This is a genomic window from Paenibacillus luteus, assembly GCF_006542765.1.
GTDB classification, from domain to species: domain Bacteria; phylum Bacillota; class Bacilli; order Paenibacillales; family Paenibacillaceae; genus Pristimantibacillus; species Pristimantibacillus luteus.
This window is the reverse complement of record NZ_SKCD01000031.1, coordinates 1-57,421: the sequence shown is the minus strand read 5'-3', so window position 1 is coordinate 57,421 and position 57,421 is coordinate 1. Positions and strand designations below refer to the sequence as shown.

The following is a 57,421-nucleotide window of genomic DNA, read 5'->3' as shown; positions in this document are numbered from 1 at the left end:
GTGGTAAACTTCACTTTATGGGTGCTCCTCTCTTTGGGTGATGTTGTCTTCGTAAACACCATTCTACCAAAGATTAGGGCACTTTTTTATGTTTTTATGAGGTCGCACTTTCGTAATTCAGGTTTAATTAATTTCATAAGGCTTTAGGAAGATCCATACATTGAATAAGAACGTTTGTTTGTAGTAACGTGATAATTAATAATCACAAGGGAGGTATACATCATAGTGCTAGACGACACAACTCGAAAGTCCTGCGGGTATTGTTTAACAGGCATAGAAATGAGTGGTTTAGCCTAGACGTTTCTGAGGTAGTTAGGTATTCGTAGCTTACTGATGAGCAAATTAAGTTGTCTGTCATTAATTTGGTTAGTCAGTTTTATTTAGAGTGGAACAAAACTGATCGGATACTAAGGGTACTTAAGAGCACGGAGGACGCGCCGCAGCAAGTAAGGCATTTGCATAACACTCAATAAATACATTGTGCTTGTGTAAAATTAGTGGATTATAATTAGGAAGAGCCGCATGGGAAAGCTTCCCTGCGGCTCTTCCTATTGATTAATCTTTTCAGCATTCGTTAGCGTCTATCCTTATTTTTAAAAAAATACATCCCCAAATCAGTGCACTTTAATACATGAGTATGCAACCTCCCTTAAGGAGGGATTTGGATTATCCCTTACTGGCAAGGAACTGGACGATTTGAACAACCTGTTTGCGTAGTTTGGTCGTTACTAGATTTATTTCGACATTCCTTGTAAAATAAGGTTTGATAACCGAAAGGGGCGTAAAATCCATGTTGAAAATAGGTTCCCATGTATCATTTTCGGACAAGGGGCTGCTAACGGCAGCGCAAGAAGCCGTATCGTATGGCTCCAGCTCATTTATGATATACACCGGCGCACCTCAGAACACGAGAAGAAAGCCGATCGATACGTTATATATTGAAGAAGGCAAGGCGTTAATGGAGAAATCGGGCATTAATGAAATTGTAGTGCACGCTCCTTACATTGTAAATCTTGGCTCCTACAAGGAGTCCACGTTTGAGCTTGCCGTTTCTTTCTTGCAGGAAGAAATTCGCCGCACAGACTATATCGGTGTTCGTAATATTGTCTTGCACCCAGGCGCTTATACAGACAAGGACGCGGAATACGGCATAGCCCGTATAGCGGAAGGCTTGAATGAAGTGCTTGCCGGAACGAAGGAAACGAACGTAAACATCGCTCTTGAGACGATGGCGGGCAAAGGAACGGAAATCGGCCGCAGCTTCGAAGAGCTGGCAGCAATTATTGACAAGGTTCAAGACAATCACCGCCTGACGGTTTGTATGGATACTTGCCATATGCACGATGCTGGTTATGATCTGATCAATGATCTGGATGGTGTGCTAGAGCAATTTGATCGTTTGGTCGGACTAAACCGCGTAGCCGTTGTCCATGTGAACGACAGCAAAAATCCGCGTGCCGCAGGCAAGGACCGGCATGCTCCGGTGGGTGCAGGCTGGCTTGGCCATGACGCGATTCAGCGAATCGTTAATCATGAAGGACTTAAAGGTCGTCCATTTATATTGGAGACACCTTGGATCGGCAAGGAAGACAAAACCGAGCGTCCGATGTATGAGGTTGAAATTGCCTTGCTTAGCGGCAATGGCAAGCCTCGTCTGGGAGAACCGTTCTTCGAGGATGTGGAGCGGCTTCATCATTTCTTCTGCAAGCAGGAAATTGATCCAAGGTCTTACGTTCTCCAAACCTGGGAGCTGCTGAAAAATGACGCGAAAGCGAAAAAAGCAGACCCTCGCGAGCCGATGGAACGCTTGTACGATCTTGTTATGGCCGGTGAAGTGCTTTCTCCTGAACTTACAGAAGAACAGGTAAACCAGCGCATCACGGCTTGGTTTGGCGGCAAAGAGCTGCTTGCAAGAATTTAAGCCAGCATGCTAATAAATTGAATAGATCACGTTGTGAAAGGAAGTTTGAAGTCCATGTCATCCCAATCCAACCCGCTAGATCCGTTGAAAGACACTAGTGGAAAAAGCGGCCGTGCCCGCATGCTTATCTCTTGTCCAGACCGTCCGGGCATCGTAGCGGCTGTGTCTCACTTCTTGTACGAGCACGGTGCGAATATCGTGCAATCTGATCAATATACGATGGATCCAGAAGGCGGCATGTTTTTCATCCGCTTCGAGTTTGACCTAAATGATATGGACAAGGAGCTGCCTGTCCTTGTTGAAGATTTTGCCCGAGTAGCTGACCGCTTCGACATGAAGTGGCACACCTTCCGGGCGAGCCGCAAGAAGCGTCTTGCCATATTTGTATCCAAAGAGGATCACTGCTTGCTCGAGTTGCTTTGGCAGTGGAAGGCTGGCGATTTGGATGCCGATATTTCTATGGTGATCAGCAACCATCCGGATATGAGAGAGCTTGTAGAATCCTTCGGCATCGAATACCATCATATCCCGGTTACGGCTGCTTCAAAGGCAGAAGCGGAACGCAAGCAGATGGAGGTTGTCGCGGACAAAGCGGACATCGTTGTACTGGCTCGTTACATGCAGATCATCTCGCCTAAGTTTATTGAGCAGTTCCCGAACCGAATTATCAATATCCACCACTCCTTCCTACCGGCATTCGTAGGAGGCAAGCCCTATGCACAAGCTTACACACGCGGCGTAAAAATTATCGGAGCAACCGCGCATTACGTAACTGAGGAGCTTGACGGTGGTCCTATTATCGAGCAGGACGTTCAGCGCGTCAGCCATCGCGACAATGTTGATGACCTGAAACGAATCGGGCGGACCATTGAGCGCGTCGTGCTTGCCCGTGCAGTGAAATGGCATATTGAAGACCGCGTAATCGTGCATAATAATAAAACGGTTGTATTCAACTAGCTGTATTTTTATGCGGAAATTCTATTATTTATGATGGAAAACAAGCATGCAGAGTGATACAATATTCAGAGTTATTGCGTACTGGTATGACGCTGTATCGTTATTTTTAGAAACCATATAACGAGACGAGAGTAGACAAGATCAGAATATAGGAGGAAATTGGAATGTCTGTAACACAAAAATCAATTGAACAGCTTTCGATCGATACGATTCGTACACTAGCTATTGATGCGATCGAGAAAGCAAAATCGGGTCACCCTGGTATGCCTATGGGTGCGGCTCCAATGGGTTACCAATTGTTTGCGAAAAACATGAAGCACAACCCTTCAAACCCAACTTGGATCAACCGCGACCGTTTTGTTTTGTCTGCGGGCCACGGCTCAATGCTGCTTTACAGCCTCCTTCACCTTTCCGGTTATGATTTGCCGCTTGAAGAGCTGCAAAACTTCCGCCAATGGGGTTCCCTGACACCTGGACATCCGGAATTCGGCCACACGGCTGGCGTTGATGCAACAACGGGTCCGCTTGGTCAAGGGATTGCAATGGCGGTGGGTATGGCGATCGCGGAAGCGCAGCTTGGCGCGACTTACAACAAAGAAGGCCATGATCTGATCAACCACTTCACCTATTCCATTTGCGGCGACGGTGACTTGATGGAGGGCGTTTCTCACGAAGCAGCTTCCTTCGCTGGCCACTTGCAGCTTGGCAAATTGGTTGTACTATATGATTCCAACGATATTTCGCTTGATGGCGAACTGAACCTTTCGTATTCCGAGAGCGTTCAAAAACGTTTTGAAGGTTACGGCTGGCAGGTTCTTCGCGTAGAAGACGGCAATGACCTAGAAGCTCTTTCCAAAGCAGTAGCCGAGGCGCAAGCTGATTTGTCCAAACCGACATTGATTGAAGTCAAAACGGTTATCGGTTACGGCAGCCCGAACAAAGGCGGCAAAGGCGGACATGCTGGTCCTCACGGATCACCGCTTGGCGCTGACGAAACAAAATTGACAAAACAAGCTTACGGCTGGTCGGAAGATCACCAGTTCCACGTTCCAGACGAGGTTCGTGCTCATTTTGCTGATGTAAAAAGTAGCGGCGAGCAAGCGAACGCACAGTGGGATCAAGCTTTTGCAGCATATAAAGCAGCTTTCCCTGAGCTTGCGGCTCAGTTCGAGCTAGCCATTTCCGGAGCATTGCCTGAGGGCTGGGATGCGGATCTTCCTGCTTATAAAGTTGGAGACAGTGCGGTTTCGACTCGCGTGGCTTCCGGTAACGCGCTTAATGGTCTTGCGAAAAACGTTCCGACGATCTTCGGCGGCTCGGCTGACCTTGAGAGCTCCACAATGACACACCTTAAGGGTTTGACACAGTTCAAGCCAGGCAGCTACGATGGCCGCAATCTGTATTACGGCGTTCGTGAATTCGGTATGGCTGCTGCTATGAACGGTATTGCGCTGCACAGCGGCTTGAAAGTATTCGGAGGTACGTTCTTCGTATTTACCGACTACCTACGTCCTGCGGTTCGCCTTGCTGCACTCATGAAGCTGCCTGTTGTTTATGTACTAACGCATGACAGTATCGCTGTCGGTGAAGACGGTCCTACGCATGAGCCGATTGAGCAGCTTGCATCGATCCGTATCATTCCTGATCTGACAGTAATTCGTCCGGCAGATGGTAACGAGACTTCTGCTGCATGGGCATATGCGGTTGAGAACACGGGCAACCCGGTTGCGCTTGTCTTGACTCGTCAAAACCTGCCTATCCTTGAAGGTACGGTTGATGGCATTCATGAAAACCTTCGCCGCGGTGCTTACGTGGTTGCAGATGCAGCTAATGGCAAGCCACAGGCTCAAATCCTTGCAACAGGTTCCGAGGTTCAACTAGCGGTAGCCGCTCAGAAAGCATTGGCAGAAGAGGGCATTCAAGTACGTGTCGTCAGCATGCCGAGCTGGGATCTATTCGAGAAGCAATCGAAAGAATACAAAAATTCCGTCATTCTTCCTGAAGTTAAAGCCCGTCTTGCGATCGAAATGGCTCATCCGTTCGGCTGGGAGCGTTACACAGGCGATCAAGGCGATATCCTAGCGATCGACCGTTTCGGTGCTTCCGCCCCAGGCGACCGTGTAATTAAGGAATACGGCTTTACGGTTGAGAATGTTGTTAGCAAAGTGAAAGCATTGCTGTAATGAACAGCTCCAAGCTTTAGCATCCGATAGATAAGGGAGAATTCACCTACCATGTCTCAATTCGATAATGTATCCATCGTCAAGAAGGCCAACGTCTACTTCGACGGTAAAGTAACAAGCCGCGCTGTATTGTTTGCGGACGGCACCAAAAAAACGCTTGGCATTATGCTGCCTGGCGAGTATGAATTTGGAACAGACTGCGTTGAAATTATGGAAATTTTGGCTGGCGACTTGAAGGTTCTGCTTCCTGGTGAAACCGAGTGGATTCACATTCAAGGCGAAGGTGAATTCCAAGTGCCTGCAAACACGAAGTTCAAGCTTCAGGTTACTGAAGTTTCGGACTACTGCTGCTCGTATATTTACGAATAGGCATTCTTAGTCCATGAACAAAAGGCCTTCCCGCTCTTGACGATTATTCGTCAGCGGGAAGGCCTTTTTTTGCATAGGATCAGGGTCTAAACATAACCTCGGCTTGGATAAGCGTTTTTTCGTATCTTGTGCCCGGATTAAGAATTCGCCAGAGCATTTGGTCAACGGCACGTTTGCCGAGCAGTTCTTTGTCTACATTAACGGTAGCTGCAAAAGGAATTTGTGGATGCGTATGATCAAAGCCAGTAAATACAAGATCGTTCGGAATAGCCATTCCTAATTTTTTTAGCGATTCCAAAGCGAATAAAGCAAATATATCGTTAGCACAAACAAAAACTTCAGGCAGCCCATGCGCGTGAATCGCTTCCTTAAAGGTTTCATGGAAGTTTTCAAGCTCTGGGCCGATCAGCGAAGGGATTTGTTTGAGCTCGATGTTATGATCCTCCAAGGCGGAACGAAAACCGAGAAACCGTTCATAGAAGCTTTGTGCATCGCGGATATTTCCTAAAAACTGATATCGTTTATAGCCTTTTTCGATAACAGCATTCATCATTTCCCTCATGCAGGTAAGGTTGTCGGTAAAGATAGAATCGCAATGAAGCTTAGGATCAACATGGTCGACCATAACGACAGGAATGCTGAGCCGTTTGATATCAAGCAGAACTGACGTCGAGATGGTGCCCACGGTGATAATGCCCATGATTGCCTCCGGATTGAGCAGAGAGAACATGGAATCGTTGGTAGGCTCCGTTAAGGTTAAAATCGTAATGCCCTTCTGGTTCAATCTAGTGGATATGCCGTTAAAGATCGGTCCCCAGTATAGGGAATCCGTATTCTGATAGCGAACATTCGGGAACAGGACCAGGATCGTGCCGGACCAGCTCTTCGTCTCTAAATCCGTTAGTTCGCTTGCTATAGGCGGTGCTTGGGCACCCTTGAAGTAGCCTAGCTGTCCAGCTGCCCGTAAAATTAATTCTCTGGTTTGCGGACTGACCCCTGATTTCCCCGCTAGTCCCCTAGATACCGCGAACTTGGATAAGCCTGTAAAATCAGCAATGGATTGTATCGTTACTTTGCGCTTCATTGGTCATTTTACCTCATTTATATAGATTAATAAGAATTGCACGCAGTTATTTTAGATTTTGTTATTTTGTTATTGCTTATAATATAGCTTTATTTTTTAAGGAATACAAGCGAAAAGGGAGGGGGAAGCCAACTTTCAAATTAAGAAATGTCTAAAAAGAAAATAACAAAACAAAAACATTTGACCTTTTTTGTTATCGATGATACATTTGTTATGCGAAATTATGCTAATGCAATAACAAAATAACAAAACAAAAGCCAGCGAGTTTAGATTCGTTTTTTATGAATAAAAAGGTGAAAACGCTCTTAAACGAGCCAGGTTACTCATATGAAAATAAAAAACTGCGGCCAGGCTCCATAGGAAGGTCTGGCCGGGCCAAGCATATAGGAGGGTTTTACCATGGGAGAAACAAAGCTAGTGCTGCACAATTGGAAATTTAAAGCTTGCGAGGAAAAAGAATGGATGGCTGCTGTCGTACCCGGCTGTGTCCATACAGATTTGCTTCGCAACGGCGTTATTAAAGATCCGTTTTACGCCACGAACGAGCATGATTTGCAGTGGATCGATAAGGTTGATTGGGAGTATGAATCTACCTTCGATGTAGAAGGCGACTTGCTTGGCTCCTCCCGATTAGAGCTGGTATTTGACGGATTGGATACGTACGCTGACGTTTATGTAAACGGAAGCCATGTGTTGTCCGCAGACAATATGTTCCGAACATGGAAAGCCGATGTGCTGCATGTGGTGAAAGCAAAAGATAATACACTATCTGTTCGCTTTCGCTCTCCGGTTCGCGAGGACCTACCTAAGATTGAGCAGCTCGGCTACAATTTGCCGGCCTCTAATGACCAGTCGGAGCTTGGTGGGCTCGGCGAACAGAAGATTAGCATTTTTGCACGCAAAGCGCCTTATCATTATGGCTGGGATTGGGGCCCGCGTTTTGTGACGAGCGGAATATGGCGCGAGGCCAGATTGGAAGGCTGGTCCGTCTCCAGAATAACGGATATCCACATTCAGCAAAATCAGGTAACGGCGTTGGCTGCAAGCTTGACAGCTAACGTTGAAATCGAAGCTGAGCACGCTTGGAGCGGCAAACTGAAGCTGAGCACGGAAGGGCTCACGTGGGAGCAGCAAGTCACGCTAGAACCGGGCAGCAATGTCATCCAGTTGCCTCTTGTCATCACAGATCCAAAGCTATGGTGGAGCCGGGGGCTTGGCGAGGCTCACTTGTATACCTTTAAGGCCGAGCTGCTTCAGGAGGAACGCGAAGTCGCTTCCCGGTCGATTCGTACCGGCTTGCGTTCGATTAGGTTAGTGCGGGACAGGGACGCGAAGGGCGCAACGTTTTATTTTGAACTCAACGGAGTTGCGGTGTTTGCCAAGGGGGCCAACCATATTCCGAATGACAGCTTTATTACGGATGTGACGGACGAGCGCTACCGTCATGAGATTGTTACGGCTGTGGAGTCGAACATGAATATGCTGCGGGTGTGGGGCGGCGGCATTTACGAGCAGTCCGTATTCTATGAGCTTTGCGACGAATATGGCATATTGGTATGGCAGGACTTTATGTTTGCCTGCAGCATGTACCCGGGAGACGAGGCTTTCCTGAATAATGTGCGTTTGGAAGCAGAAGAGAACGTAAAGCGTCTGCGCAATCATCCTTCGATTGCACTTTGGTGCGGGAACAACGAAATCGACTCCGCATGGGCGCAGTATGACGAGGAAGGCGGCTGGGGCTGGAAGAAAAATTATACAGCGGAGCAGCGCGCCGTGATTTGGCAGGATTACGAAAAGGTGTTCCATCAGATCCTGCCGAACGCTGTGGAGGCATTGGCACCAGGAACAGAATATTGGCCTTCCTCGCCGCTTGTTTCTCTAACGGGGGATATTCAGCAGCATGCACATCCATTGTCCACTGAAGGAGACGTACATTATTGGGGCGTATGGCATGCCGTAGAGCCGTTTGAAAATTATAATGTAAAGGTCGGCCGCTTTATGAGTGAGTACGGGTTCCAATCGTTCCCTGAATACGACACCGTGATGACGTTCGCGCAGGAACAGGACTTGGCGCTGGACTCGAAGGTGATGCGGGCGCATCAGAAGAATGGTGACGGCAACCGGCTGATCAAGGAATATATGGATATCTATATGAGCGAGCCGAAGGATTTCCCTTCCTTCCTCTATATGAGCCAAGTGCTTCAGGCTGAAGCGATGAAAATGGCGATCGAAGCTCATCGCCGGAACATGCCGTATTGCATGGGGACGCTCTACTGGCAGATGAATGATTGCTGGCCAGTCGCCTCATGGGCGGGCATGGACTATTACGGCAAGTGGAAAGCTATGCAATTTTACGCGAAAAGGAGTTTTGCAGATACGATGATCTCGTTTGACCGTACCGATGACGGGCAGGTGCAGGTGCATGTTGTCACCGATTTGCTGGCTCCACTCTCCGGTGATTTGCAAGTGACGTTGTATCATTTCTCTGGTGAGAAGCTTAAGCAGGCGGTACTGCCTATTGCAATAGAAGGCAACGGCGCGGCTGTCGTGTTTGCGCTGAATGAGCAGGAATGGCTGGGAGAGCATGAGGCGGGAAGCGTCTTGCTGCATGCGGTACTGGAGCAGGATGGAAAGCTTGTGGACAGCAAGGAGTTCTATTTTGTAAACATGAAGGAACAGAAGCTAGCTAAATCCGCGATTCGGGTTACCGAGCTTGAAGGCAGCGGCGGAACGAGATTTAAGCTGGAGGCAGATGTACTTGCCAAGCAGGTATGGATTACAGCGGAGCATGATGGCATGTTCTCCGATAATTTCTTCGATCTAATTCCGGGCGTTGCCAAGATTGTAGAGTTCCAGTTAAGGGAAACGGGAGAGTCGATGAGCAAGCCAGTCCACGCGGGCAACGTGCAAGCCCGATCCATGATTGATTTTTTAGCGGAGTCTAAAATCGAAATAAGCTAGAGGCTGCGAACCGCGGAAGGTCCTATTGGGGCCTTCCAGCGGTTCTTTTGCTATATATCAATGGAACATTTTCATCTATCGGATATAACATAATTACATATGTTCCTTACATGCTGTCATTCAAAACTTCTTCATTAATCGAATATAATGAATGAACATCAGGATTCGCTCGCAAGCGACAGCAGATTAAGCCGAGCAGCATCGTGCTTCGTATATTGCAAAGAGGGCAGGGGTGCCGTACCCCTGCCCTCTTTACTGGCTACTGCTTGATTTGGGGGAGCATAATACTGATCACGGTCCCCAGCCCTGGCCTGCTCTTTATCGTGATTTGATAGTTCCGCTCATACAGCAACTTAAGCCGTTTATTCGTATTCAACAAACCGATATGCTTCGACTGCTCGTCGGATGCATCCAGCGATTTCCTGATCTCGCTGAGGCGGTCGGATGAAATGCCATTTCCGTTATCTGAGACGACAAGCCGAAGCTGTTCCCCTACACGTAAAATTTTTATTTTGATTAGGCCATTCTGAGCCTTTTCCTTAATGCCATGGTACAAACTGTTCTCGACTAAGGGTTGAAGCAGCAGTTTCATCGTGTGAAGCTTAACGATTTCTTCGTCGTATTCGAATAACACATCGAAGGTATCTTTGTACCGTTTCTTCTGAATATTGATGTAGCTGATGGTATTCGCGATTTCTTCCTCCCAGGTAACCTCATTGGTTGGACGGCTGAAGGAATAGGAGAGCATGTCGGACAAGTCCTCAATCATTTCGCTCGCCTTGTTCGGTTTTCCCGTTAAACCGACCGTTTCCCAATAAATCGAATTCAGCGTATTGTACAAGAAATGAGGATTGATTTGGGATTGAAGCGCCAGCAGCTCCATCACTTGAAGCCGGTATTTTTTCTCGGACAGCTGGGTTTGAATATAGCGATGCTCAATGAAATGGGAGATCATGTTCTGAATAATGTACGAATATTCATCGTTTACCTTGCTTGGCGGCTTTAGCGGCGTGCGATTATTCTCAGCCGATCTCAGCAGCGAGGTAATGGCAAGCAGCTGCCTATAATTTCTTCTCGTCAAATAGAAGGTCAATACAAGCCCCAAAAAGAAGGACAAGCAGGCAAAACCGATCGTATAGTTTAATATGCGCGAGGGTGTCTCGTACAACGAAGCATGTGGAATGACGGATACGTATTTCCAGTTGTATTGCTCCGATTCCACCTTTGTCACGTTGATCTCGCCCAAAGAGGATTCAAGGTCGAAATAGGTGGACGGGTGGTTGGCAATTTGGTCGAGCTCAGCATCCTTTAGAACGTTTTTTTCCTTATTGGAGAAAATCACCTGGTTATTTTCGTTTAACACGAGCAGAATCTGATCCTTATACGTCGTGATATTGGATAAAATATTTTCAATGTATTTTGGGCGGACGTTTAAAATGATGCCGATTTTCCGTGGCGCCAGCACATTATAAATGGAGATTAACTGGGTCGGCTTCGTTTCGAAAGCGAATATTTTAGCTTCCCTCTTGGATGTCCATTCTGTAGCAGGCCCTTCGTATTTCATGAATTCGTCGAACCAGCCCGTATCGTTGAACCGGTTGATCGAAGACAAGCCGTCAAGCGAGGATACGAAGCGGCCGTAAGGATTTTCCGAATAGAAATAGATGGAGTGAATATAAGGCTTTGAGCTGGTAAGCGCATTCAAATAGCTGAAAATAATTTGGTACGAAGTAGAGCTCTCATACGTGTAAATTGGATTTTGCAGGACGTCAGATAGCTCATTGAAAACTTTGGCATTCTGGTATAGAGCGAGCTTCAACGTGTCCAGCTCGTCCAAAATCATCTCGAGCTGGCGCTGAGATTGCAATAACAGGAACTGGCTGTTCTTGTTAATGTCTTCCTTCATATCCCGCTGCGTCGTTATAAAGGATAACGAGCCAAGTATGATTAAAGGCAATATTAATGGAATGAGAAAAGTAGCCAAATGTTTAATAAAATAACGCTCTTTCATCGTTTCGGTCATCCGTTCCTGTATTCGCTGGGTGTCTTGCCATAGAAGCTTTTGAACGTGCGGGTAAAGTTTTTGGCATTGCTGTAGCCGACCAGTTCACTGATTTCGTAGGTTTTAAACTGGTTTTCCGATATAAGCCTCATCGCAACCTTCATTTTTACCTGTATGAGATAATCGGTAAAATTTTGGCCGGTTTTTTGCTTGAACAAATAGCTCAAATAATTGGCATTCAAATAAACCTGCTTGGCCGCATCCTCCAGATTCGCATCTTTATAATGGCTTTGGATATACGATTTAATTTGCGTAATGATGAGCCCTTCATTGCCTGTGCCGGGCGGCGTTTGCTCCAAGGAGTGCTTGGCCGCTTCCAACTCGTCTCTCAGGCTGCCGAATACGTCCAACAAAACCTGATATTTAGCAGGCTTCACGATATAGTTGTTGACGCGGTACCGAAGCGCCTTCTGGGCATATTCGAACTCGCGGTAGCTGCTTAAGAAAATAACATGGATATTATGCTTCTGCTCATGAAGGACCTCGGCAAGCTCAAGGCCGGACATGACGGGCATTTTGATATCGGTTAGAATGACATCGATTTTGTCATGGTTTTGAATGAAATTTAATGCTTCTTTGCCGTTCCCGCATTGGCCGATAATTTGAAATCCGACCTCCTGCCACGGAAAGTAGGAGGATAAAGCTTCTCTTGTATCCGCCTCATCATCGACTAGCAGCAGCTTGTACATCCCATCACCTCTCAACGGTGTATTCTCTCATTGCTGATATTGAAAGTATAGCACAGCGGGATCATGCTTTCGTGATCTGGGAGAGCGGGGGAGGCATCTAAGATAAAAATGATACTTTAACCGATAAAATGATACTTCGGAAAGGGATTGCTCCAATAATGATACTTAAATCTAAGATTGGATGCCTTATGTAAATAATCAATCAATCCTATACTTTAGAAAGCGTTTCCAAGAAAACAAAAGGGAGAGGTTAACATGCAACGATTGAAAGGATTAAACGGTTTCATTGCTTTGATGCTCGTATTTGTAATCATCATTTCGGGTTGTTCATCCGGAAATAAGGACAAGGAAAACCCAGGCAGCAGCCCCGATGAGAAGGTTACCTTGCGCTTTAGCTGGTGGGGAGGCGATGGCCGCCATGAAGCTACGCTTGCTGCTATTGAGGCTTACAAGAAGGTAGCGCCGAACGTGACGATTGAAGCGGAATACCAGGGCTTTGACGGCTACGAGCAAAAGGTCAAAACACAGCTGGCCAGCGCCACGTCAGCCGATATTATCCAGCTTGACGTGCCATGGATGAAGGAATTGACGAAAAATGATTTTTTCCTCGATCTACGTAATCAGGAAGGATTGTCGCTGGAGGGCTTCGATCAAGATTTTCTTAACAATTTTAGCGTTTATAACGACAAAATGGTAGCGCTCCCTTCCGGCGTAAATGCTTATGCGCTCGTCATTAACAAGACAGCAGCCGATAAGCTGGGCGTACCGACCGATATTCAGTGGGATTGGGATACCCTCTATGAGGAAGGCAAGAAGCTTCATGAAAAAGACAACAGCAAATACTTGCTTTTAGCTGATCACGGCATGCTGATGCAGGATTTTACGAATATGTTGAAGCAGCGCACCGGAACGCAGTGGATCAATGAAGATTACACGCGAGGCTTTACGAAAGAGGAAGCTGCTGCAGCCTTGGAATGGATAGACAAGGCAATGAAGGCGGGAGTATACCAGCCGCTCGGAGAATCTGATTTATTTTTTGGCAAGACCGAACAAAATCCCAAATGGATCAATCAGGATATTCCAATCATTTCGGCGATGAGCAGCACGCTCTTGTCGCTTCGCTCGGTGTTGCCTGAGGGCGTGGAGGTCGTAACTGCCTTGCCAGCCATCGATAAAAATGCGAAAAACTCAGCCGTACTGGTAAGGCCATCGCAGCTAATTGCCGTAAGCAGCAAGTCGAAGCATCCGGAAGAGTCCGTGAAATTTCTGAACTGGTTGATGAATGACGCAGAAGCGGCGGTTACCTTAGGCGATGTCCGCTCCATTCCCGCATCTGCCCCTGCGCAAAAAGCTGCGGTAGAGGCAGGCAAAATCGACGAAGCGATTACGAAAGCAGTCGAAATGGGCCTGAAAAACGCAGGCATCGTCGATAATGCTATCGCTACGAACTCGGAGGTATCCGCTCTATTGCAGGATGTCATTGAGAAAGTCGCTTTTGGAAAGTTAATGCCAGATAAGGCAGCGCAAGAGCTCGTGAGCAGCCTGGACAAAAAATTGAAAGAACTGCAAGGAAGATAATCGGACGTAAAGAATGGAATGCACGCCAGAGCTAGATGAATTTATCCTTTGGCGTGCTCACCATTATTTTAGATAAAGAATAGGAGTGTGAGCCAGTGACCAGGAAGAAGCGCAGCTTTCGGTATATCGGACTTATCTATGTTCTTCCATGGATTTTGGGGCTGCTCATTTTTCAGTTGTATCCCTTCATCGCGTCATTTTATTATTCCTTGACGGATTACAACATGGTGAATGCCCCCAAATTCATTGGTTTGGATAATTATAAACAAATTTTCACGAATGATCCCGGCTTTACTCAAGCGTTAAAAGTAACGTCGATTTATGTGGTTCTTGCCGTGCCTGTGAAGCTCGCCTTCGCCTTATTCGTAGCCATCGTGCTTAGCGCCAAGCTGAAAGCTATTAACTTGTTTCGGACCGTCTATTACTTGCCTTCGATTCTTGGTGGAAGCGTGGCGATATCGGTGCTTTGGCGTTTCCTGTTCATGAAGGACGGCGTCGTCAACAGCATGCTAGCAAATGTCGGCATTCCTTCGATCGATTGGCTCGGCAATCCAGATATCGCGCTGTATACGCTCGGTTTATTGTCAGTTTGGCAATTTGGTTCCTCGATGGTTTTGTTCCTAGCAGGCATCCAACAGATTCCTAGCGACTTGTACGAGGCTGGTTCGATCGACGGAGCTTCCAAGACCCGCATGTTCTTTAAAATTACCGTGCCGCTGCTGACGCCGATTGTTCTGTTCAATCTGGTCATGCAGATGGTTAACGCGTTCCAAGAATTCACAGGCGCCTTCGTTATTACGAGCGGCGGCCCAATGAAATCCACTTATCTCTATGCTTTGAAGCTGTATGAGGAAGCCTTCACCTTCTTTAAGATGGGGTACGCATCAGCGCTGTCATGGGTCTTGTTCGCGATTATCATGGTCGTCACGGGCATTATTTTCAAAACCTCTAACCGCTGGGTCTACTATGAAGACGGGGGTAAAACCAAATGACGCACGCTAGCTCGAATAAGTGGTTGTCTTATGTACTGTTGACATTGTTAGGCTTTGTTATGATTTATCCGTTAATCTGGCTATTTGTATCATCGTTTAAGACGAATCAGGATATTTTTGGATCCAGCAAGCTATTTGCGGATACCTACGTTTGGAACTCCTATTCGTTGGGCTGGGCAGGTACTGGCCAATACGGCTTTCAGCAATTTTTTGTAAATACGCTTAAGCTGGTTCTGCCAACGGTCGTTCTGACGATCGTCTCGAGCGTCATCGTTGCTTACGGCTTTTCCCGATTTACGTTTCCGCTTCGGACGCTGCTGTTCTCCCTGATGATGGCGACGTTGATGCTGCCGGATGCTACCGTTATGATCCCGCGTTATATCCTGTTTAATAAGCTTGGCTGGCTGGATACTTATCTGCCGTTTATCGTACCGTCAGCTTTTGCTACATCGGCATTTTTTATTTATATGCTAATTCAGTTTTTTCGGGGATTGCCAAGGGAACTGGATGAATCGGCGACCATCGACGGCTGCAATTCGTTTATGATTCTCATTCGGGTATTGCTGCCCTTGTGCAAGCCTGCTCTGTTCTCCGTGGGTATCTTTCAGTTCATCTGGACCTGGAATGACTTCTTTAATTCGATTATTTATATCAGCAGCGTAAAAAAATTCACGGTCTCGCTTGGCTTGCGCTTGTCGCTGGATGCCTCCTCGGCCGTTTCCTGGAACCAGGTGCTTGCGATGTCGGTTGTGAGCGTCGTTCCGTGCATATTGTTATTCTTTTTGGCACAGAAATATTTTGTTGAAGGCATTTCTACTACAGGATTAAAAGGATAAGGAGAAATGATATGAAACGGGATGGCCAACGCAAAGACAACGTTCAAATCGCTTATATCGGAGGAGGCTCCCGCGGCTGGGCTTGGGGATTGATGAGCGATCTGGCCGCAGAAAAAGAACTTGCCGGAACCGTCAAGCTGTATGATATCCATCATGAAGCGGCCGTGCAAAATGCGGTCATCGGCAATCGGTTATCGCAAGATGCGGATACGAAGGGCAAGTGGAACTATGAGGCGGTGCCTGCGTTAAAGGATGCTTTGCAAGGCGCGGATTTTATTATCATTTCCATATTGCCAGGAACCTTTGCGGAAATGGAATCGGATGTCCACTTGCCGGAAGAATACGGGATTTACCAGTCAGTGGGCGATACGGTTGGGCCAGGCGGACTTGTCCGCGCGCTTCGTACGATCCCGCTCTATGTCGAGATTGCAAATGCGATCAAACAATATGCGCCAGACGCGTGGGTCATTAACTATACCAATCCCATGACTTTATGCACAAGAACGCTTTACGAGGTGTTCCCGGAAGTGAAGGCCATCGGATGCTGCCACGAGGTGTTTGGCACGCAGCATTTGCTTGCTTCCATGGTGGAGCATAAGCTGGGAGTCGCTTCGGTTGATCGCCGCGAGATTAAGGTTAATGTGCTGGGCATCAATCATTTTACGTGGCTGGATCGAGCTTCTTACCAAGGGATCGATTTGTTCCCGCTTTACCGGGAGTTCGTTGAAGAGCATTATGCGGATGGATATGAAGGCAAGAAGAAAGGCCACTGGCTCAATGATCATTTTGCTTCAGCACAGCGGGTCAAATTTGACTTGTTCCGGAAGTACGGAATGATTGCGGCGGCAGGCGACAGGCATTTGGCGGAATTTATGCCGGGCGAGCTTTATTTAAAAGACCCGGAAACGGTGCAAGGCTGGAAATTCAGCCTAACGAAGGTGGATTGGCGAAAGAAAAACCAGGCGGATCTTTATGCCAAAGGCCAGCGGCTGGCGGCCGGCGAGGAAGCTTTTGTGGTCAATCCTACCGGCGAGGAAGGCATCGAGATGATAAAAGCGTTACTCGGAATGGGCGAGTTGATTACGAACGTTAATATGCCAAATCGCGGACAAATCGAAGGTTTCCCGGCGGCAGCCGTCGTGGAGACGAACGCGGTATTCGGCTATAACCACGTCAGCCCGATTCTGGCTGGCAAGCTTACTCCCGAGGTGGAGCAGCTCGTGCTGCCTCATGTAACGAATCAGGAGATGACGCTTCAAGCCGCAATGAACAAAGACAAAGCCTTGGCTCTTCAGGCTTTCATGAACGATCCGCTGGTTAGGCTGACTGAGGAAGCGGGCGCTGAATTATTCGGCAAAATGCTTCAGAACACGAAGGCGCTGCTGCCTGGCTGGGAACTGTAGCAATAACGATAGGTTTAAAGCAACCCTTCAAGCGACGGGGTTGCTTTTTTTTGTTCGAGTAGCCGATTCGCCGTCAGATAATCCCTAATATCGTGCTACCAATCTTAAAACATTGTTATATAAGGAGCAGGCGCAGCAGGACTACAATTAGTTTTGTAATCACCACCACAGACATAAACGAATGGGTCGGAAGGGGAGAACCAATTGAAACAGAGAGTTGCACGGAGGTGGAATTTCAAGCTGACTTGGCCGCTGCACGTGATGCTTGTGCCAGGGATCGTGCTCGTCCTTATTTTTGCCTACTTGCCGATGCTGGGACTCGTTATGGCATTTCAAGATTTCCAGCCGCAGCTAGGTTTCTTCCGGTCAGAATGGATTGGGTTCGAGAACTTTAAGCTGATGTTCGAATATCCGGATGCTAGGCAGGTCATTTGGAATACCTTGCTAATTGCGGTCATCAAGATCGTGGCTCACCTCATCGTGCCATTGATATTTGCGCTGCTGCTTAACGAGGTTCGTAAAATGGTGTTCAAGCGTTTTGTGCAAACACTGGTCTATCTGCCGCATTTCTTGTCATGGGTTATTCTCGGCGGTATACTCCTGGACATGCTATCGACGGATGGAGGGCTTGTTAATCAGGCGCTTGGCTGGTTCGGCATCGATCCAATCTTCTTCCTCGGCAATGGAGACTGGTTCCGGTTTACAGTCATTTTCAGCGATGTTTGGAAGGACTTCGGCTTCTCGACCATTATTTTTCTGGCCGCGCTCTCCGGCATCAATCCCGATTTTTACGAAGCGGCGCTTATCGACGGAGCCAATCGCTGGCAGCAAATGCTTAAAATTACGCTGCCGTCGCTCATCCCGATTACGATCGTGGTGGGGACGCTGTCGCTGGGCAACATTTTGAACGCAGGCTTTGATCAAATCTTTAATCTTTACAATCCGCTCGTTTATGAAAAAGGCGATATTATCGATACTTACGTGTATCGCGTAGGACTTATCGGCGGGGACTTTGGCTTCGGAACCGCGGTAGGCGTATTCAAGTCATTAGTCAGCTTTATTCTGATCGTTATCTCGTACAGGCTTGCCTATAAACTGGCCAATTACCGCATCTTCTAAAGGGGGGAGCTACATGCATCACCGTTCGCTTAGTTACCGTATTTTTTCAGTAGGCAATAATGTATTGCTGGCGCTTTTATCATTCCTTTGCATCGCTCCTCTTCTTCATGTGCTTGCGGTATCGTTCAGCTCATCGGCGGCCGCGGATGCCAACATCGTGAAGCTGTGGCCGATTGGCTTTTCGCTTGAGGCTTATAAGGTAACGTTAGCCAATGAGTATTTCATAGGTTCATTCTTTAACTCGGTTACTCGAACCTTGCTTGGAACGGCCGTTGCAGTGGGGATGTCCATTCTGATCGGCTACTCGTTATCGAAGGAGACAAATGAATTTAAAGGACGCAATGGGTATGCTTGGTTTTTCGTATTCACGATGCTGTTCAGCGGCGGTCTGATTCCGGGCTACATGATCGTTCAAAAGCTTGGTTTGCTTAATTCGATCTGGGCGCTCGTGCTGCCTGGTGCCGTAAGCGTGTATAATACCATTTTGCTGATGAATTTCTTCCGGACCTCGGTACCGAAAGCGTTGGAGGAGGCTGCTTTCATCGACGGGGCAGGCCACTTCCGGGCATTATGGAGCATTTATTTGCCCATCTCGTTGCCTTCGCTGGCGACCATTTCGCTTTTTACAATGGTAGGGCATTGGAACGCATGGTTCGACGGTCTAATTTATATGACGCAATCGGAGAAATATCCTATGTCTACGCTGCTGCAAACGCTGGTCGTCCAGCGCGATCTTAGCAGCATGAATGTAAACGCGGATGAAATGAAAGAGCTGTCGAACCGCACGGTCAAGACGGCGCAAATCTTTATCGCGACGCTGCCGATCATAGCCGTTTATCCGTTTTTGCAAAAGTTTTTTGTCAAGGGAATTGTGCTTGGTTCGGTAAAGGAATAGTTAGAACAATAAGTGAAAGAGGCGAAGGGGGAGCTTATTTTGAAAAGATGGATAAAGCCAGTTGCTCTAATGACTACTTTAGTCATGAGTATGGGATTTCTCGGGGCTTGCGCAAGCTCGAACGGAGAAAATACAGGGAAAAACGAAGTGAGCTCGAACAACCAGGCTGCCGTCAAAAGCGTGCTGGAAGCAGGTAAATTCAGCGAGCCGGTTAAAATGGATATCGTTCGCCAGATGACGAGTGACGTTAAATTCCGGACAGGCGAGGACATTAATAACAATCCGCATGTCACGTGGGCAAAAGAAGCCTTTAACATCGACCTGAATTACGTATGGACAGCGGACAGCAGTGCCATCGATACCAAGATCAGACTGCTATTGTCTGCGAATGAGGACTTGCCGGACATCGTGCAGTATCGCGGCTCTCAGGATGTAATCGATGCGTTAATTGATTCAGGAAAATTCGTCGAGGTGGGCGATTTGTTCGAGCAATATGCAAGCGACGCTTATAAATCAGCGATGGCTGAGGATGCAAGCGTGTGGAATCCATACGTTCGCGACGGCAAAAAATATGCACTGCCTATTCTCGATTATGCCAACAATAACGATACGGTATTGTGGATCCGGGATGACTGGATGAAAAAATTCAACCTGCAGCCACCGGCTACCATCGCAGAGATGGAAACCATGATGGATATGTTCGCGAATCAGGACCCGGACGGCAACGGAAAGAAGGACACGGTTGGGCTTGCGGTAGGCTTGAAGAACGGGATGAACACATGGGGACTGGCGGATGCCGATTTTATTTTCGGCGCTTATGGCGTGATGCCGGGGCAATGGAATGCAGGCAGCGACGGGAAGCTGGCGTATGGATCGGTTCAGCCGGAAGTGAAGACGGCTCTGGGCAAGCTGAAGGAATGGATGGAGAAGGGTTATATTCATAAGGAAGCGGGCCTGCATGACGAAGGCAAGGCTGCCGAGTTGTTCTCTTCAGGCAAAGCAGGCATTGTAGCTGCTCCTTATTGGGCAGGAGGCTGGCCGCTGCCGGCGGTTAAGGAAGTCGATAAGAATGCGGATTACTCGGCATATCCGCTCCCGGCAGGACCTGATGGGAAAATCGGGCGCAGCCAATCGGGTGTGAGCAACGGGGTTGTATTGATTAACAAAAATTATGAGCATCCGGAAGCCTTCTTCCTCTATGCCAACTATCTCTATGAGAACCAAGGCAATCCGGAGGCCGGTAGCCCGCTTGAATACGGCTTTGAAGAGGGTTATGATTACTTGATTAAAGACGGCAATCCAACGTGGGACGGAGCACAGTTCCCGGCTGATCAGCCGATCATGAATCTGGGCAAGTATACGATTCTATTCGATGGCGCCCGCATTCCATCGCTAATGATGAAGACGTTAAGCGAATTGGACGGCGGCAAGGAAGCAACAAGCGCATTTGAGATGAAAGCAGCCATGGACTTGGACAAGAACATTCACGGCGGCGCAGTTAACTTTAGCCAGCTTGAGTTCGCCATGCCAAACCTGTATAACGGCTCTCCTACGAAAACCTACAAGAAGCGCTGGGATTTCCTGAACAAGAGCGAGAAGGAAACCTTCAATAAAATCATTTACGGCGACAGCCCAATTGAGGCATTTGACACGTTCGTGGCACAGTGGAAATCCTCCGGTGGCGACACGATTACAGATGAAGTCAATGAATGGTACGATTCGGTTAAAAGCAATTAAAAAGTGACATCGGGTTCAAGGCAGGCACCCGTTCCCCCGCTTGGGGGAATCGGTGCTTTTCCTTGTCGGGAGAGGGCGGCAAATCCAGTGGAGAAGTCGAATATATTCAAAAAAATATTAGCCATAATGGCTTTGCTGCTCATTCCGTTTGTGGCGCTTTATACGTACTCCAATCAAGTCAGCGTTCGCGTTGTGAAAGAGGAGATTCAGCAAAATAACCGCAACAAGCTCTCGTTTCTCGTCGAGCAAATTAATGCTGAATTTGATAGATTTATGACCTCGGTCAATAATCTGGGTATTGAGCCAAGGGTAAAAGCGTTTAGCGCGATGAATCCGGAGTCCAGCACCTACGAAACCTTTGAGTTAAAGCTGGAGCTGCAGGAGGAGTTGGAGCGGCGCGGCAAAACGGGCGGCTGGTCTCACTCCTACTCGCTTTATGCGCCGCTCTCGGATGAGGTCGTCAGCACGCACGGCTCCATAACGTTCAAGAAGCTGTTTCGGGACGAGATCGTGAATCAGCCCGTTGACCCTTTTTTGTGGATATTCGAACCGATGGACAACAATCGGGTTCCGGATTCGTTTGTATTCCGCACGGTCGAACCTTTGTCTGCTTTTGATCGAACGAAGGAAGCGGTTCTGATCGGGGAGATTCGGGTGGATGCCAAAAATCTCGGCGATATGCTTACAACCTTCAAATCGGACAGCTCGGGCGATCCTTTTCTCTATCATCCGGATTATGTGCCAATCGTGACCCGAACCGCCAATCTGGAGCGAATCGGCAAGCTGATTCCAACTTTTGTAGCGGAAAGCGGAATGACGAAAGAGCAGGGAACCTTTATTGCCTCGATTGAGGACGAGCGCTATATGGTCAACTATATCAAATCAGATACGATTGGCTGGTACTTAGTCGAATATGTTCCGCTCGAGAGCATTTTGTATCCGATAACCTCAAGCCGCAACTGGTTTTGGATCTCGATGATCGTGATCGCGATCATCAGCGTACTGGCTGCTTTCCTGCTGTACAAGCATGTCCAAGTGCCTATACGCAAGCTGTTTCTGGCGGCTAAGCGGCTGCGAATGGGGGATTATACCGTTCGGGTGGACAGCGGGAAGAAGGATGAATTCGGTTATTTGTTCGATCAGTTCAACCTGATGAGCGAACAAATTCAAAATTTGATCGATCGTGTATACGAGGAAAAGCTGCGCTCCAGGGAAGCGACGCTAAAGCAGCTTCAATCACAGATTAATCCTCATTTTCTATATAATTGCCTGTTCTTTATGAAAAATATGACCAGGCTTGGCGAGCATGACGCGGTGATGGCCATGGCGGTCAAGCTTGGTGAATATTTCCGGTATACGACGCATGTGGACCAGCAGGATACCACTCTGCGGGATGAGATTAAGCTGATTAGCAACTACTTATCCATTCAAACTATGCGCATGAGCCGGATTCGCTTTGAAATCGAGATTCCGGAAGCGATGGAGGAGCTATCCTTGCCGCGACTCATCCTCCAGCCTATTGTCGAAAATGCCATCATTCACGGCATCGAGCAGAAAGAGAACGCAGGCGCGATTGCCATTCAAGGATTCGAAGAGAAGGGTCGCTTTGCTGTTGTTATTGACGACGACGGGATTGGCTTAACGGATGAGGAGTTAGCGCGGCTAAGGGAAACCATTAATACTCCCGGTGAAGCGCAGGGCAGCTGTGGCATGCTAAATGTTCATCAACGCCTTATTCACAAGTACGGCAAGCATTCAGGGCTGGAGCTGGGGCATTCCCCAACGGGAGGATTAAGAGTCATTGTACGTTGGAAGGAGGAGGACGAGGATGTACGAGATACTGATAGTGGATGACGAAAGGTCGGTTGTGGAAGGGGTTGCCGCAACGCTGCCTTGCGAGGAGCTTAAGATCGGCACGGTGCATAAGGCCTTTTCGGTCACTGATGCGCTTACCATCATCCGACGGCATTCCGTAGACCTGATCATCACCGATATCCGAATGCCTGGCATTTCCGGTCTGGAGCTAATGGACAAGCTGAGGGAGGTTTCGCCGTCGACGCAATGTATTTTGCTTACGGGCCATGCGGAATTTGAGTATGCCAAACGCGCGATCAGCGGCGGTGCTTCGGACTATCTTCTCAAGCCAGTGAACGACGACGACTTGATTCGCGCTGTCGATAAGGCGCTGGGCACCGTCCAGAAGGAATGGGAAGAGCTTGTCTCGCGGGATAACACGCTGAGGACAATGCGGGACAACTTGCCGCTGCTTCGTAGGGACCTGCTGCTAGAGCTGCTGCAAGGGCATGCCATCGCAGGCGATGCTTTGGACGACAAGCTGGCTTCGCTTATGCTTCCATTCGCTCAGGGAGACCATGCTGCGCTGCTGCTCATCCGGCTGGAGGAACCATTCGTGCATTATGATTATAAGGATCGTACGCTCCTTGAATATGCCGTCAGCAACGTAGCCGAAGAGGTGCTTCGCGAGCACTGCCAGGTATGGTCCTGTAAGGAAGCACATGGTTATTTAGCTTTTGTGGTCAAAATTAACGAGGCCAAGGCGACGCGCGGCGTCCCGAGGCAAACGGCAAAAGAACAGCTAGAGCGGCTTGGCGAGCTCATCCAGCGGCAGGTAGAGACCTACCTTAAAGGCGCCGTATCGGTCGTGATCGGCGAGGAGGGATCTTTTCCAGAGCAGCTCGCGCTGTCGTACAGTAGTGCGCTTGCAGCTTTCCGCAAGCATATCGGAAGAGGCAAAGGCTATTTGCTTCCGCTTGGCGAGCACAGGGAGACATCGGCTATGCAGACGCTTAGGCAGCTATACGAGCCGCCGACGCTGCCGGATTTGCTTGAAGCGGGACGATGGGACGCGTTTGAGAAGAAGCTTGAGCTCATATTCAAGGAGCTCGAACTGGAATTCAGTAGCTCTGCGGAGCATGCCTTTGAGACCTTTTGCGCGGTGACGGGTGCATTAGCGTTTATTGCCCACAAAAGCGGCTTTGGCTTATTTGACTTTTTGCCGCAGAATGAGCGGGCTTCGTTAAGTTTTGAATCGTTCGAAACGTTCAGCCAGCTGCGGGACGGTTTGTTTCGCTTGGCATCGCTCATGCGTTCATCGCTGGAGCGCGAGGCGGCGGACAGCCATTCCAAGCTGATCCACAAGGTTCACCGTTTTATCGAGGATCATTTGGACAAGCCGATTTCGCTGCAGATGATCGGGGAATGCGTGCATCTTCATCCGGTTTACGTCTCGCAAATGTACAAATCGGTGACCGGAGAGAGCCTCACGGATTATATGCTTCGGATTCGGATGGAGAAATCCGCCTATTTGCTCAAAACGACAAATTTGAAAATCTATGAAATCGGCAACAAATTCAGCTATCAGAACGCACCTTATTTTATTAAGCAATTCAAAAAGGTATACGGAATGACGCCTCAGGAATACAAGGATCAGCATTCCGTTTAATCGGGAGAGGATGAATGCAATGGGGAGCACGAAGCCGGTATATAACGGGAGAGCTTGGAAGGATACGGATGGCCAGGGTATAAGGGCGCATGGCGGCTGGATGCTGCAGCAAGACGGATATTATTATTGGTTCGGGGAGGATCGCACGGATGGCAAAAAGGTGTCCTGCTATCGTTCAAGCGATTTAAGGACTTGGGAGAATAGAGGAGCCGTTCTGACGCTGCAATCCAAGGTTCAGCCGACCTACTACCGAACCTCGCTCGATCTGTATCCGCCTGGACAAAGGGACACCGGCTACGAACAAGGAGCCGTCATTGAGCGCCCAAAGGTGCTTCGCAACGAGCTGACTGGCAAGTATGTGATGTGGATGCATTGGGAGAACGGAAAAAATTATCATGATGCCCGCTGCGCGGTAGCTACATGTGATACGGTCGATGGCGAATATGTGTATCACGGCAGCTTCAATCCAATTGGCCATATGTCGCGGGATTGCACCGTGTTTCAGGATGATGACGGTACCGCTTATTTCATGTCAGCGGCCAGAGACAATGCCGATTTGCTGATATACCGACTGTCGGATGACTATTTAAGCATCGATGAGCATGTGAAGACGCTATGGCCCGGCCAGTACCGGGAAGCCCCGGCTATGATTAAGCGCCGCGGCGTATATTTCCTGATTACGTCCGCCTGTACGGGCTGGCTGCCGAATCAGGGAGCGTACGCTTATTCGGACAGCCTAACCGGGAAATGGTCGCAGCTGCTGCCGTTTGGCGATACGACGACGTTTGACTCGCAGCCCGCTTTTATTGTGCCTCTTGAAGTACAAGGCAAGATGGAATATTGGTATGTCGGGGACCGCTGGGACCCTTCCAGCTACCATGACTCCTCGTATGTGTTTTTGCCGCTAAGCTTCCCTTCGGATAAGGAGATGAAGCTGGAATGGACAAACCGGGTTGCTTTGGGCGACTTTGTAGACCTGAACGAACATTCAAAGCCAAGCAGTTTGCACCGAATTAAAAGCAGCGGTACGGAGCGTTATTTGGCTGCAGAAGCGGTAGGGGATGGGGATGCTGACAATGCTGTCAAAGCGAGCCTGGACGATGACGGTGCTACAGTGGATGGGGAAAGTGGCGTTGCCGGCCACATGGCTGACGGAACGATAGGGGATGGGGAGAGCGGCGTTGTTAGTCATATGACAGAAGGAATCATAGGAGATAGGAAGAGCGGTGATTATAGCCTCATGGCTGTAGGGACCACAACAGAAGAGAAGATCGGCGTTGTCGGTCGCGTGTTGTCTTATAAAGCGAATGAACAGAAATGGATGTTGGAAAAATCGGATGATGCCGGCTTTATTCTAATCAGAAGCTCGTCGAACGGACGTTATTTATCGGTGTCTAGTTCTACTGCTGAAATCGCAAGAATGACTAACGTTAACGGTGCTGGTTCTCATGCTGGTGAGGGAACTGGGGACATTCAGGTTCAGTTGCTGCCGCAGTGGATTCTAGGCCGCAGTGAATGGGCGCTGGAGGACGCGGATCATGGAGGCAAGCGTATCATTCGAAATCGTTTAACGGGAAAAGTGCTTACCGCTAAGTCCGTAGCTGACACTCGATCAGGAGACGCGTCCCTATATGTACAGGACGAGGCCGAACATGATTACCGTAACGGAAGGGATCCGCAGCGCTTTGAGATATTGAACGTTTTTTAATCAATCGTCTGTGATACAATTTGCCGCCACGACGCAGCTCTTGCAGAGCTGCGTCGTGGCGGTTTTTTGATTAGGTGAGGACGAGGGGTAAATGCCAAAATTCGATTTTTCGTGACATCTGCCGCTGAAATCAAATTGATTTGGACCACGCAAATCGGATATGGTTAAGTTAGAAGGAAGCGTCCGTGGCTTAAGACCCGGTACGCTTATGGGAGGCTGAGGACTTGAAAGAAAAAAACGTAGGACCCCTTGTTGCGATTTTGTCGTTGGTGCTGGTAGCGATCATTACGGTATTGTTCTTTTTGCCGGCTTATGATGGTGAAATTGGATTTGATGTGAAGCTGCTGCCGCTGCTTAATGCGATTTTCAATTGTTTTACCTTTATAGCGCTGGTCGTTGCGTTAGTTGCGATTTTAAAGAAAAATGTTCGACTTCACCGTGCGTTTATTGGGGCGGCGTTTACTTCTACGACGCTGTTTCTTGTTTCCTACGTCACTTACCATTACTTGACGGAATCAACGAAATACGGCGGAGAAGGCGCATTGCGTTCCATTTACTTTTTTGTACTGCTGACGCATATCTTGCTGGCCATTGTGGTCGTGCCTCTTGCGTTGCTCTCCGCTGTCCGCGGCTTGCAAATGAAAGTGGACAAGCATCGCAAAATTGCGAGATGGACGATGCCGATCTGGCTTTACGTCAGCTTCACAGGCGTTGTCGTGTACCTGATGATTTCACCCTATTATTCATAAAATTGCCGCGCAGCGAGTCCGCTCATTCTTGACACGCTTGCTTGGGCAACAGCATTCGTCGTCGACGCGCGATTTTGTTGCTGTATGCGTCTAACTAGCTACCCTGTTCCATCCTAAATTGGTGATAAACGGGGCACCGGTTGGAGAATGCTCAATTGAGGCGCTTATCTGCTAATTACCAAGTAAGCGCTTAGCTGCGCATTTAGACACAGTGCAAAATAACTAGTTCGGAGCGCATTAGATCTATTCCACTCAAAACAGCTCAAATGGAAGAAATAGATCTAAAAAGTAGATCTATTCCACTCAAAATAGCTCAAATGGAAGAAATAGGTCTAAAAAGTAGATCTAATGCCCCGCTTTTCTGCCAAATTGGCTCTGGAACGCTGGCTGGAAACCAAATAGATCTAAAAAGTAGATCTATTCCACTCAAAATAGCTCAAATGGAAGAAATTGGTCTAAAAAGTAGATCTAAAGCTCTACTTTTCTGCCAAATCGGCTCTGAAACGCTAGCTGGGAGCGGAATAGATCTAAAAAGTAGATCTATTCCACTCAAAATAGCTCAAATGGAAGAAATAGGTCTAAAAAGTAGATCTAATGCCCCGCTTTTCTGCCAAATCGGCTCTGAAACGCTAGCTGGGAGCGGAATAGATCTAAAAAGTAGATCTATTCCACTCAAAATAGCTCAAATGGAAGAAATAGGTCTAAAAAGTAGATCTAATGCCCCGCTTTTCTGCCAAATCGGCTCTGAAACGCTGGCTGGAAACCAAATAGATCTAAAAAGTAGATCTATTCCACTCAAAATAGCTCAAATGGAAGAAATAGGTCTAAAAAGTAGATCTAATGATACGTAATTCCGCTAAAAGAGCGACAGGGGGCTGCGAGGAGTTTGCGAGCAGCTTGATTGAAGAAGCCCCGATGGGGCTTCTTTTTTTGGGATGGATGCTGGATACTGTCTGAAGCTGCGGTAGCGGATAGTGAGTTACGAGATTGGATAGGGGAGTAGATGGCGCTACAGCAGTCATAACTGTCATAAGTAGAAGCAATAACGAAGAGCACCCGAAGTTCGCTGTTCTATGATTATTTTTCTTACAGGGGTGAAAAGTGGTAACTAGCGCTCAGCCACAGGTATCTAAGATAGTTTCCACTTCATTTCAGCCATAGGCTGCTAGAACAGCTCACTCACTCACTCACACCAACCAATAAGGTTAGTTTTCCTTAGGTGTTGGACCGCCGCTGAGCTTGCGGCCAATCCAGTGCTCATAAGCTTGTCCAACGCTGGACATATCCAGTGCGCCGAAGCCCATAGCGTCCCCGACTTGGAATAGGCTTTTGGAAGCTTCGAGAAGCGGAGTAGGCACGTTCAGACTGTCGGATAGGACGGAAGACAGCCTGAGGTCCTTCAGCATCAGCTCAAGCGAGAATTGAACGTCATAGTTGCCCTCGAGCAGCTTAGGACCTTTCATCTCGGCTGCTTTACTCGCTGCGCCGCCGGATTGGACAAGCTCAACAAAGGCGCTGCCGTCGATGCCGCCGCTTGCCGCGATGGCCATACCCTCTGCTAGGGCGACGACGTTGATGCCAACGATGGTGTTGTGCGCGAGCTTGGCGATCGAGCCGCTGCCGTTTGGCCCCATCGGAATGACCTTGCGTCCCATGGCAAGCAGGATATTTTCAACCTCGCTTAGCTTACCGGCGTCGCCGCCGACCATAAAGACGAGCGTGCCGCCCTCGGCTGCCGGTTTGCTGCCCGTCACCGGCGCATCAAGGAACGCCGCACCAATCGCCTCCGCCGCAGCCGCTAGCTCCTTGGCAAGCGTTGGCGAAATCGTGCTGCTGTCAATGAGCGTCGTTCCGCTCCGCGCACCGGCGAAGATGCCATGTTCGCCCCAGTAAACCTCGCGAATCGCCGCGTCGTTGCTGATCATGGTGATGACGACATCCGAAGCGGCTGCTACAGCTGCCGGTGTTTTCAGCGCAGCAGCACCAAGTGTTTGTAGCGTATCCGCTTTGCCAGGCGTACGGTTGTACACAGCTACCTCGAAGCCTTTGCGCAATAAATTGGCTGCCATTTCGATTCCCATCACGCCTAACCCGATAAATCCGATCTTTTTCATATTTATTTCCTCCACTCTATATTGTGTTTTATTTGATTATACAGACTCTTCATCAAGAATTCATGGTTTGTTGCTTGTTTTTATAAGGTAAATCCGATATTGTAGATGCTAAGTTGAAAAGCATTATCAAGCTTTTATTTCAAGTTTGCCCTATAAGAAGCAGCCCGTATCCTCACCCTTTAAGCTATAGGGCCAAGGTACGCCGATTGCTTCACAAAATTTTAGGAGGTTTACATTTACATGAGCAAAACAGTTCAGTTCGACTACAGCAAAGCGCTGACATTCGTCGGCAAGCATGAAATCGATTATTTGACAGAATCCGTTCGCCTCGCGCATGAGCAATTACATAACGGCACGGGTGCCGGTTCAGATTACCTTGGTTGGATCGATCTTCCGACTAACTACGATAAAGAAGAGTTTGCACGCATCCAGAAGGCTGCCGAGAAAATCAAATCCGACTCCGAAGTGCTGATCGTAATCGGCATCGGCGGTTCCTATTTGGGCGCTCGCGCAGCCATTGAAGCGTTGTCGCATTCTTTCTATAATATCCAGACAAAAGAGCAGCGCAAAACGCCGCAAGTGTTGTTCGCAGGAAACAACATCAGCTCCACTTACGTGAATCACCTGCTACAATTGGTGGAAGGCCGCGAGTGGTCGATTAACGTTATTTCTAAATCCGGTACGACGACGGAGCCTGCGATCGCATTCCGCGTATTCCGCGCAGCGCTTGAGAAGCAGTATGGCAAGGAAGAAGCACGCAAACGCATATACGCAACAACGGACAGCGAGAAGGGTGCCCTTAAGAAGCTGTCTTCCGAAGAAGGCTACGAGTCGTTTATTATTCCTGATGATGTAGGCGGCCGTTATTCCGTGCTTACAGCGGTAGGTTTGCTGCCAATCGCAGCTGCTGGAATCGATATCGAGTCCATCATGCAAGGCGCAGCAGAAGCTTCCAAAGAGTACAGCAATCCTAACCTTGCAGAAAATGAAGCCTACCAATACGCGGCAGCACGCAACGCGCTTTACCGCAAAGGCAAAGCGACTGAAATTCTCGTGAACTACGAGCCGTCGCTGCACTTTGTTTCAGAATGGTGGAAACAACTATTTGGCGAAAGCGAAGGCAAGGACTTTAAAGGGATCTTCCCAGCAGCTGTAGATTTCTCGACAGACCTGCACTCGATGGGACAGTTTATCCAAGAAGGTAACCGCAATATTTTTGAGACCGTCATTCAAGTACAAGAAGTGTCTGAACATATCACGATCGAACACGATGCAGCAGATTTGGACGGCTTGAACTTCTTGACTGGCAAAACGATGGACTTCGTTAACAAGAAGGCCTTTGAAGGAACGCTGCTTGCCCATACAGATGGACAAGTTCCGAACTTTATCGTCAACATCAAAGACATGTCGCCATACACGTTTGGATATCTGGTGTATTTCTTCGAGAAAGCATGCGCAATTAGCGGCTACTTGATGGGTGTTAATCCGTTTGACCAACCGGGCGTTGAAGCATACAAAAAGAATATGTTCGCATTGCTTGGCAAACCAGGCTTCGAGAAAGAAAAAGCCGAGCTGGAAGCAAGGCTGTAATAGGCCAGCTTGTTCGGTATACGGGAGTTTTAGCTTATGCTTGATAGGTATAGAACGGTAAGACAGCAGGCGAATGCCGAGATCGTTATCAAGAAATCGCGATTCATCGGCTACGCCAAACCCGTAGAGTCGGAAGAGGAAGCGGTCGCGTTCATCAATGAAATCAAGCAGCTGCATAAGCAGGCAACGCATAATTGCTCCGCTTATATGGTGGGCGAACGCGATCAGTTCCAGAAGGCTTCTGATGACGGCGAGCCAAGCGGAACGGCAGGAAAGCCGATTCTTGAGGTGATCAAGCATAAGGGGCTGAAAAATATCGCTGTCGTTGTGACCCGGTATTTCGGAGGCATTATGCTTGGGGCTGGTGGACTCGTACGTGCCTATACCGATGGCGCAGTGGCGGGCATCGAAGCTGCCGAAGAGATCGTGAATGTACTCCACAAGGAAATATTCGTTGACGTGGACTACACATGGTATGGCAAGCTAGAGAACGTGCTGCACGGGAGAGGTACTCGCGTTGGCGGGACGGATTTTACGGACCGAGTCATCGTGCGCTGCTTGCCGGAAGCACCGGAAGCGGATGCTTTTACCGCATGGATCACCGATTTGACGCAAGGGCAAGCCATCATTACAGAGGGCGAGCTTGTCTATTATATTGAAGGTGAATAGCAGAAGAGGAGGATCGGCCAATGCCGATTCTCCTCTTTTTTTATGTTCTGCGAATGACGTATAAACAAGCTTCATAAGAAAATGCTATGAAAGCGATTAGATTATCTAAATTTAGCATTGACTTAATCCCAGTTTGGATGCTACATTAATAATACCTAGTAAGCTAATGGGAATTATATTTTTGGTTGTTTTGCTACACCTACGGCACGAGCCGATGGTCTGGAGGTTAAGTCACATTGAATGCTTTGTTTCGTGGAAAAGGGTGGAGCTTCGGCTTTCGAAGCGCCATAATGCTTTATTTTGTCATCCTTATCGTCTTACCTATCTTCGGCATTTATACGCAATCCTTCTCGCTTGGATGGACCCCTTTCTGGGAAAGTATTTCCGACCCCCTAGCTTGGAAAGCGGTGCTGCTTACGGTAAAGCTGGCGGTCATCGCCACGGTTCTGAACATGTTTCTTGGAACGATGATTGGCTGGGTGCTTATTCGTTACCGCTTCCCCGGTCGTCGCTTTCTGAACAGTCTAGTTGATTTGCCATTCGCACTGCCGACAGCAGTAGGCGGGCTGATGATTCTGCTGCTGCTTGGACCTAATAGCCTCGTTGGAGGCTTAGCCCAGAAGATCGGCATTGAAATTGTTTTCCATGAACCTGCGATTGTGGTCGCCATGCTGTTCGTTACCTTCCCTTTCGTCATTCGCGCGATTCAGCCGCTGCTTGAGGAAATGGACAAATCGGAGGAAGAAGCAGCTTATACCCTTGGCGCTACTCGCACAAAGACGTTTTTTAGCGTTATTTTTCCAACGATGCTGCCTGGTATTTTAAGCGGGGCAATGCTCGCCTTCTCCCGCGGTATCGCGGAGTTTGGCGCTGTCGTACTCGTTGCGGGCAACATTCCAGGTAAAACCTTGATTGCCTCGGTTTATATTTTCGGAGAAATTGAAAGCAGTAATCCGCAGGGAGCGGCCGCCGTATCGGTGCTGCTGCTGACGCTATCCTTTCTCATTCTTTGGACGGTTAACCTCATTCAAGGCAGGAGGGGCGGCCAATGATGAGAAGGCTGTGGATTACATTAACCTATATTGTGTTTGGACTGCTGCTCATCGCACCGCTCATCAAGATTTTTACAGGCTCGTGGGCGGATGGTTGGGATGGTTTTATCGAAGGCATTACGAGGCCGCAGTCACTGCATGCACTCATGATGACTGGCATTATCGTCGTTGTCGTAACCGCATTAAATACCGTTTTCGGTATCATGCTGGCAATGTATCTAGTCCGTGCAGAATGGATCGGAAAAAAGTTAAAAAGATTGCTTAACAGCCTTGTTGATTTGCCATTCGCCGTATCGCCGGTCATCGGCGGGTTGATGATCGTGCTTATTTTGGGACCTAATACGATTATCGGCACCATGTTTGAGGACGCGGGCTTCAAGATTGTTTATGCACTCCCAGGTATGATTCTAGCAACCTTGTTTGTAACCTTCCCGCTTATGGTACGCGAGGTTATGCCGGTGCTGCAGGAGATTGGTGCGCAGCAGGAGGAAGCGGCGTCTACGCTTGGCGCGTATTCGTGGTATACCTTTTGGAAGGTGACTTGGCCATCAATTCGGTGGGGGGTCATCTATGGTGTTGTATTGACGGTTGCTCGCTCGCTTGGCGAGTTTGGCGCTGTGCTCGTCGTATCGGGAAATATTATGAACAAAACGCAAACTGCGACAACGCTCGTTTATCAGGATGTTGAAAATTTTAACGTTGTTGCTGCTAACGGCGTTGCCCTTGTCCTAGCCGCATTTTCCGTCGGATTGCTGCTGCTCATGGAATGGGCGAAAAAACGAAAGGAAGTGCATTAAGCCATGCATATTGAAGTGCGGAACTTAAACAAAAACTTTGGCGATTTTCATGCAGTGAAGGATGTAAGCTTTGAAATCGAAAAAGGTCATCTGATTGGCTTGCTCGGTCCGAGCGGCGGCGGTAAAACGTCCATACTTCGTATGCTGGCGGGACTGGAGTCTCCTTCCTCCGGCGATATTATCTTCCATGGCAAACGCGTGAATGATCTGCCGCCGCAGGAGCGCGGCATCGGCTTCGTGTTCCAAAACTATGCGTTGTTCAAGCACATGACCGTGTATGACAACATCGCCTTCGGTCTGAAAGTGAAGAAGCAATCGAAGGAGCAAATTCGCGAGCGCGTCATGTATCTGGTTGAACTGACCGGCCTCATGGGCTTCGAGCACCGTTATGCTCATCAGCTCTCCGGCGGACAGCGGCAGCGGGTAGCCTTTGCAAGAGCACTTGCTCCTGAACCGCAGCTGCTGCTGCTTGATGAGCCGTTCGCCGCCATTGACGCGAAGATTCGTACGGAGCTTCGCACCTGGCTGAAGGAAATGATCGAACGTGTCGGTATTACGTCGATCTTCGTTACGCATGACCAGGAGGAAGCGATTGAGGTTGCGGATGAGATTATGATTATCGGCAAGGGTAAGCTGGAGCAGAAGGGCAGCCCATGGGATATTTATAAAAGTCCGGAGACGCCGTTTGTTGCAAGCTTTATCGGGGAATCTACGATCGTGGAAAACATCTCGGAGCTCAAAGGTTTTGATGATGCGGCCAGTCGTCTGGGCACGAAAGCGCTCATTCGTCCGGAATATATCGAGATTGGCAAGCCGGGAGAAATTAAGCTGGCTTCCGCGACGCTGCCAGGTAAAGTGAAGCAGCTGCATTTCCGCGGCAGCGAATGGATGGTCGAGCTGCTGGTCGGCGAGACGAAGCTGATTACGTACCGCTCGCTTGAGAAGGAAGTGCTGCATCCGGGTGACCGAGTAGACGTACTTGTACACCGTGCTTATTTGTTCAATGACAATGAAAGCTGGATTGCGGAGAACACCTTGAAGGTCGATCCGATGCCTATTCATATTTAACCAATAAGCGACGTAGAAAGAGTTGTATGCGAACATGAAAATAAATCGATCAACAAGTCAGCGCATGCTTGTGCTGCTGCTTGCTGCGGTGATGCTGCTGGTTGTGGCAGGCTGCGGCAAGGATGGGCAGACGGGCGAAAATGAGGCTGGGTCTACCGTACAAGACGGCGATGTAACCCTTGTCATCGGTGCATATTCGGTAGTGAAGGATGCTTTTGCAGAGCTGCTTCCCGCATTCCAAGCGTATTGGCTGCAGGAAACCGGGCAGAAGGTCACTTTTCAGGAATCGTATGAGGCTTCCGGCACACAAGCTCGCGCGATTGCTGGAGGCTTTGAAGCGGATGTCGCGATTCTCGCGATGGAGGGTGATTTGGACAAAATCGCCAACGCCGGCTTCATAACGCATGATTGGAAGGCGGCGCAGGGCAGCAGCGGGATGATTACGAACTCCATTGTTGTATTGGGAACCCGTGCTGGCAATCCGCTCGGTATTCAGGATTGGGATGATTTGACGCGGAAGGGCGTTAAGGTGCTGTATCCAAATCCGAAGACATCAGGCGGAGCGCAGTGGGATATCAATGCGATTTATGGCGCCGGACTGAAGCAGTCCGAAGTGAAGAACGGTATCAAAGATCCGGACTATGCCAAAAGCTTTCTGAAATCTGTGCATGCAAACGTGGAATCGCTCGATAAGAGCGGACGCGCATCGATGGCAGCTTTTGAGTACGGCGTTGGCGATGTGATTGTCACGTATGAGAACGAGCTGCTTGCCCGGATCAAGAAGGGCGTAAACTACGACATTGTCGTGCCAAAGAGCACGATCCTAATCGAGAACCCAGCTGCTGTCGTGGACAAAAATGCGGATAAGCATGGCACACGCAAGGTGGCCGAAGCGTTTATATCCTATTTGCATAGCGAGGCAGCACAGCGCCTCTTCGTAGAACATGGCTTCCGGGCCGTAGATGAGAAGGTGGCGGCGGATACGAAGGATCGTTACACGGTTCCGGAGGAACTTTTTGACATTTCGTATTTAGGAGGCTGGCCCGAGGTCAGAAAGAACCTTTATTCGAAAAAAGGCGTCTGGTATCAGGTGCTTGCTGATTTGTAACATGGAAACAACTCATTTCGTTATCAACTTAAGTTCGTTCTATCTAGGTGGAAAATAGAAAAAAAGCTTTTCAGGCCATTGGCTTGAAGGGCTTTTTTTGGATTAAGCATAGGCAAGCTCATTCCATAATGGAACATTGCAAATGAGGCATCTATGGTGATTTAACTGAGGGTCATGCTAAAATATAAAAGCTTCTATTTATTTGAACAAAAGGGGAATGAAGCGAACATGATAAAAATTACCAAGCTTGGGCTGGATGCAGCGTTTCGAGCTTTTATAGCGCAGGAGCTTTATGTGCACAGTGAGGCGACCTCTTACCTTTTTGTCCGTAACTTCAAGGTACAGCTGGAAGAGGCTTTAATTGCTGGAGAGGGCCCGTACCGAATCGCGCTCAAGTTTGACGGGCAAGGCTGGCTTCGCATGGAAGCCCTTACGCATTATGAAGAAACAGCGGAAGGCAGGCTGCTGCTCGCGGGTTTTGATGATCTGGGCAGGATGAATGTCGCTTTGCATTTGGGGAAGGAGCCGTTTCCAGAATGAGAATAAGAGATGACAAACCGAAAAGAAAACTATTGGCCGTATTTGCTCATCCGGACGATGAGTCCTTTATTTGCGGAGGGACGCTCGCCAAATATGCCGCTATGGGGGTAGAGATCACGCTTGTCAGTGCTACCCGGGGCGAAATGGGACGCAGAATGGGCAATCCCCCGTATGTAAACCGGGAAACGATGCCTGCCATTCGGGAGCAAGAGCTGAACAAAGCATGTGAAGCGCTCGGTATCGAGCGGCTGATTTTTTTTGATATACGCGATAAAATGGTTGAATTTTACGATTATGAGCAGTTAGTTGATCGAATTGCGGCGTTAATGGAAGAGATTCGTCCTGATGTTGTTCTCACCTTTCATGAAGTTTTCGGCGGGCATCCCGATCACTGTGCGATCGGTAAAGCGACGACTGATGCTTTCCGGCGCGCAAGCAAGCCGAGCTCGCTTTATTACATTAGCTTCGGCGATGCGATGGAAGCACCTGAGTCGTTTGGTTACGCCAAAAAGGATATTGTCAAAATCGACATCCGACATCATTTGGAAGCCAAGCTTGCCGCTTTCCGGGCACATCGCTGCCAGACGGAAATGGACAAGTGGGTCTGGGAACCAGACCGCAAAGCACTGGCCCGTTTCGGGCAAGCTGAATATTTTATCGCTTCAAACACGCCTGCAGGCGGAACGAAGGATGACTTGTTTTAGCTGCCCGAGAGGGTTAATCGTATCTTACGGTTCATTGTTCCTTTAAAGCTTCCGAGGCGAGTGTCTGCAGCACCATGTTATCCATAGGTGGATTATGCAGGCCGGCACGCACGTCGCGGTAATATCTTTCCAGTGGAAGCTTTCTGGATAAGCTTGCGCCGCCGACGATGCGCATCGCGATGTCAACGACCTTTATCGCATGGTTGGTTGCGACGTATTTGGCTAATCCGAGCTCCGGCCTGAGATTCGGGCGGTTGTCTATTTCCGCATCCCAGCGGTCAGCAGCTTCATATAGGAGGCTGCGGGCTACGCGAAGCTCAGCCTCCATCTGTCCGATGGATTGCTGGATAGCCGGGAGCTCGGCAAGGGGCCCTTGCAAATGATTGGGACGGTAAGTCTTCGCATAATTGATGACAAAGTCCCGTGCAGCTAATGCAATTCCGAGGTAGCAAGCAGGAATATGCAGCAGCCAACCGCCGCCGTCGTCAGTTCCTTTGCCTGTGAGACGATTTTCCTCTGCGGTGAAGACATTGTCCAGTATGACATCATGGCTGCCTGTGCCTCGCATGCCAAGAGTGTCCCAGGTTTCGGCAATGCTTACTTGTTCATTTTTATAAACAAGAAAGTCAGCGACCGTCTCTTCCTCCGGGATATAGGCGGTCACGACAAAGCGGTCAAGGATGGGAGACAGCGTGCTGAAGGTTTTACGACCTGTGATCCGATATCCGCCGTCCTCCCGTATGGCAGTCGTTTCCGGTTTGCCTCCGCGGCTGGGGCTTCCGGATCCGGCTTCGCTGGCTAATGTATTAATCATGGCTCCTTCCTGAACGATGGCCTGGCACAGCTTCTCAAATTGCTGTTCGGGCCATTTCCGTGTGGTGCGCAAATGAAGGACCTGACCGATATGCCAGCCCACGGCCAGCGCTGTCGAGCCGTCCCCGTAGGCTAAGCGCTCTTGCAGGCCAACTAGCTCATGCAGCGAGGCTTCATCGCCACCAAATTCCTTTGGCACCGTCAGCTTTAAATAACCGGCTGCTTGCAGCTCGGCAAAGTTTTCGTGCGGAAAAGAGCCCTGCAGGTCATGCGCAGCCGCCCGCTCGGCAAATCCTGCCGCCAAAGCATCTATTTTATAAGCCCATTCTCTCTCCTCGGCATTACGGATATATTGATCGATTAACCGCCCCATGGCAGAAACCCTCCTTTATCATTTCAGCACTTCTCTATTCGCATTTTACCATACCGCACTGCAAATACGTGTTAACTTCGGGCAGCAATAAACGAAATTGCTTTTACAAAAGGCTGGCATCACGATTATAATGGCTCAAGATATGATAAACAGAAAGCACAATGAATGCTGACACTAAGGAGATCCGGCGTGAGAAGATTAGCAGGTTATTATTTTTTGATGTATTTGGCTATTTCCGTCTATACGCCTTATACGAGTCTCTTTTTTAGCGACAAAGGCTTTAGTAACACCGTTGTCGGCTTAATTCTTTCCTTATGGGCATTCGTCAGTGTCGTTTCCCAGCCTGTGATGGGGATTTTGAACGATCGGATGAGCAATCCCCGGTTAATCTTGCTCGTATCAGCTGTGGTGGCGCCTATGACCGGGATCGGTTTTTATTTCTTTGACGGGTTGCCTGCGATTATTATGCTTTCACTTTTCTTCGCATGGTTTCAATCCTCGATGGCGCCGCTTAGCGACTCCTTTGCCGTTGAGATGGGGAAGCGAGAGGGCTTTTCTTTCGGCAGCATAAGGCTGTGGGGGGCGCTTAGTTATGCCATTGGCGCATTCGCATCGGGTTTTGTCTATGAAAAATACGGCTATGATTCTATCTTCTTTTATTATCTGGCGATCAATCTTTGCTTAACGCTGGTTATCTTCCTGCTGCCAAGCACGAAGCCGGCCTTTCGCAAGACGACGATATTGGAGCAGGTCAGCGAGGTGATTCGGAACCGGCCATTTTTAATTTTTGTAGGCATTAGCATGATGACCTTTATGTCCGTAGCGATTAATTTTTCATTTTTGCCAATCTATTTCAAGGAACTTGGTTTTGACAAAAGCTTGCTAGGCAGCGCGTTTGCGATTGCTGCGATTATCGAAGTTCCGATGTTCTGGATTTCGGCTAAGCTCAGCCGGAAAATCGGCCGTTACCGTGTGCTTAGTGCCGCTGCTGCGATTTATGCGCTCAAATATGTTCTGCTGTTTGTTTTTGCCGACGTCTATTTAACGTTAGGCTTGCAGTTGCTTGACGGAATTGCCTTCGCCTTTGTAGCCGGAACGGCTGTAGAGGTGGTTGAGAGCTATTCCAGCGACCGGACCAAAGCGACCATGCAGACGGTGTTTGCAGCAGTCACGTGGGGGCTAGGCGGTATTGTAGGCAACGCCTTCGGAGGCATTGTCGTCGATCATTTGGGCCCGCAGCTGCTTTATCTCATCTTAGGCATCTTCTGCGCTACCGCTTCGACTCTCTATATGATTACCAGCCGAGGCTCTGCCAGCAGGATGATTAGCGGGTAATCCAGCTTGCACGAAGTGAAATCAGTTAATCCTACTCTTACATAAAAATATATGCACTCTGGCTGTTTACAACTTTTTTTCGTCGCTAGCTTTAACTATCTGTAACAACTTCTCCCGGTCCGCAACATGAGCTGAGGAGTTTTTTTTTATTGTATTTGAGTCGTGTTATTCCGCAGACAGAGAAGAAGTGTAGGAGTATACGGTTAGATTGTTTTGGAAGATATCAGGGGGCGAGTGTAGTATTACCAGGCTTGTGATGAGCTTGAACTTACTGAGAGAAGAGAAGAGAAGAGAAGAGAAGAGAAGAGAAGAGAAGATGGGCAAGAAGCAGCCAACAAGACTTAGAAATATTAGTTCATGTTATTATTTTCACATTTTCGGTTTTACATTATAAGGGAAAGAAAGGGCTACCCCAAACGGTCATCAACCCCGGGGGAATAGCCTTTCTTTCGTGCGATTAGAACATCGGGAATACGTAGCGTGCCAGGAAATACAATGCTCCGAAAAAGATGATAATGTAGGCCGCATATTTGATGAATGTAGAGGCAACCAAGCTTGAATCCGATTTTTTCTCCACATGGCGTTCCTCAATCTCAACGTTATTTTGTCTGGTAACCATTTTAACCACTCCTTTGAATATATTGGTTAGTCTCCATTACCCTGAATAATAAGAGATGAATCAACCAGCTCGAAGATGTTCGAGTTGCTTCAATGGAAAAAGGAGGAGAATGCAAAAAAATAATGATGGTTAAGCTCCGCAGCCGCGGAGTTTTTTATTTCTCATCCAAGCGCATAGTGAAGCAGTGAGGAGCCGAATTACACTTCCGATCGTAGATGTAGGTTTGTAAGAAGCATCTTGAACGGAATTCAGCGTGCCTTTTTTGATGGTGAAGGGTTCTATTTCATTGTCTCCTGAATATCTTAGATAACGAAGCCCTATTGTTGCAGGTACGCCATTTATGCAAAACAATAGAATAGGGCAGCAGGAGGCATACGCATTGAACGAAGCTTGGAAAACAATAAAGAGAAGCGCAGACAAAAACAATGGCAGCAGGGATGTTTTGTATGAAATCAATCAAACGATCGCAGAGCTGGAAATCTATTTGGAGGCTAATCCAGATGATGACATTGCACAGGGGCAATATGAGCAGTTTCTGACCAAACGGGACGATTTCACTTTGCTGCTTACGGAAGCTTTCGATAAGCTTTCACAAACCGAAATGCGAGCTTGACCAAATAGTGTTGGGATACGATTATAATCGGGCAAATGATGTTTGAGGATTATAAAATAGGTCTAAAAAATGCTGGGGAGCAGTAATCTGCTTCTCGGCATTTTTTTTGTGCGTACAGAACGGATGGGCATAGCGTACTGAAAATTGGTTTTAACTGCGAATAGTTTAATGCGAAGGAAACACAGACACGGGGGAACGAACATGAAAAAGCAAGCAAAAAAAAGAAGAATAAAGGGGAAAAGCATTCTGTTGTTGTTAATGTCATTCCTTGCAATCGCACTGCTAGGCGGCTGGATAACGTTTCGTCAGCTCGTGAACGCGCAGGATATCGGCCAATTGGAGGTACCGTTGCCTGCTGCGACTATATTGTATGATCAAAGCGGAACAGAAGCCACGCGCATCTCCTTCAATGATATTGATGAAATGGCATATGAAGATATCCCGCAGTCCATGGTCGATGCAGTTGTAGCCGTGGAGGACAAACGGTATTTTGAGCATAGCGGAATGGATATGCGCGCCATCGGGCGTGCTTTTATGGCGAATTTCACATCAGGCGGCACGGTACAAGGCGGCAGCACGATTACGCAGCAGCTTGCCAAAAATGTATTTCTATCGCAGGAGCGCACCTGGTCTAGGAAGTGGAATGAGGTGCTCTTGGCGAAGAAAATAGAAGAGAACTACGATAAGCAGGAAATCATGGGGATGTACCTCAATCAAATTTATTATGGCGAGGGGGCGTGGGGGATTTCGCGGGCGGCAAGCATTTATTTTGGCAAGGAGGCCAAGCGGTTGACGGTGGCTGAATCGGCCTTGCTGGCTGGTCTTATTAAAGCTCCCTCAGCGCTTTCTCCCTATAAACATATAAAAGAAGCGACTGCGAGGCGGAATGTGGTCCTTCAACTGATGAAGGATCAAGCCATCATTAGCGAGGACAGCTACACTGCTGCGCTTAACGAGCCGGTGCACCTGCTCAGCGCTAAGCCAAACAGAATTGATCATATGAGCTACCCTTACTATGTAGATCAGATTATACGTGAAGCCGTCGGTCAATATGGATTATCGGAAAATGAAGTGCTCCAAGGCGGGCTGCGTATTTATACGGCACTGAATATAAACATGCAGCAAACGGCGGAGCAGGTGTACGCGCAGGAATCGCTTTTCCCGGAAAGTAAGCCGGATCAGCTGATTCAGAGCAGCGCTGTCTTGATTGATCCTCGCGATGGCGGAATTCGGGCGCTCGTTGGCGGCAGGGGGGATCAGCCGTTTCGTGGTTTTAACCGTGCTTCTCAGTTGAAGCGGCAACCGGGGTCAACAATCAAGCCGATCGTCGTTTATACGCCTGCCTTGGAGCAGGGCTACAAGCCAAGCGACGAGTTGGTTGATGAACCGATAAATATTAACGGCTATGAGCCGCAAAACGCGGACGGGTCTTTTCACGGAAAGGTATCGCTTTATGAAGCGCTCATTCATTCGTATAACGTTCCTGCTGTAAAGCTATTGAATGAGATGGGCATTAAACAAGGAACGGATGCTGCAGAGCGCTTCGGCATTCCTCTGACGGAGGGGGACCGCTCGCTGGGGCTTGCGCTTGGCGGTCTTCAGGAAGGGGTATCTCCCCTCCAAATGGCTGAAGCATTTGGCGTATTTGCAAATGATGGCGTCCGTTTGCAAGCACATGCCATTACGCGTATCGAGTCTGCAGATGGAGCTATTCTTGCGGAATTCTCGCTGAATACGGGTAGCACGAAGGTGACAGAGCCTGAGGTGGCGCGTACGATGACGGCCATGCTCGAAGGCGTCATTACGGATGGGACAGGCACTTCAGCAGAACTAAAGGGACGGCCGCTTGCGGGCAAGTCGGGGACGACTCAAATGATCGGAACGACGGGATATGGAGCCAAGGACAACTGGTTCGTCGGTTACACGCCGCAGCTTGTCGGGGCCGTATGGCTTGGCTATGACCAGAGCGATAGCAGCCATTATTTGTCGACGAGCTCCAAAGCAGCAGCAGCCGTATTTCAATCGCTTATGGCGGGCGCTTTAAGAGATGAGCCTGTTCTTGCATTTCCGAAAGCATCCGGAAAGCTTCCGAATTTGAACAGCAAGGATAATAAGGAGCCAAAAGGCGAGGGAGCATCGGATAAGAAAGATAAGCATAAACAGAGCAAGGAAGAGGAGCGAAAGCAAAAAAAGAAGGACAGGGAAGAGCGGAAAAAGGAAAAGGAAAAGGAAAGGGATAAAAAAAAGGACAGAGAAAAGGATAGTGAAAAGGACAAGAAAAAAGAGAGGGATAGAAAAAGGGACAATGATAAGAAAAATGGCGGACAAAACCAGAATGATTGAGCATCGTGCCTTTGAGCTTTGACATATCAATTAAATTAAAAAGTGTATAGTGGAATCAAAGTGAATGAGCTTGCAATGGAAGGACAGCACCCCGGTGCAGCTCTTCCATTGCAAGCTTTATTTGCCTTTGGCGACAAAAAAACCGGTTAGGATGATGGCAAGGCCTGCCCATGTGCGCCAGGTTGGAGCTTCCCTCATAAAGATAAACCCCATCAGCAGGGAAACAAACAGTTCAAGCCCTTTGGAGGCCAGCAGCACGTATCCAAGATTTCCGAGCGCCTTGTAGCCAATCTTGATACCATAACCAATGCACAAATTGGCAATGAGGAACAAAGGCAGTACCACAAGCTGAAATTTGAGCGTAGTCCAAAAATGCGGGTCGACATGCTTGCTTTGATAAGCGTACACCATATTTACGATAAGCAAGCCGGCAAGAAGCAGTGAAGAGCTGTAGAGATAATTCAAAGCAACCTCCCGTTTTTTGTCCTCACCTAATAATGTTTCCATTACCCAACTTTTTTATGAGGAAGGCGTTATGCTGCTGAACGCGGTGGTTTTTTTACGGCAATTCGTATATGCTAGATTCAAAGGAGAGGACTATTCCTATGATTTTGGAAGTAGCGATTTTGCATGTGAAAGAAGGGCTTTCGCTAGAATTTGAGAGTCAGTTCAAAAAAGCTTCTGCGATTATTTCCAGTATGAGGGGCTATATCAACCACGAGCTTCAGCGGTGCCTAGAAACAGAGCGGCAATATATTTTACTGGTTAGATGGGAATCGCTTACCGACCATACGGAGGGCTTTCGCGGCTCGGCAGAGTATTTGGAATGGAAGAGTCTTCTCCATCATTTTTACGACCCATTCCCGGTCGTGGAGCATTATGAGAACGTCGAGCTTGGTTAAGGAACAGGCTGAGCTCCAGCAATGCATTTGAAATTAGGCTAGAGGGTGGATCACATTCAAGATTTTATTCCATTGCATCTCTGCTTCGATGGCGCAGGCCGGGAGGTTGAGGTATTAGACGTCGTTCAACTGGATGAAGACATTTATCGAATTGAGGAAAATCCTGTTTTTACCGAAAATGTGGCTTATGGTGACGTTATAAGGGTGAAAGCAATAAAGGATGCTTCCATGTACATAGAAACGATTGAGAAATCAACGTTCACCAGGCATAATTGGCTTCTAAGCAAAGAGGTTATTTTTTCCTTGGAGCTAAAAATGTTGAAAAACAAAATTAGGGATTGGAAAGGGAAATCCCAGCAAGTATTCGGGGGCATATTTATCGTCAATTTGCCAGCGAATGTAGAGGTCGATATCAACGACGAGGTACAGAGGGTTATCGATATCGTTCAAAAATAAGCATAAAGCAAAGAGGGAGGCGACGCGGGAGATGGAACTTGGGATTCGCGGGAAGGCTGCTATCATTACGGGTGGAAGCAAAGGAATTGGGCTGGCGACGGCATTGCTTCTCGCATCTGAAGGCGCTGAGATTGCGATTGTAGCTAGAGACGCAGAAGCGCTGCAAAGCGCAGTAGAGCAAATCAAAGAGCAGACAGGCAAAGAGGTGCTGGCGATTAGCGCAGACGTGTCCAAGGCTGAAGAGGCGGTTCGGGCCGTTGAAGAGACAGCGGCACATTTTGGCGGCATCCATATCCTGGTCAATAACGCGGGCACGTCAGCAGCCCGTCCATTCCAGCAGGTAGAGACGGATGCTTGGACATCGGATCTGGACTTGAAGCTGTTTGGTGCCGTTCATTTTGCGCGTGCGGCTTTGCCTTATATGCGTGATGTAGGTGGCGGCGCAATCGTTAACGTAACGGCGATCGGCGGAAAAACGCCAGGCGCTTCCTCGCTGCCTACATCGGTTAGCCGTGCGGCAGGCCTCGCGCTCACCAAAGCGATGAGCAAAGACCTCGCTGCAGACCAGATACGGGTAAACGCCGTATGTATCGGGCTCATTCGCAGCGCCCAAATCGAACGGATGTGGCAGGCAAAAGCACCTGAGCTTAGCTGGGAGGAATTTGCTGCCGATCCTCGCCATGGCATTCCGCTCGGACGGATCGGAAACGCGCAGGAAGCAGCTAATGTAATTGGCTTCCTGGTGTCTGAGGCGGCGTCCTTTGTGACGGGAACCTCGGTCAATATCGATGGCGGTATTTCTGCTGTGTTGTAGCTTTGATGAACGAAATAAAGCTCCTTGCAGCTGGCCGTATTGCACGGCTGACTGCCTGGAGCTTCTTTCCTGAATGACGGTTTATTTCTTCTGCTGAATCCGTTGGTTGAAGCGGTCGACACGTCCGCCTTTGTCCGTGTTGCGCTGTTTGCCAGTGTAGAACGGATGCGAAGCCGAGCTTGTATCGACGCGGATAACCGGATAGCTGTTGCCGTCTTCCCATTCCATTTTTTCATTGGACGATTTGGTGGAGCCCGTCAGAAATTTGTAGCCGCTGCTCACATCAAAAAATAAAACCTGATGGTAAACCGGATGTATTCCGTCTTTCATTATATTCACCTGTCCCTTATTAGTAATTTTTACGAAATAAAACTTGTCTTCATCATATCGATAACTGTTATCAATGTCAAGGCGCCGGTCGAGAGCGGTATTAAAATATGGTATTTGCTAAATTTGAAAAAGTATACTACCATTAAATTATAATGATTCTAAAAGTAAGCCTTTTCATAAATGTTTCCTGTTTATGCGCAGGCTTTTCAATACAAGGAGGTATCCTGGATGTTAAATATTACAACAGAAATGGACCGAATCAATCGACATTTGATGGCGAACGGATACAAGCTAACGACCCAACGTGAAATTATATTGCGAGTGCTGCTGGAGAATGAGATGGATCATTTGAGCGCAGAAGGTGTGTTTATGCTCGTCAAGCAGCAATATTCAGAGATCGGGCTGGCGACCGTTTATCGGACGCTGGAGCTGCTCGCAGAACTGCATGTCGTGGAGAAAATGAATTTCGGCGACGGTGTGGCCCGTTACGATCTTCGCGGCGAGGGTCATGAGCACATGCATCATCATCTGATTTGCGAGGATTGCGGTTCGCTGACAGAGATCAAAGAGGATTGGCTGTATGAGATCGAGCAGCGGATCGAGCAGGAATTCGGCTTCAAGGTGACGGATCATCGGCTTGATTTTACGGGTACTTACAAATCATGCAGCAAGGGCGAGTGCAAGCGATCGCGCAAAGCGGTCTCTTGACCTGTATAGATTAAGTCATGATTCTATGGCTTAAATGCTGTTAGTGAGTGAATAGTTGAGGATAAAAAGATACAGGAGCTTTCCCTGAAGCAGTTTCTGCAGCCAAAGGGGAAGGCTCTTGTTTTTTTGCATCAGACAAGTCAAACCATTGCGTAGAGGAGGAGTGAAATACGCACCTTTGAATTTATTTTGCAAATCGTAATGTTTCTGATATACTTAAACGTAATGATTACTATTATAAAAAGATTCAACAAAAGGAGTTTTATCCCCCAAATGAGCAAAAATAATAATCATAACCGTCTTCCGAGAGCCAAGGGCTCAGAGATGGCGACCTTCTATGCGCCAAAGGATTGTGCGCGCAAGGTGAAGCGCATCGTATTTCAGCCGGAAAATCGCAGAATCATTGAGGAATTTCTAACCATTTTGGAGATAAAAGATAAATTCGCTGAACATGACGTTCCGATTCCCAATAAAATCGTCATGTATGGGCCGCCAGGCACGGGCAAGACGCTAACGGGCTTTTTTATGGCGCAGCAGCTTAACATTCCGCTCGTGCTGGTTCGCTTGGATTCCATTATTCACAGCCACCTTGGCGAGACGGCCAGCAATGTGCGCAAAATATTCGAATATGCCAAGGCGTCGCCTTGTGTGCTCTTTCTGGATGAGTTTGATGCGATAGCAAGAACGCGGGAAAACAATGACGAAGTGAAGGAAATGGCGCGGGTCGTGAATACGCTGCTGCAATGCCTGGACGAATTCGAGTGCGACAGCCTGTTTATGGCCGCTACGAATTTGCAGGAGGAGCTGGATCACGCGGTTTGGCGAAGATTCGATACGAAGATGACGTATGGTATGCCCGATGATACAACGAGACACGAGTATATTAGGCTGCTCATCGGTGATTTTGAGCATGAAGAACATACGCTGCTGAATGCTTCCTCCTCGCTCAAGGGATGCAGCTTTGCTGATATGGAACAAATTGTATTAAAGGCAAAGCGAAAAGCAATTATCGAGAGCTCCCGCCTTACGCCTAGGCATATCCAGTTTTCGCTAGAGGAATATAAGCCGCATTTGAATACGTAGCCGATAGAACGATGACCGATCATAATTTTATAAGCTTGGTAACGAAGAAGAGGGAGAAATATGCTCTAGTTTAATCGTAATTATTACGATTTTTCGTCCGAGGTATAACATGAATTAGCTGGATTGCATGTTCCTTATTTTTAATGCACAGCTAAAAAGAGCAAATGCAAACGGAAGGGCAACTCAACTTAAACAAAGAGGTGGATAGGCAAATGACAAAACAAGCAGCAGTTCAAAAAATTCCAGTTACGGTGCTAAGCGGTTATTTGGGAGCCGGCAAAACGACGGTTTTGAACCATGTGCTGAACAATCGGGAAGGATTGAAAGTCGCCGTTATCGTCAATGATTTAGGTGAAGTGAATATTGATGCTGATTTGATACGCGATGGCGGCGGGCTTAGCCGGACGGAGGAATCGCTTGTAGAAATGTCCAATGGCTGCATCTGCTGCACGCTGCGGGATGATTTGCTGAAGGAGGTGGAGCGACTGGCGCTGGAGAAGCGTTTTGACTATATTTTGATCGAATCCACGGGCATTGGCGAGCCAGTCCCGGTAGCACAAACGTTTACATACGTAGATGAGGAGCAAAATATCGATTTATCCCGGCTGACACGGCTGGATACGATGGTTACGGTCGTGGACGCGATCAATTTCTGGAACGATTACAACACGCAGGAATCGCTGCTTGATCGCGCGCAGGAAGCGGGCGAGAGCGACACTAGGGGAGTAGTCCATCTCTTGATTGAGCAGGTTGAATTTTGCGATGTGCTCATTATTAATAAATGCGACATGGTTAGCGAAGACGAGCTGGATCGACTTGAAAGGACGCTAAAAGGGCTGCAGCCGAGGGCGAGGGTGGTAAGAGCGAGCAATGGCGGCGTTAATCCAAAAGATATTTTGAATACAGGCTTGTTCGATTTTGAAGAAGCAAGCCAGTCCGCAGGCTGGATCAAAGAGCTTCAGAAGGAGGAGCACACGCCTGAAACGGAAGAATACGGCATCGCAACGTTCATTTATAAGCGGAAAATTCCGTTTCATCCGGAGCGGCTGCTGAAATGGCTCGCGAAATGGCCGAGGGCGGTTGTGCGCTCCAAAGGTCTGATGTGGATTGCTACGCGCAATAATATGGCGGTTACATTCAGCCAGGCTGGGGTATCACGGCAGCTTTCTCCAGCAGGTCTATGGGTCGCGGCTTTATCGGAGGAAGAGCGCTTTGCCTACTTTGGAGGCGAATACGAGAAAACGGCGGATTGGGACGAGAAATGGGGCGACCGGGTCACGAAGCTTGTATTTATCGGCATAGACATGGACCGTGAGGAGATTGCCAGGTCACTGGATACGGCGCTGCTGACACCGGAAGAATTGGCCGGCAACTGGCGTGACCTGAAGGACCCGATCCCCAATTTCTCTTGATGGTTAATAAGGAGTGGAACGGATGAGCAACAGCATCATGAACGACAAAACGGAGCTTATGATTAGCAAGCATTCAGATGGGATGTGGATGCGGAGGAATCGGGAGCTGGAAGCTTGGGCTGAACGTGTAAAACTGAAAAAAAAGGATAAGCTTACGGTGCTGATGGATTCATTCGCCGTAGACGCAGAGCTTTATCCTGCGCTTTCCCTTCTTCGCTGCATGAATATCCCGACAGAGTTTTCATGCGCTGGCGTTAGTGTGCTGGATGACCCATTCGAGCATTCCTTATATGCGTATATTACATTTCATTCGTGCGGGCAAACCGAGGATTTCGTTCGTTTTGCTATGGGTTTATTAAAGCATCGTTTGCTAGTCACGTATGAACCGGCCCGCAATCGTTATGATGTATCTTCGTTTTTTATCGGGCATAACCGCTCCTTTTGCCTGTTGATGCAGCGCTGCGCGGAAGCCTATGAACAGGCTGCAACTCGGTAGTTGGAATGATTCGGGCATCGGGCAAAAGCCTCATGACCGGATAAGCGACATGGTGCAAAAATAAGGTTTATCGTATTTTCTAACATTGAAATACAGGGGAGTTATCTTAATGAAAAGCAAGAAAATTCAAGTAGTTATTCTTCTGCTTGCTGCAGCCTTATTGGTATCGGCATGTGGAAACCGTGCAAATACGGGGGCTGACCCTGCGGAGGAGAAAGCCGATCTGGCGACGAATGCTGCAATTATGGAGACAACTGCTGGGGGGTTCGAGCCGCAAACGGTCGTTGATGCTACAGGAACCGAGCTTGAATTTCCAGCGCAGGTGGCTAGAGTTGCTTGCGTCGTATCGCTTTGCGTGGATTTATTGGCTGAGCTGGGGCTGGAGCCTGTCGCTATTGCGGAGAGTGGTGTCCGTACTATCGCGATACAGCCGGAGTTCTACGGCGCCAAAGGAGAGTCCTTTGCTTCTATCGGAGGCAGCTTCTTCGAGCCGAACCTCGAGGATATCGTGACGGCTAAGCCGGATCTCGTTATCGGCTTGATGGGGATTCATGATGCGCTACGAGAAGGGCTCGATGGTGTTGCTCCTATTTATTTGGCCAATCCCAAGAGCTATACGGATTCTATTGCCTTGCTGGAAGCTATAGGGAAGCTGACCGGTAAAACGGCTGAGGCTAAGGCGGCGGGAGAAGCGTTCCTCACCAAGCTTGACGATGCCAAGCAGAAATCGCCAAAGGACAAGAAAGCGCTGATTATGTACGGATCGGACGTCAACTTTGCGATCGTTACAGATAGTGGTCTTGGCGGTACGGTATTAAAGGAAGTGACGGCATATCCTTGGCGGGTTAACGATCCGGACGAGGATCCATACGGAGACGGCAGCATTCAGTATTCGTTGGAGAAGCTGCTGGAACAAAATCCGGATGTTATCTTCATCGAAAGCTACTCTTACAGCCCGGGTACCAAGCCATTGTCTGAGCAAATGGCAGAGCTCCCGCTATGGAGCAAACTCAAGGCGGTTCAGGAGGGCAAGGTTATCGAGGTTCGTTCCCCGGTGTGGGGCGATGGCCGAGGCACCCGCTCGCTAGGCATTTTATTGGATGAATCGCTTGACTATATGTATCCTGATTTGTTCTAGGAGGAAGCGACGGCATGCGAGAGCAAATCCCATTGCTAGTTAACGGAAGAAGAAGCATACTTCTTCTTCCATTTTTTTTATTTGTTCTGCTTTTTTTTACGTCTGCTGCGATGCAGTTGAAGTTTGGTTCCCCGGCGATGACCTGGGAAGAGCTGCTGTCTATTATTTTTTCTCATAGAGGAGATGATCTTCGGCGCACGATCGTTTGGGAGATGCGGATTCCGCGGATTTTGCTAGGCTTTATGGTTGGCACCATGCTGGGGGCGGCAGGGACTATCATGCAGGGAGCCATGAACAACAAGCTGGCTGGACCTGAGCTGCTAGGCATATCATCAGGAGCGTCACTTGCAATGGCAGCTATTACAGTACTGCATTTGCCGGTCACTGTGCTGTTTCATCCCGCAATTGCTTTTATTGGAGGTCTGGCAGGCGGCTTAAGCGTGCTGATTGCCTCCAGAGGCAGTCGAGGAACGGTTGCCCTGCTGCTTATCGGAATGTCCGTGTCAGCTATTCTGAACGGTTTGCTCATTATTTTGATCTCTCTTGGAACGAGCAATGATGTAAATCTTCTCTATACGTATTTGCTCGGTTCTTTGGCCAATCGCAATTGGAACTACGTTATACGGATGCTGCCATGGTTTGTGATGGTATTGCCTTTCGCCTTCTTCTTCACCCGTACGCTAAACCTTATGCAGCTTGGAGATGAAGCGGCAGCAGGACTTGGCGTTCAGGTGCATCGCGCAAGGATGTGGATGCTTGCGCTGTGTACGGGTCTGGTCGCTATCACGGTAGCTCAGTGCGGACCTATAGGCTATATAGCCTTAATTGCACCGCATCTGGTTCGCTCATTGCTGAGCTCGCTCGATGCGCGCTTGGTGCTGCCTTTATCAGCTTTATGCGGCGGGGTGCTGCTTACGGCGGCGGATACGATTGCACGGTTGCTTCTCTATCCGATGGAGATTCCGGTTGGTGTGTGGACGACGATATTTGGCGGCGGTTTATTTTTACTCTTTTTTGTCAAACGGCAAGGAGGCGGCACGCGTGCGTAACCACGGGAAGATACAGATAATGCAGGATCGCAAAAGACAGCTTTCCATTCTTTTTCCATTGGTTGGCATCGCCATTTTGTTTGTGCTGCATATCGGACTTGGCAAGACCATGCTGTCACCTGAAGAAGTTATACGTGCGTTGTTTCATGATGATGCCGATGGAGGATTCCGGCATATTGTGTGGAATTTGCGATTCCCACGCGCACTGATTGCGATTGCAGCCGGGATGATGTTGGGAACGGCGGGCGCTATTTTACAAGTCATCATGCGTAATCCATTAGTGGAGCCTGGCCTAATCGGGGCATCCTCAGGAGCAGTACTGATGGCGGTACTATGGATTAGCTATGCGCCGAATGCGTTGACTGAATTCATTCCACCGCCTTTCATCGCTCTTCTTGGCGGTCTAAGCGCGGTTATGCTTGTTTACGCAATGAATGCTCGGCAGCAGGGCAACGGTGCACGGCTGGCTTTGCTAGGCGTCATCTTGACAGCGATATTGCAGTCGGCGACCTCGCTCCTCCTGCTCAAAAACCAGCAGGGGCTGTCCACGATTTTCTTGTGGACCTTCGGCTCTCTTAACGGGCGGGGCTGGAGCAGTTGGTCCATGCTTTGGCCTTGGGCTGCTGCAGGTCTGCTTCTAGCGATGCGCTACGCCAGAGAGGCAGAAGTGCTGCAGCTCGGGGATACGGCAGCTCAGGGACTAGGCCTCTCAGTCAATCGCGATCGTTTTATTCTGCTTCTTATAGCGACCGCATTAACAGCTGCATCCGTTTCTGTAGTTGGCGCCATTGGCTTCATTGGGCTTATCGGCCCTCATATCGCATCACTGCTTGTCGGAAGACGACCGGTCTATCTGTTTCCAGCAAGCGCGCTGCTTGCCGCTCTTCTTCTGCTGGCTTCGGATTGGATCGGGCAAAGCCTGACGCTTCGGCTGCCTTTTCCAGGAATGGAAAACCACGTAACCAGCTTGCCGGTGGGTGGCGTTACTACGCTGCTCGGTGCACCTTTTTTTCTATATCTGCTGCGAAAAGCTTTGGTGAGGAAGTGAATGAGATAAATCGGTAATAATCGATTTGCAGGTATGATAGCAAGGAGCCGCCCAAGGTCATTGACCTTATGGGTGGCTTTTTTTTACTCCTTTGTGATCTCATCTCGCAGGCATTTATGCGTGAATTCATATTATTTATAGAGATATTCTCTATAATTTCAAAAAAATTTTAGATCATTCATGTATAATAAAGTTGTGCTCTGGCAGATAGTCATTTTACATAGAATAGAGGGGATGAAATGGAGCATGTTCACGGTTCTTATGACAGCTTATTAGTTTTTTTCTCATATATCATTGCAGTAATGGCCTCATATACAGCATTGGATTTGGCCGGCAGAGTAAGCAGTTCTAGAGGAAGCACGCGAATCGGCTGGTTACTGTTTGGTGCAGTATCCATGGGAATGGGAATATGGTCGATGCATTTTGTCGGCATGCTAGCTCTTAAGCTTCCAATACCAATTAAATATGATTTAGTCATCGTTTTGTTGTCGGTCTTTGCAGCTATAGGTGCAGCTTACATAGCGCTTTACGTTGTTGGCCGCTACGAATTGACGAAGGCTCAGCTCCTGATTGGCGGCTTGCTGCTTGCGACAGGCATTTCCGTTATGCATTACGTCGGAATGGCCGCGATGCTTATTCATATTACGTACAGTCCATTTGTTTTTGTACTTTCGATTTTAATCGCGGTTATCGCGTCGATTGCGGCTTTGTGGTTATCCTTTTATTTTCGCAAGGGCGACCAGAGCGGAGAGGTATGGAAAAAGATTGGAAGCGGAGTCATTATGGGCGCTGCGATTTCCGGGATGCATTATACGGGCATGACAGCGGCTAATTTCCATAATAGCAGCAAACCTGCTCTGTTTTACGGCGTCATTTTGGATCAGAAATGGCTGGCTTATTTTATTGCCGGCGGCATTTTTTTTACACTAAGCTTGTCCTTGTTCGGCATTTATATATCCAAGCGGCTTGCCCGGAAAGATTCGGAGATTGAGCAAAACGAGAAATGGTACAAATCCTTGTACGAAAATAGCCAAGATGGCATCGTATCCGTAAATTTGCAAAACAGGGTCATCAGCCATAATTCCATTGCTCTGCAAATTACCGGATACAGCAGCAAGGAAGTCATCAATCAACCCGTTTCCACATTGGATGCAATCATTGTCAGCGAAGACCGTGATCGCGTGAAGGAGATGTTTCAGAGGTCGTTTCAAGGAGAAACGATAAATCACGAAACCTCGATTATCCGAAACGACGGCGAGCGCCTTGATTTAAGCGTGGCCAATGTCCCTGTAATCGTCGAGGGGCAAGTGGTTGGAAGCTATATTATTTTCAAAGACATTACGGAAGAAAAACAGGCGAAATTGAGAATAAATCATTTAGCCTTCCACGATGAACTAACAGGCCTGCCGAATCGCCGCTTGTTTAATCAGAGCATCGCCGAGGCCATCGAAGAGAATAGTAGCAATGAGGCCCCTTTTGCCGTTATGGTACTCGACATCGACCGTTTCAAAATGATTAACGACTCGCTTGGACATACGATCGGTGATCAGTTTCTGCAAGAGGTCAGCAGGCGCATCATGAAAGCAGTAGCCGGGCATGAGGTGATGCTTGCGCGAATGGGTGGCGATGAATTTACGCTGTTATGCCGCAATTACGTTTCGCAAGAAACGGTTGAGCAGCTTGCGAGCGAAATTATTAACTGTATACAGGCTCCTTACCGTTTGAAAGACAGCGACTTCTATGTATCGGCCAGCATTGGCATTGCGCTGTATCCCGTGCACGGGCTTGATGATGTGCAGCTATTGAAAAACGCGGACACAGCCATGTACGAAGTGAAGAAAAAAGGAAAAAACGACTATCAATTTTTCTCTACGGAGCTGGATCAGAAGCTGCTGGAAAAAATCGAGCTGGAAAGCGATCTGAGGAAAGCCATTGAACGGGGGGAGCTGCTGCTTCATTATCAGCCGCAAATTCGGGCCGAAGACCGAGCGATGGTTGGCATTGAAGCGTTGGTAAGATGGGAGCATCCGACGAAAGGGCTGTTGTCGCCTGGACTATTTATTCCGATTGCCGAGGAGACAGGAATTATTTATGAGATGGGTACCTGGGTGCTGCGGGAGGCTTGCCAGCAAATGCGGCAATGGCATGACGAGGGCGGGCCGTTGATCCCGATATCCGTGAACTTATCATCACAGCAATTTCACCAGCCTAAGCTCGCAGAATATATTATGGCGATTCTAAAGGAGACAGGTCTTGAGCCAGCTTATCTGGAGCTTGAGATCACCGAGAGCATGATGATGGATGCGAAGGTGTCCAGCAGCATTTTGAACCAGCTGAATGAATATGGGATTCGAATCAGCTTGGATGATTTTGGTACAGGATACAGCTCGCTTAGCTATTTAAAGATGTTCCCGATACACAAGGTAAAGATCGACCGTTCCTTTATTCGGGAAATTACCGAAAATAACAATGACCGAGCGATCGTATCTACAATCATTGCGATGGCTCAGCATATGAATATGGAGGTCATTGCCGAGGGCATTGAGACGAAGGATCAGCTGGATATTTTAACGGACAACTCATGCCAGAAAATTCAAGGATATTATTTCAGCAAGCCATTGTCTGCTGTTGATGTTGAGAAGGCATTTTTCATACCCGAACGTGCAAACATTAGCTAGCTTGCAGCCAGATTCTTTGATTTTATTAGATGCAATATGATTAGAATCTGACTGCAAAGGCTACTTGCGTGAAGCTTGAAAGGTATCCAGACAGGACTTGCAGATGCAGGCTTTGCCGCGCTGCTCGTCTGGAAGCTGCTGGAGAAGCTCTTGAGGGAATTTTTCGTAAAAGCACCAGCAATTCGCTTGATCTTCGTTAACGGCTTTCATTCCGCAATGGTTCGGCTCGCCACATAATGGACAATTCATTCGCGTATGCTCCTTCGTTAATAACAACAGCCCGTTCGCTTCCGGCGAAGGGGCTGTTTTGTTTCGTTATTGATGAGGTTCGGCTATTCAGTCGGTGCTTCAAGCACAAACTTCTCAATGACATGTCGAACGCCTTCCTCATTGTTGGACAGTGTTACGTAATCGGCGATATCCTTGAGCGACTGAATAGCGTTGCCCATCGCAACGCCAAGGCCTGCGGCAAGGATCATTTCATTGTCATTCCACGCATCGCCAAGCGCAATCGTTTGATCCATGCTGCAGCCCAGATGCTCGGCCATAAAACGGAGGGCATGTCCTTTTGTGCCTTCCTTATGCATAAATTCTAAATAATGCGCCTTTGACTTCGTAATATGGACCCTGTCGCCAATCAGCAGCTTAAGTTCCTCGGCGATGATATCCAGCTTGTCTGGGTCATCGATAATAAGCATTTTGTTCATTGGAAAGTCGAGCAACTTATTAAAATCAGGTTCTATTTTGTAAGGAATATTGGAAAGCTTGGAGTAGGCTTTTATTTTATCGTTGTCTTCGGTCCCGTACAGCTCGTCATTGACATACAGCTGCAGGTGGAGGCCATTAGCTTCGACGTAGGCGTGAAGCTCCTTGGCGGCATCGACTGGTACGTTTCTCTCGTACAGGACTTGTCCGTCCAGCAGAGTTTTGACGAGGGCTCCTTGATAAGTAATAATAGGAACATTGAGTTCGATTTGTTTAGCGATTTTTTGGGCGGAAGCGAACATGCGTCCAGTTGCCAGCGTAACGGTTACGCCTTGTGCAATCGCAGCCTCCATCGCGCGCTTCGTACCCTCGGTTACCGTCAGGTTATCGGTTAATAAGGTGTCGTCAACATCAATAGCGATTAGTTTGTACATGCTTGCAGTGAAGCTCCTCTCTTGCTCTTAATATTTAAGATTAGGTTGATTGTAGCTAAAAAGAACTGCACATTCAAGACCGTGGGCGTTCTTTCGAAGTAAGTTTTACTTCGTAAAACGGAGCGTATGCTTTCGAAGTAAGTTTTGCTTCACAAAACTTTGTAGGAGATGAACAGATGAACGATTTTACATCAGCGGCGGCAAAACAACGGTTTGTGACTCTCTGCGTGATGGGTGCTGTATTGTTTACAGTAATTGGATTCTCGCTTGGGGTGTTTTGGATGGGAAATCGCTATCCGATGCTAACAGAGCCTGTATTTAAGCAATTTACGGTATCCTATAACAAGATTATGAAGGATTATTTGAACGGGGCCGAAGCGAGCAAGCTCATTAACGGGGCGGCAGAGGGCATGGTTGCATCACTGGAGGACCCTTATTCCCGTTATTTAACGGAGAAGAAAGGGGATGCTTACACACAATCTTACGAAGGCCAAATTTACGGCATCGGTGTAGAAATCCGTGAGGAGGAAGGTCAGTTCGTCATTTCCGCGATTACGAAGGGCGCTCCTGCCGAGCGTGGCGGCTTGTTAATGGGCGACACAATTATCTCGGTGGGTGATCAGAAGCTTAGTGGCAAATCGTATGATGAGCTGATTGGACTCGTTAGAGGAGAAGAAGGAACATCGGTCTCGCTTCAAATTCAAAGGCCAGGTCAAACGGAGCTGATTGCCTTGACGCTTAAGCGTGAAGCGATACCGATTCATACGGTTACGTCTGAGCTGCTTGAAGGCGGAATCGGCCATGTGACGATCAGTCGCTTTGCAGAGAAGACAGCTGAAGAATTTACGGCTGCCCTTGAGGAGCTTCAGAAGAAAGAGCCTCTTAAAGGCCTTCTGCTGGATATGCGTTCCAATCCCGGAGGCTTGCTGCAGCCCACAATAAAGATCGCAAGCACATTGATTCCGAAAAATAAAGTCATTCTGAACGTTGTTTACAAAAACGAGCGCCAGACCATTACGTATAAGTCTAAGCAGGAGAAGGAATGGACGATCCCGATTGTTGTCCTCGTGAATGGACAATCGGCCAGCGCGAGCGAGGTGCTGACCGCTGCCCTGAAAGAGTCTGCGGGAGCTGTAGTTGTCGGCGAGAAAACGTATGGCAAAGGCGTTGTACAGGCCTTTAATCAATTTAAGGATGGCTCTGTCTTAAGCCTTACGGAAGCGCAGTGGAAGACGCCTAATGGCACCTGGATCAATAAGCAGGGGGTATCGCCGGACGTTGCCGTTGCCCTGCCTGCCTTTACGCAGCTAAGGCCGCTTGCCATTGGCACAGATATGAAGGTCGGAAGCTATGGTGAGGATGTGAAGACGCTGCAGCAAATGCTCAAGGAGCTTGGCTACACGCCAAACGGCCAAGAGGGGATGTTCGATGAGAAGACTGCGGAAGCGCTAAGCAAGTTCCAGAAGGCAGAAAAACTGGAGGCGACAGGAAGCTTTAACGACAAGACGGGTTATCAGCTTCTGGAGCGGCTTCGCGAGAAGCTTGGACGTGAGGACAGCCAACTGATCAAAGGAGTAGAGCTTCTTAAAAATCGCAGTGTCAATCGTCTGTGAAAATGTCACCTTAACTGTGCTATGAAAATGTCACTCTTTAGTTTGGAGGCCGCCCTTACCAGGAGGCCTCTGAATAATGGTTATGTTGTGAATACATGACGTCTTGGAACG

At 48.4% G+C, this 57,421-nt stretch carries 49 protein-coding genes and 1 pseudogene; 40 read left to right on the top strand and 10 right to left on the bottom strand.

Features of this window, described 5'->3' with window-relative positions; genetic code table 11:
* Positions 1-790: 790 nt before the first annotated feature.
* From E0496_RS21990 to ppnP, 4 genes are all read left to right on the top strand, one after another.
* The gene (locus tag E0496_RS21990) at positions 791-1,921 is read left to right on the top strand and encodes a deoxyribonuclease IV (protein WP_141503930.1); all 1,131 of its coding nucleotides are present in this window, start codon (positions 791-793) and stop codon (positions 1,919-1,921) included.
* Between the two features lie 54 nt (positions 1,922-1,975).
* Positions 1,976-2,878, top strand: a complete 903-nt coding sequence (gene purU, locus E0496_RS21985; RefSeq protein ID WP_141503929.1) for a formyltetrahydrofolate deformylase — start codon at positions 1,976-1,978, stop codon at positions 2,876-2,878.
* A gap of 164 nt (positions 2,879-3,042) precedes the next feature.
* Positions 3,043-5,061, top strand: a complete 2,019-nt coding sequence (gene tkt, locus E0496_RS21980) for a transketolase (RefSeq protein ID WP_141503928.1) — start codon at positions 3,043-3,045, stop codon at positions 5,059-5,061.
* A gap of 51 nt (positions 5,062-5,112) precedes the next feature.
* Entirely contained in the window at positions 5,113-5,430 is a 318-nt protein-coding gene (ppnP, locus tag E0496_RS21975; protein WP_139996360.1) for a pyrimidine/purine nucleoside phosphorylase, read from the top strand.
* Positions 5,431-5,509: 79 nt separating this feature from the next.
* Here ppnP and E0496_RS21970 read toward each other — a convergent pair whose 3' ends face one another.
* A complete protein-coding gene (locus tag E0496_RS21970) occupies positions 5,510-6,514 on the bottom strand; it encodes a LacI family DNA-binding transcriptional regulator (protein WP_141503927.1) in 1,005 nt (334 codons plus the stop codon).
* A gap of 399 nt (positions 6,515-6,913) precedes the next feature.
* Here E0496_RS21970 and E0496_RS21965 point away from each other — a divergent pair, with 399 nt between their 5' ends.
* On the top strand, positions 6,914-9,475 hold the full coding sequence (locus E0496_RS21965) for a beta-mannosidase (protein WP_141503926.1): 2,562 nt from the start codon (positions 6,914-6,916) through the stop codon (positions 9,473-9,475).
* Between the two features lie 259 nt (positions 9,476-9,734).
* On the opposite strand, the gene E0496_RS21960 is transcribed toward E0496_RS21965, so the two are convergent.
* Together E0496_RS21960 and E0496_RS21955 are read right to left on the bottom strand one after the other, a co-directional pair.
* Positions 9,735-11,498 (bottom strand): cache domain-containing sensor histidine kinase, encoded by a 1,764-nt coding sequence (locus E0496_RS21960; RefSeq protein ID WP_241674929.1) that lies wholly within the window; start codon positions 11,496-11,498, stop codon positions 9,735-9,737.
* Positions 11,495-12,226, bottom strand: coding sequence for a response regulator transcription factor (locus tag E0496_RS21955; RefSeq protein ID WP_141503924.1), 732 nt, complete (start codon positions 12,224-12,226; stop codon positions 11,495-11,497). Before E0496_RS21955 ends, E0496_RS21960 begins: the two co-directional genes overlap by 4 nt.
* A 255-nt stretch (positions 12,227-12,481) precedes the next feature.
* Between E0496_RS21955 and E0496_RS21950 the strand changes: the two genes are divergently transcribed.
* The 12 genes from E0496_RS21950 (at position 12,482) to E0496_RS21895 (ending at position 27,557) form a co-directional block, all read left to right on the top strand.
* A complete protein-coding gene (locus E0496_RS21950; RefSeq protein WP_141503923.1) occupies positions 12,482-13,804 on the top strand; it encodes an ABC transporter substrate-binding protein in 1,323 nt (440 codons plus the stop codon).
* Between the two features lie 95 nt (positions 13,805-13,899).
* Positions 13,900-14,796, top strand: a complete 897-nt coding sequence (locus tag E0496_RS21945; protein WP_141503922.1) for a carbohydrate ABC transporter permease — start codon at positions 13,900-13,902, stop codon at positions 14,794-14,796.
* Positions 14,793-15,632 carry a carbohydrate ABC transporter permease gene (locus E0496_RS21940; RefSeq protein WP_139996374.1) on the top strand — a complete coding sequence of 280 codons (840 nt, stop codon included), beginning with the start codon at positions 14,793-14,795 and terminating at the stop codon, positions 15,630-15,632. The genes E0496_RS21945 and E0496_RS21940 overlap by 4 nt, the downstream gene beginning before the upstream one ends.
* An 11-nt stretch (positions 15,633-15,643) precedes the next feature.
* Positions 15,644-17,035: a family 4 glycosyl hydrolase gene (locus E0496_RS21935; RefSeq protein WP_141503921.1), complete on the top strand. Its 1,392-nt coding sequence runs from the start codon at positions 15,644-15,646 to the stop codon at positions 17,033-17,035.
* Positions 17,036-17,296: 261 nt separating this feature from the next.
* Positions 17,297-18,154, top strand: a complete 858-nt coding sequence (locus E0496_RS21930) for an ABC transporter permease (protein ID WP_141503937.1) — start codon at positions 17,297-17,299, stop codon at positions 18,152-18,154.
* A 13-nt stretch (positions 18,155-18,167) separates the two neighbouring features.
* Positions 18,168-19,049, top strand: coding sequence for a carbohydrate ABC transporter permease (locus tag E0496_RS21925; protein WP_141503920.1), 882 nt, complete (start codon positions 18,168-18,170; stop codon positions 19,047-19,049).
* Positions 19,050-19,088: 39 nt separating this feature from the next.
* Positions 19,089-20,786 (top strand): extracellular solute-binding protein, encoded by a 1,698-nt coding sequence (locus E0496_RS21920; protein ID WP_241674928.1) that lies wholly within the window; start codon positions 19,089-19,091, stop codon positions 20,784-20,786.
* Between the two features lie 87 nt (positions 20,787-20,873).
* On the top strand, positions 20,874-22,640 hold the full coding sequence (locus E0496_RS21915) for a cache domain-containing sensor histidine kinase (protein WP_141503919.1): 1,767 nt from the start codon (positions 20,874-20,876) through the stop codon (positions 22,638-22,640).
* The gene (locus E0496_RS21910; RefSeq protein WP_141503918.1) at positions 22,615-24,249 is read left to right on the top strand and encodes a response regulator; all 1,635 of its coding nucleotides are present in this window, start codon (positions 22,615-22,617) and stop codon (positions 24,247-24,249) included. The genes E0496_RS21915 and E0496_RS21910 overlap by 26 nt, the downstream gene beginning before the upstream one ends.
* Before the next feature lie 19 nt (positions 24,250-24,268).
* Positions 24,269-25,957 (top strand): family 43 glycosylhydrolase, encoded by a 1,689-nt coding sequence (locus E0496_RS21905; RefSeq protein ID WP_161601518.1) that lies wholly within the window; start codon positions 24,269-24,271, stop codon positions 25,955-25,957.
* Between the two features lie 224 nt (positions 25,958-26,181).
* On the top strand, positions 26,182-26,706 hold the full coding sequence (locus E0496_RS21900; RefSeq protein ID WP_139996386.1) for a DUF420 domain-containing protein: 525 nt from the start codon (positions 26,182-26,184) through the stop codon (positions 26,704-26,706).
* 266 nt (positions 26,707-26,972) lie between these two features.
* On the top strand, positions 26,973-27,557 hold the full coding sequence (locus E0496_RS21895; protein WP_141503916.1) for a hypothetical protein: 585 nt from the start codon (positions 26,973-26,975) through the stop codon (positions 27,555-27,557).
* Between the two features lie 354 nt (positions 27,558-27,911).
* On the opposite strand, the pseudogene E0496_RS21890 reads toward E0496_RS21895, so the two are convergent.
* A pseudogene (locus tag E0496_RS21890) lies at positions 27,912-28,838 on the bottom strand (NAD(P)-dependent oxidoreductase); the annotation flags it as partial.
* Positions 28,839-29,060: 222 nt separating this feature from the next.
* Between E0496_RS21890 and E0496_RS21885 the strand changes: the two are divergent.
* The 8 genes from E0496_RS21885 (at position 29,061) to E0496_RS21850 (ending at position 36,348) form a co-directional block, all read left to right on the top strand.
* On the top strand, positions 29,061-30,410 hold the full coding sequence (locus E0496_RS21885; protein WP_141503914.1) for a glucose-6-phosphate isomerase: 1,350 nt from the start codon (positions 29,061-29,063) through the stop codon (positions 30,408-30,410).
* Positions 30,411-30,446: 36 nt separating this feature from the next.
* Positions 30,447-31,079: a YigZ family protein gene (locus tag E0496_RS21880; RefSeq protein ID WP_141503913.1), complete on the top strand. Its 633-nt coding sequence runs from the start codon at positions 30,447-30,449 to the stop codon at positions 31,077-31,079.
* A 290-nt stretch (positions 31,080-31,369) separates the two neighbouring features.
* Positions 31,370-32,131: a sulfate ABC transporter permease subunit CysT gene (cysT, locus tag E0496_RS21875; protein ID WP_141503935.1), complete on the top strand. Its 762-nt coding sequence runs from the start codon at positions 31,370-31,372 to the stop codon at positions 32,129-32,131.
* Entirely contained in the window at positions 32,131-32,928 is a 798-nt protein-coding gene (locus E0496_RS21870) for a sulfate ABC transporter permease (protein ID WP_141503934.1), read from the top strand. Before cysT ends, E0496_RS21870 begins: the two co-directional genes overlap by 1 nt.
* A 3-nt stretch (positions 32,929-32,931) precedes the next feature.
* Positions 32,932-33,996 carry a sulfate/molybdate ABC transporter ATP-binding protein gene (locus E0496_RS21865; RefSeq protein ID WP_141503912.1) on the top strand — a complete coding sequence of 355 codons (1,065 nt, stop codon included), beginning with the start codon at positions 32,932-32,934 and terminating at the stop codon, positions 33,994-33,996.
* 34 nt (positions 33,997-34,030) lie between these two features.
* Entirely contained in the window at positions 34,031-35,104 is a 1,074-nt protein-coding gene (locus E0496_RS21860; protein ID WP_141503911.1) for a sulfate ABC transporter substrate-binding protein, read from the top strand.
* Between the two features lie 228 nt (positions 35,105-35,332).
* A complete protein-coding gene (locus tag E0496_RS21855; protein WP_141503910.1) occupies positions 35,333-35,644 on the top strand; it encodes a DUF1806 family protein in 312 nt (103 codons plus the stop codon).
* On the top strand, positions 35,641-36,348 hold the full coding sequence (locus tag E0496_RS21850) for a PIG-L family deacetylase (RefSeq protein ID WP_141503909.1): 708 nt from the start codon (positions 35,641-35,643) through the stop codon (positions 36,346-36,348). The genes E0496_RS21855 and E0496_RS21850 overlap by 4 nt, the downstream gene beginning before the upstream one ends.
* A 31-nt stretch (positions 36,349-36,379) precedes the next feature.
* Here E0496_RS21850 and E0496_RS21845 read toward each other — a convergent pair whose 3' ends face one another.
* Complete coding sequence (locus E0496_RS21845; RefSeq protein WP_141503908.1) at positions 36,380-37,534, bottom strand: acyl-CoA dehydrogenase family protein; 1,155 nt, start codon at positions 37,532-37,534, stop codon at positions 36,380-36,382.
* 189 nt (positions 37,535-37,723) lie between these two features.
* Between E0496_RS21845 and E0496_RS21840 the strand changes: the two genes are divergently transcribed.
* Positions 37,724-38,869 (top strand): MFS transporter, encoded by a 1,146-nt coding sequence (locus tag E0496_RS21840; RefSeq protein ID WP_161601517.1) that lies wholly within the window; start codon positions 37,724-37,726, stop codon positions 38,867-38,869.
* Positions 38,870-39,326: 457 nt separating this feature from the next.
* Here the strand turns inward: E0496_RS21840 and E0496_RS35910 are convergent, their stop codons facing one another.
* On the bottom strand, positions 39,327-39,488 hold the full coding sequence (locus tag E0496_RS35910; protein WP_175598104.1) for a hypothetical protein: 162 nt from the start codon (positions 39,486-39,488) through the stop codon (positions 39,327-39,329).
* Between the two features lie 379 nt (positions 39,489-39,867).
* On the opposite strand from E0496_RS35910, the gene E0496_RS21835 reads away from it, so the two are divergent.
* Both E0496_RS21835 and E0496_RS21830 read left to right on the top strand, forming a co-directional pair.
* On the top strand, positions 39,868-40,101 hold the full coding sequence (locus E0496_RS21835) for a hypothetical protein (protein ID WP_139993915.1): 234 nt from the start codon (positions 39,868-39,870) through the stop codon (positions 40,099-40,101).
* Positions 40,102-40,302: 201 nt separating this feature from the next.
* The gene (locus E0496_RS21830) at positions 40,303-42,444 is read left to right on the top strand and encodes a transglycosylase domain-containing protein (RefSeq protein ID WP_141503906.1); all 2,142 of its coding nucleotides are present in this window, start codon (positions 40,303-40,305) and stop codon (positions 42,442-42,444) included.
* Between the two features lie 117 nt (positions 42,445-42,561).
* Here the strand turns inward: E0496_RS21830 and E0496_RS21825 are convergent, their stop codons facing one another.
* Positions 42,562-42,951 carry a hypothetical protein gene (locus E0496_RS21825; protein ID WP_241674927.1) on the bottom strand — a complete coding sequence of 130 codons (390 nt, stop codon included), beginning with the start codon at positions 42,949-42,951 and terminating at the stop codon, positions 42,562-42,564.
* A 98-nt stretch (positions 42,952-43,049) separates the two neighbouring features.
* On the opposite strand from E0496_RS21825, the gene E0496_RS21820 reads away from it, so the two are divergent.
* Genes E0496_RS21820 through E0496_RS21810 form a run of 3 tightly spaced genes read left to right on the top strand, consistent with a single transcriptional unit; the run spans position 43,050 to position 44,616 of the window.
* Positions 43,050-43,346, top strand: a complete 297-nt coding sequence (locus tag E0496_RS21820) for an antibiotic biosynthesis monooxygenase family protein (RefSeq protein ID WP_141503905.1) — start codon at positions 43,050-43,052, stop codon at positions 43,344-43,346.
* Positions 43,347-43,391: 45 nt separating this feature from the next.
* Complete coding sequence (locus tag E0496_RS21815) at positions 43,392-43,802, top strand: DUF4265 domain-containing protein (protein ID WP_141503904.1); 411 nt, start codon at positions 43,392-43,394, stop codon at positions 43,800-43,802.
* 31 nt (positions 43,803-43,833) lie between these two features.
* A complete protein-coding gene (locus E0496_RS21810) occupies positions 43,834-44,616 on the top strand; it encodes an SDR family NAD(P)-dependent oxidoreductase (protein ID WP_141503903.1) in 783 nt (260 codons plus the stop codon).
* Positions 44,617-44,697: 81 nt separating this feature from the next.
* Here the strand turns inward: E0496_RS21810 and E0496_RS21805 are convergent, their stop codons facing one another.
* Complete coding sequence (locus E0496_RS21805) at positions 44,698-44,946, bottom strand: type B 50S ribosomal protein L31 (RefSeq protein ID WP_053377646.1); 249 nt, start codon at positions 44,944-44,946, stop codon at positions 44,698-44,700.
* A 228-nt stretch (positions 44,947-45,174) separates the two neighbouring features.
* Here E0496_RS21805 and fur point away from each other — a divergent pair, with 228 nt between their 5' ends.
* From fur to E0496_RS21765, 8 genes are all read left to right on the top strand, one after another.
* Positions 45,175-45,654, top strand: a complete 480-nt coding sequence (gene fur / locus E0496_RS21800; RefSeq protein WP_175598103.1) for a ferric iron uptake transcriptional regulator — start codon at positions 45,175-45,177, stop codon at positions 45,652-45,654.
* Positions 45,655-45,927: 273 nt separating this feature from the next.
* The gene (locus E0496_RS21795) at positions 45,928-46,737 is read left to right on the top strand and encodes an AAA family ATPase (protein ID WP_175598102.1); all 810 of its coding nucleotides are present in this window, start codon (positions 45,928-45,930) and stop codon (positions 46,735-46,737) included.
* Positions 46,738-46,949: 212 nt separating this feature from the next.
* Positions 46,950-48,149, top strand: a complete 1,200-nt coding sequence (locus E0496_RS21790) for a GTP-binding protein (protein ID WP_141503902.1) — start codon at positions 46,950-46,952, stop codon at positions 48,147-48,149.
* A gap of 22 nt (positions 48,150-48,171) precedes the next feature.
* Entirely contained in the window at positions 48,172-48,645 is a 474-nt protein-coding gene (locus E0496_RS21785) for a hypothetical protein (RefSeq protein ID WP_141503901.1), read from the top strand.
* Between the two features lie 109 nt (positions 48,646-48,754).
* Positions 48,755-49,783 carry an ABC transporter substrate-binding protein gene (locus E0496_RS21780; RefSeq protein WP_141503900.1) on the top strand — a complete coding sequence of 343 codons (1,029 nt, stop codon included), beginning with the start codon at positions 48,755-48,757 and terminating at the stop codon, positions 49,781-49,783.
* 14 nt (positions 49,784-49,797) lie between these two features.
* Positions 49,798-50,832 carry a FecCD family ABC transporter permease gene (locus E0496_RS21775; protein WP_141503899.1) on the top strand — a complete coding sequence of 345 codons (1,035 nt, stop codon included), beginning with the start codon at positions 49,798-49,800 and terminating at the stop codon, positions 50,830-50,832.
* A 19-nt stretch (positions 50,833-50,851) separates the two neighbouring features.
* Positions 50,852-51,880 carry a FecCD family ABC transporter permease gene (locus E0496_RS21770; RefSeq protein WP_141503898.1) on the top strand — a complete coding sequence of 343 codons (1,029 nt, stop codon included), beginning with the start codon at positions 50,852-50,854 and terminating at the stop codon, positions 51,878-51,880.
* A 239-nt stretch (positions 51,881-52,119) separates the two neighbouring features.
* Complete coding sequence (locus E0496_RS21765) at positions 52,120-54,558, top strand: bifunctional diguanylate cyclase/phosphodiesterase (RefSeq protein ID WP_141503897.1); 2,439 nt, start codon at positions 52,120-52,122, stop codon at positions 54,556-54,558.
* A 60-nt stretch (positions 54,559-54,618) separates the two neighbouring features.
* Here the strand turns inward: E0496_RS21765 and E0496_RS37225 are convergent, their stop codons facing one another.
* Positions 54,619-54,768, bottom strand: a complete 150-nt coding sequence (locus E0496_RS37225; protein ID WP_421924442.1) for a cysteine-rich CWC family protein — start codon at positions 54,766-54,768, stop codon at positions 54,619-54,621.
* 122 nt (positions 54,769-54,890) lie between these two features.
* Positions 54,891-55,697, bottom strand: coding sequence for a Cof-type HAD-IIB family hydrolase (locus E0496_RS21755; protein ID WP_141503895.1), 807 nt, complete (start codon positions 55,695-55,697; stop codon positions 54,891-54,893).
* Between the two features lie 176 nt (positions 55,698-55,873).
* Between E0496_RS21755 and E0496_RS21750 the strand changes: the two genes are divergently transcribed.
* Positions 55,874-57,310 (top strand): S41 family peptidase, encoded by a 1,437-nt coding sequence (locus E0496_RS21750; protein ID WP_141503894.1) that lies wholly within the window; start codon positions 55,874-55,876, stop codon positions 57,308-57,310.
* The last annotated feature ends 111 nt before the right edge of the window (positions 57,311-57,421 follow it).

Bases quoted from the DNA above. Each gene is read 5' to 3' on its own strand.
- E0496_RS21990 (WP_141503930.1), top strand. From the start codon at position 791: ATGTTGAAAATAGGTTCCCATGTATCATTTTCGGACAAGGGGCTGCTA.
- purU (WP_141503929.1), top strand. From the start codon at position 1,976: ATGTCATCCCAATCCAACCCGCTAGATCCGTTGAAAGACACTAGTGGA.
- tkt (WP_141503928.1), top strand. From the start codon at position 3,043: ATGTCTGTAACACAAAAATCAATTGAACAGCTTTCGATCGATACGATT.
- ppnP (WP_139996360.1), top strand. From the start codon at position 5,113: ATGTCTCAATTCGATAATGTATCCATCGTCAAGAAGGCCAACGTCTAC.
- E0496_RS21970 (WP_141503927.1), bottom strand. From the start codon at position 6,514: ATGAAGCGCAAAGTAACGATACAATCCATTGCTGATTTTACAGGCTTA.
- E0496_RS21965 (WP_141503926.1), top strand. From the start codon at position 6,914: ATGGGAGAAACAAAGCTAGTGCTGCACAATTGGAAATTTAAAGCTTGC.
- E0496_RS21960 (WP_241674929.1), bottom strand. From the start codon at position 11,498: ATGACCGAAACGATGAAAGAGCGTTATTTTATTAAACATTTGGCTACT.
- E0496_RS21955 (WP_141503924.1), bottom strand. From the start codon at position 12,226: ATGTACAAGCTGCTGCTAGTCGATGATGAGGCGGATACAAGAGAAGCT.
- E0496_RS21950 (WP_141503923.1), top strand. From the start codon at position 12,482: ATGCAACGATTGAAAGGATTAAACGGTTTCATTGCTTTGATGCTCGTA.
- E0496_RS21940 (WP_139996374.1), top strand. From the start codon at position 14,793: ATGACGCACGCTAGCTCGAATAAGTGGTTGTCTTATGTACTGTTGACA.
- E0496_RS21935 (WP_141503921.1), top strand. From the start codon at position 15,644: ATGAAACGGGATGGCCAACGCAAAGACAACGTTCAAATCGCTTATATC.
- E0496_RS21930 (WP_141503937.1), top strand. From the start codon at position 17,297: ATGCTTGTGCCAGGGATCGTGCTCGTCCTTATTTTTGCCTACTTGCCG.
- E0496_RS21925 (WP_141503920.1), top strand. From the start codon at position 18,168: ATGCATCACCGTTCGCTTAGTTACCGTATTTTTTCAGTAGGCAATAAT.
- E0496_RS21910 (WP_141503918.1), top strand. From the start codon at position 22,615: ATGTACGAGATACTGATAGTGGATGACGAAAGGTCGGTTGTGGAAGGG.
- E0496_RS21905 (WP_161601518.1), top strand. From the start codon at position 24,269: ATGGGGAGCACGAAGCCGGTATATAACGGGAGAGCTTGGAAGGATACG.
- E0496_RS21895 (WP_141503916.1), top strand. From the start codon at position 26,973: ATGGAAGAAATAGATCTAAAAAGTAGATCTATTCCACTCAAAATAGCT.
- E0496_RS21885 (WP_141503914.1), top strand. From the start codon at position 29,061: ATGAGCAAAACAGTTCAGTTCGACTACAGCAAAGCGCTGACATTCGTC.
- E0496_RS21880 (WP_141503913.1), top strand. From the start codon at position 30,447: ATGCTTGATAGGTATAGAACGGTAAGACAGCAGGCGAATGCCGAGATC.
- cysT (WP_141503935.1), top strand. From the start codon at position 31,370: ATGCTTTATTTTGTCATCCTTATCGTCTTACCTATCTTCGGCATTTAT.
- E0496_RS21870 (WP_141503934.1), top strand. From the start codon at position 32,131: ATGAGAAGGCTGTGGATTACATTAACCTATATTGTGTTTGGACTGCTG.
- E0496_RS21865 (WP_141503912.1), top strand. From the start codon at position 32,932: ATGCATATTGAAGTGCGGAACTTAAACAAAAACTTTGGCGATTTTCAT.
- E0496_RS21860 (WP_141503911.1), top strand. From the start codon at position 34,031: ATGAAAATAAATCGATCAACAAGTCAGCGCATGCTTGTGCTGCTGCTT.
- E0496_RS21855 (WP_141503910.1), top strand. From the start codon at position 35,333: ATGATAAAAATTACCAAGCTTGGGCTGGATGCAGCGTTTCGAGCTTTT.
- E0496_RS21850 (WP_141503909.1), top strand. From the start codon at position 35,641: ATGAGAATAAGAGATGACAAACCGAAAAGAAAACTATTGGCCGTATTT.
- E0496_RS21845 (WP_141503908.1), bottom strand. From the start codon at position 37,534: ATGGGGCGGTTAATCGATCAATATATCCGTAATGCCGAGGAGAGAGAA.
- E0496_RS35910 (WP_175598104.1), bottom strand. From the start codon at position 39,488: ATGGTTACCAGACAAAATAACGTTGAGATTGAGGAACGCCATGTGGAG.
- E0496_RS21830 (WP_141503906.1), top strand. From the start codon at position 40,303: ATGAAAAAGCAAGCAAAAAAAAGAAGAATAAAGGGGAAAAGCATTCTG.
- E0496_RS21825 (WP_241674927.1), bottom strand. From the start codon at position 42,951: ATGGAAACATTATTAGGTGAGGACAAAAAACGGGAGGTTGCTTTGAAT.
- E0496_RS21820 (WP_141503905.1), top strand. From the start codon at position 43,050: ATGATTTTGGAAGTAGCGATTTTGCATGTGAAAGAAGGGCTTTCGCTA.
- E0496_RS21810 (WP_141503903.1), top strand. From the start codon at position 43,834: ATGGAACTTGGGATTCGCGGGAAGGCTGCTATCATTACGGGTGGAAGC.
- E0496_RS21805 (WP_053377646.1), bottom strand. From the start codon at position 44,946: ATGAAAGACGGAATACATCCGGTTTACCATCAGGTTTTATTTTTTGAT.
- fur (WP_175598103.1), top strand. From the start codon at position 45,175: ATGTTAAATATTACAACAGAAATGGACCGAATCAATCGACATTTGATG.
- E0496_RS21795 (WP_175598102.1), top strand. From the start codon at position 45,928: ATGAGCAAAAATAATAATCATAACCGTCTTCCGAGAGCCAAGGGCTCA.
- E0496_RS21790 (WP_141503902.1), top strand. From the start codon at position 46,950: ATGACAAAACAAGCAGCAGTTCAAAAAATTCCAGTTACGGTGCTAAGC.
- E0496_RS21785 (WP_141503901.1), top strand. From the start codon at position 48,172: ATGAGCAACAGCATCATGAACGACAAAACGGAGCTTATGATTAGCAAG.
- E0496_RS21780 (WP_141503900.1), top strand. From the start codon at position 48,755: ATGAAAAGCAAGAAAATTCAAGTAGTTATTCTTCTGCTTGCTGCAGCC.
- E0496_RS21775 (WP_141503899.1), top strand. From the start codon at position 49,798: ATGCGAGAGCAAATCCCATTGCTAGTTAACGGAAGAAGAAGCATACTT.
- E0496_RS21770 (WP_141503898.1), top strand. From the start codon at position 50,852: ATGCAGGATCGCAAAAGACAGCTTTCCATTCTTTTTCCATTGGTTGGC.
- E0496_RS21765 (WP_141503897.1), top strand. From the start codon at position 52,120: ATGGAGCATGTTCACGGTTCTTATGACAGCTTATTAGTTTTTTTCTCA.
- E0496_RS37225 (WP_421924442.1), bottom strand. From the start codon at position 54,768: ATGAAAGCCGTTAACGAAGATCAAGCGAATTGCTGGTGCTTTTACGAA.
- E0496_RS21755 (WP_141503895.1), bottom strand. From the start codon at position 55,697: ATGTACAAACTAATCGCTATTGATGTTGACGACACCTTATTAACCGAT.
- E0496_RS21750 (WP_141503894.1), top strand. From the start codon at position 55,874: ATGAACGATTTTACATCAGCGGCGGCAAAACAACGGTTTGTGACTCTC.